Origin of the sequence: Streptomyces sp. NPDC052701 (assembly GCF_040678355.1) — a bacterium.
GTDB lineage: Bacteria > Actinomycetota > Actinomycetes > Streptomycetales > Streptomycetaceae > Streptomyces.
Map to the genome: position 1 here is coordinate 288,004 of NZ_JBFATO010000002.1, position 56,546 is coordinate 344,549.

A 56,546-nucleotide genomic window follows, 5' to 3' on the forward strand; every position below is an offset into this window, starting at 1 on the left:
CCGCCCCGTGCGCGCCCCCCCCCCCGCCCCGCCCCCCCCCCCCGGGCCCGGGGGGGGGGGCCCGCGGGGGCCCCCCCCCCCCGACCGCTCCACCGGCCGTCCCGCCGGCCACCCGACCGATTAGTCCAGCGCACCGCCCCGGTCATCCCTCCCGCCGGGCTTCCGGCCGTCAACGACGACGAGTCGTTCGCCTTTTAGTCACTTTCATCACCTTTTCTGTCACCAGTCCCGTTTTTTCCGTCACGAAGTCCCGAAGTGGGTACCCCCATGTCTGAAACAGCCTCGAAGGCCCTGGGCGCACCGGACGCCAACCGCTGGAAAGCGCTCGTCTTCATCGCGCTCGCGCAGCTCATGGTCGTCCTCGACGCCACCATCGTGAACATCGCCCTGCCCTCCGCCCAGCAGGACCTCGGCATCTCCGACGGCAACCGCCAGTGGGTGGTCACGGCCTACGCCCTCGCCTTCGGCGGTCTGCTGCTGTTCGGCGGACGCATAGCCGACCTGTGGGGCCGCAAGCGCACCTTCGTCCTCGGCCTGGCCGGCTTCGCCGCCGCCTCCGCGCTGGGCGGCGCGGCCACCAACGAGGCGATGATGTTCGGCTCCCGCGCCCTGCAGGGCGTCTTCGGCGCCCTGCTCGCGCCCGCCGCGCTGTCCCTGCTCGCCGTGATGTTCACGGACGCCAAGGAGCGCGCCAAGGCGTTCGGCATCTACGGCGCGATCGCCGGCGGCGGCGGTGCCGTCGGCCTGATCCTCGGCGGTTTCCTCACCGAGTACCTGGACTGGCGCTGGACGTTCTTCGTGAACATCCCGTTCGCCATGGTCGCCGCGGCCGGCGCCTGGTTCGTCATCCGCGAGCCGGAGGGCGGCCGCAACCGCTCGCCGCTCGACATCCCCGGCGTCATCCTGTCCACGCTCGGCCTGGTCGCCCTGGTCTACGGCTTCACCCGCGCCGAGTCCGACGGCTGGAGCGACTCCGTCACCGTGGCCATGTTCGTCGCGTCGGTGGTGCTGCTCGCCGCCTTCGTCGCCGTCGAGGCCAAGGTCAAGGCCCCGCTGCTGCCGCTGCGCGTGATCACCGAGCGCAACCGCGGCGGGATCTACCTCTCCCTGGGCCTGGCGATCATCGCGATGTTCGGCCTGTTCCTCTTCCTGACCTACTACCTGCAGGTCGTGAAGGGCTACTCGCCGGTGAGGACCGGCTTCGCCTTCCTGCCGATGATCGCGGGCATGATCACCGGCTCCACCCAGATCGGCACCCGCCTGATGACCCGGGTCGCGCCGCGCCTGCTGATGGGCCCCGGTTTCCTGGTCGCCGCGCTCGGCATGCTGCTGCTGACCCAGCTGGAGATCGACTCCTCGTACACCGCCCTGCTGCTGCCCGCGATGCTGCTGCTCGGCCTCGGCATGGGAACGGCGTTCATGCCGGCCATGTCCCTGGCCACCCAGGGCGTCGAGCCGCGGGACGCCGGTGTCGCCTCCGCGATGGTCAACACCTCGCAGCAGGTGGGCGGCGCGATCGGCACGGCCCTGCTGAACACGATCGCCGCCTCGGCCACCACGTCCTACATCACCGACCACATCGCCGGGGCCACCAGCCGGTCGCAGCAGCAGCTCGTCCAGCTGGAGGGCATGGTGCAGGGCTACACCAGCGCGATCTGGTTCGCCGTCGGCATCCTCGTGGCGGCCTCGGCCATCGCCCTGACCTTCGTCAACGCCGGCCGCCCGGGCGGCACCACCGTGGTCGGCTCCGGCGAGGGCGCGAAGGAGGAGCTGGCCGTCCCGGTGGTCGTCCACTGACGGACGGCACCGGGCCGCCCGCCGGCGGCGTCGCCGGCGCGGCCCGGCCGTACCCCGTCGTGACCCGGGGACACCCCTTCGGACCCCCCGTGCGGTCAAGGCCTTCGGCCTTGGTCCCGCGGGTTCCGGGCCCGTCGTGCGGAGGAGGAGGGGACGCCTCGTCCGCACGGCTTCCCCGGACCTGCCCCGGCTCCGCCGATGAGCGGTCAGCGGAGCCAGGGCAGGTCCGCACCCGCTTCCTTGGGCTGAAGTCCCTCGGCGATGATCCGCATGATCTCGCCGAGGGACTTCTGCTGTTCGGGGGTGAGCCGGTCGAAGACCGCCTGGCGCACGGCGGCGACATGGCCCGGCGCGGAGCGGCTGAGCACGTCGTGGCCCTCGTCGGTCAGCACCGCGAACTGGCCGCGCTTGTCGGACGGGCAGTCCTCGCGCCGGACCCAGCCGTTCTTCTCCAGCCGGGCGACGGCGTGGGACAGCCGGGAGCGGGTGATCTTCGCGTGCATGGCCAGCTCCGTCATCCGCAGCCGGCGCCGCGGGGACTCGGCGAGCTGGACCAGGAGGCCGTAATAGACGTGCGGCATGCCCGCGTCGCGCTGGAGCTGGCGGTCGAGGTGGTCGTCGAGGAGGGTGGTGGCCTCGATGTAAGAACGCCAGACGCCCTGCTCCTCGTCGGTGAGCCAGCGGGGTTCGTCGGCCGGTGCCGGCTGCGGTGCCGATGCCGGCTGCGGTGTCGTCGCCGATGCCTTGGCCGGGGCGGATGCAGGTGCCTTCATGCCTCTACTCTACGACCACTGTCCTTTAAATTTAAACAAATGGGGTGTACAGTCGGTTTTCAGGAAGCTTGAGGGTTCAAGCTCCGTGTGATCCGCCGTTCCGGAGGGAGCCGCCGCCATGTCCGCCGCCACCCGGGAGCGCATGCCCGCCCTGTACCTCAGTCACGGCGCCCCGCCGCTGGCCGACGACCCCGTCTGGCCCGGCGAACTCGCCGCCTGGTCCGCCGCCCTGCCGCGCCCCAGGGCGATCCTCATGGTCTCCGCCCACTGGGAGGAGGCCCCGCTCGCCCTCGGCGCCACCGAGACGGTCCCGCTCGTCCACGACTTCTGGGGCTTCCCCGAGCACTACTACCGCGTCACGTACGGGGCCCCCGGCGCGCCCGGGCTGGCCGCGTCCGTGCGCAAGCTGCTGCGCGCCCCGGGCACACCCGTGCAGGACATCCCGGACCGCGGCCTGGACCACGGCGCCTACGTGCCGCTCGTCGAGATGTACCCCGACGCCGACATCCCGGTCCTGCAGATCTCCCTGCCGACCCTCGACCCGGCCGGGCTCATGGAGATCGGCCGCAAGCTGGCGCCGCTGCGCGACGAGGGCGTGCTGATCGTCGGTTCCGGCTTCTTCACCCACAATCTGGCCGCGCTGCGGCAGGGCGGCGTCCCCGCGTGGTCGGCGGAGTTCGACGACTGGGGCCGCCGGGCCCTGGAGGCCCGGGACGTCGACGCGCTGCTCGACTTCACCCGCAAGTCCCCGGCCGGCCGGTTCGCCCACCCGCGCACCGAGCACTTCGCCCCGCTCTTCGTGGCCATGGGCGCCGCCGACGCGACCGGGGAGCTGGATGCGCAGCGGTCGGTGATCGAGGGGTTCTGGATGGGGCTGGCGAAGCGGTCGGTGCAGTTCGGCTGAGTGGCGGCCCGCGAGCCGCGCGGGCGGGACCGGGCGGGGGCGGGGCCCGGATCGGGCGCGGGGCGGGACCCGGGCGGGCGCGGGGTGGGATCCGGGCGGGGCACCCGGGGTCGGCGTCCAGGGTCCGCATCCGCTGCGTGCGCGTGTCCGTGGCAACCATCGGCCGCCGCCGCCCGTCTTCCGGGTGGGAGGGCGGCCGGGGCGGCGTACTCCCTTGGAGTGAGGGGAACGGTGCCGCGTGTGATCGACGTCTCACCTTCGGAGTGGGTCCGGCGGTGACCGGGTACTCCGGAACCGTCCTCGGCTCCCGGCCTGACCTGGACCTCTGCGCGCTCCGGCGGCATCTCGCCCGGCCGTGCGGCGGCACAGGGTACTGCATGATCAGAAAAATCGAGGGGCGGGTTGGGAATTCTGTCCGGTTTCCAGTCGTTGTTTCCCACGGATGCAGGGCACTCGACCAGAGTCCGGAGGGACCCGAGGACGGTGCCGAGCGTCTGAAGGACCACCCGCTGACCTCATCATCGCAAGGGAGCACGCATGGCAACCCGTGCCGTCGCCCGTCGTCAGTCCGCCACCGGCGAGACGGTCGACGCGGCAAGCAGTGTTCGCGCCCATGGCGGCGAGATCGCCGACCGCGACCTGGTCGGCATGTACCTCGACGAAATCGCGCGTACACCGCTGCTCGACGCCGCCAAGGAAGTCGAGCTGTCGCAGATCATCGAGGCGGGTGTGTTCGCGCAGCAGATCCTCGACGGCTACGAGGAGACCAAGGCGGATGCCAGCCGCGAAGAGCTCGAGGCCCTGGTCGCCGAGGGGGAGCGCGCCAAGGACATCTTCATCCGCTCCAACCTCCGCCTGGTCGTCGCCGTCGCCCGCCGCTACCCCCGCAGCGGTCTGCCGCTGCTGGACCTGATCCAGGAGGGCAACGCCGGCCTGGTGCGCGCGGTCGAGAAGTTCGACTACCGCAAGGGCTTCAAGTTCTCCACGTACGCGACCTGGTGGATCCGCCAGGCCATCACGCGGTCGATAGCCGACCAGTCGCGCACCATCCGCCTGCCCGTCCACCTGGTGGAGGAGCTGGGCCGGATCCGGCGCGTACAGCGCGAGTTCAACCGCGAGCACGGCCGGGACCCGGAGCCCGCGGAGATCGCCGCCGAGCTCGGCTCGACGCCGGAGCGCATCACCGACGTGCTCGACTGGGCCCGCGACCCGGTCTCGCTGAACATGTCGGTGGACGACGAGGGCGAGACCCAGTTCGGCGACCTGCTGGAGGACACCTCCGCGGTGTCGCCGGAGCAGTCGGTGCTGACGCTGCTGCGCAGCGAGGAGCTCGACGACCTCATCGGCCGCCTCGACCGGCGCACGGCGTCCATCATCAAGATGCGGTACGGCATCGAGGACGGCCGCGAGCGCACGCTGACCGAGGTCGGCAAGGAGCACGGCCTGACGCGCGAGCGCATCCGGCAGATCGAGAAGCACGCCCTGCTGGAGCTGAAGAAGCTGGCCCGGGACACCGGGTTCGACGCGGCGGCCTGAGGCGGTCCGGCGCGCGGGCGCCGCACGGCCGACGAGGCCGGCCGCCGGCCCGGGCCGGGAAGCCGGCCGCGGCGGGCGCGCAGGGCCCGCCGGGCGGCGGACCGCGTACGCCGGGTGGCGAAAGACCGCGCAAACATGGCGGTGGAACGCCGCTTCAAGTGACAGGGCTCCGGGAACAAGACTCCAGGGCACGGGAGTTCGAGCCGGGGCCGCCCCTTCGGGACCGATTCGGCGGACCCGCCGAGCGGGGCCCGTCGAGCCGTGTCCCCGGAGCCGGACCCCCTCCGCTCCGCCCACCGAGCCACGTCCCGTCGCACATCCCCCCGGCGCCGGGACTTTCCCGAGCCGGGCTTCGGCCGCCCCTCCCCCCCCGGGCGCCGGAGCCCGGCTCCTTCTTTCACGCCTGGGCGGGCCACCACGGACATGCCTGGAGAGCGGGCCACCCCGAACCTGAACCCCGGGGTGGCCCGCCAGGTGACAGATTCTGCCACAGCGGCATAGCCTGCCGGGCGTGAGCAGCACCACCCCGATCCCTCCGCCCTCACTGACCGAACGGCGGAAGGCCGAGACCCGCATGGAGATCGCCCGCGCGGCGGCCGGACTCTTCGTACGGCGCGGCCTGAGGGCCACCCGCGCCGAGGACATCGCCCAGGCCGCGGGAGTCGCCCCGCGCACCTTCTACCGGTACTTCGCCACCAAGGAGGAGGCGGTGGCACCCCTCTACGCGGCGGGTGCCCAGCGCTGGGTGGAGGCCGTGCGCACCGTCCCGGCGGAGGCGTCCGTGCCGCGGGCCCTGGAGAGCGCCGTCCGGCACACGCTGACCCCGGGCCCCGGCATCTCGGCGGCCTCCTGGGAATGGGTCCGCGCCCTGGTCCGGATGGCCGTGGAGAACCCGTCCCTGCGGAAGGTGTGGGCGGAGGTGTGCCAGGGCTCCGAGCGCCTGCTGGTGGAGGTGCTGACGGACCGGCTGAGGGCCGGTCCGCCGGAAGCCGCGCCGACGCCCGGGGCGGACGCCGCCGCGTTCCCGGACCTGCGCCTCGCCGCCGCCGTCGCGAGCGCCGCCGTCCGCGTGGCGGTGGAGGACTGGGCTGCCGGGGACGCCCCGGCACAAGGACCGGACGGGCCGGCGGAACGGGCCCTGCGGAATCTGGGAGCGCTGCGGGACTTCCCGTGGGGGGAGCCGATGATCCGGCGAGAGACGGTCAGCTGAGCGACGCGGGGGGATGGTCACTTGAGCGACGGCGAGGCGGTCACTTGAGCGACAGGGCCTTGTTGACGAAGTCGCCGCAATTCCCGGCCGACGTGAAGGCTTTCGCGGCGTCCCGGAGGGAGACATCGAAGAGGGGGATCTCCGCCAGGGACACCGCGTCCTCGGGCCTGACCGCGGTGAGAGCAGCCCGGTAGCCCTCGGAACTGGCGTGGGCGGGGGGCGTGCCTCGTGCGAGTTCCCGGCCCATCACCTTGGTGAAGACGGCCAGGGCCTCTCCCGAGACGCCGGACGAGTGGAAGTGCTCGGCGCATGTGCGGGTGGCGTACAGCTCGTCCTCGAGGTCCTTCCTGGACAGCTTCGGGGGCTCGACGACCGTGAACCTGGCGCTGCCCTGCTGTGTGCCCTGGTCGAACTTCGCGCGGGTGACGTCCTCCTTCTCCCCGTAAGGCACCTGCGACGCCTTCACCACTGCCCGGATGACGATCCTGACCGTCTTCCCCGGTGCGAGCCGGGCCTCACCCTCCGCGGGGCAGTTCACCACGGTGGCCCCTGCCGTGATGCCGCAGTCGTCGGAGTGGCCCGTCTCCCCGTGCAGTTCCGCGTCCAGCACGGGACGGATCACGCCTCCCCCGGATCCGCCCGGCGTCGCCGCGGACCCCTCCTCGACCGTCAGACCGGTTGCTTCCGCGCGCCCGTGATTGGTGATCCTGATGACGAACGACTGGATCTCCCCCGGCTTCACCGTGGAACTGGAAGGCCTGTTCACGATCTCCAGAAGGGGTTTGTCCGATGGTGTCTTGTTCTGCTTCCTGAGGTCCTCAAAAAGGCGGCTTCCCGTCTCCTTTCCCTTGTCCCGATCTTCCTGTGACGTCGATGGGGAATACGTCTTCACCAGGGTGCTGCTCAACTGCGCCACGGTCCTCCGGATTTCTTCCCGCAGCTTCTGCGGAGTTCCCGGACGGCTGCTGATCTGCTTGCCGAGTGAAATCTCCTCCCTGGCTCTCGCGAACTGCTGGAAATCCTCCTTCGGAGCCTGGGACCTGTGGAGGTGATTCAGGGTCCTGACGTCCTTCTCGTCGGTCTCCGCGTTGAAAGCCAGGAGCCCTTTCGGGGCCTCCGGGTTCGTGAGCAGCCCGAATCCCCCGGTGATCCCTGCCACGATCCGCGCGGAGACGGCCCGCTGCTCGGGCGGCGTCCCGGGGTCCTGGAGCGCCCCCAGTGCTTCGGCCGTCCCCGCCGCGATCCTCGTGCAGGCGGCCCGTTGCCCGTCCGGCGTCCTGGGATCCTGGATCGTCCGCAGCGTCTCGGTCGTCCCTTCCACGATCTTCGTGTAGGTGGCCCGTTCCCCGGGGGGTGTCCCCGGGTCCTGGGCCGTCTTCAGCGTGTCGGTGAGCCGGCCCAGGATCCTGGAGTAGGCGGCCCGTTCCTCGGGCGGTGTCTTTGAATCCCGGATCATCTCCAGCAGCCCGGTCAGCCCCTGTTCGACCTCCTCCTTCACCTCCTCCGGCACGTTCAGCCCGGCCGTGCGCGCCTCCAGCGCCTTCGCTCTCTCCGCGGGGGCGGTCGGCAGACCCGCCGGACCGGTCGGCGTGCCGGTCTCGCTCGATGTGCCGGGCCGGTCCGGTGTGCCGGATCCGGGCGGCGTGTCGGACCCGCCCGGGGTGTCGGACCCGTCCGGGGTGCCGGATCCGCCTGGTGTGTCGGATCCGCCTGGTGTGTCGGACCCCGAGGGCGTGCCCGGCTCCGACGTACCGGGTTCCGGAACACCGGTCGGTGAGGTGTCGGGTTCCGGCGTCGGAGAGCCGGGAGGCCGGGCCGGCACCACAGTCGCGGCTCGGGCCGCCTGGGACGCGGTCACGGAACCGGTCGCGCCCGCCGTCAGCACGAGCGCCGCGGCCAGGCAGGACGTGCAGCCGGAAAGCCGGGAGACCCGTCGCCGGGCGGTTTTGGTCATGACGCGTCCAGGGAGCACTGTGCGATGTGCGGATTCGCCCTCGCAGGCATTGCCCGCCAAGGCCCGACGGCCGGGCCCGGATCACCGGAGATCCATTGCTCAACGGTGCGCATACGCTATGAGAAAACTCTCGTTCCCCTGGGTGCATCCCGCAACCCGGCGTACGGCGTGCACGGCAGACGCCACCGACCACGGACAGGCACCGGTTCAGGAATCAACTTCCGGAAGGGGGTGACAACGCCGCGACCGGTACCCTCGTCGAAACGATGCGTTGCTCAACGCCGTACCGATTCGCTTCCCTCTCGCTCTCCCTCTGCAATTCCTTCAGGTCGGGATTGCTTCTGGGGTCGAATCGGTAGGACGAGATGATGCATTCGTAGTCCGATTCCTCCGGCGAGCCGAACCGGGCCACCGTCACGTACCGGGGGTTGCGCGTGACGTTGATGATGTTGTTGTTGTGGCGCACCTCGCCTTCGTATATGAGCATCGCGCTGCATCTTTCGGGTTCGCAGTAGAACCGTCCCTGATCCTTCCGCCAGGAGGGGTGCGCCTGCTGTAGTTCCGCGAGGTCGATCCTTCCGCGGTCCATCCTCATGACCACGATGTCCAACTCGGCTTCCAGCAGGTCGTATTCGACGCTCTTCGGGATCTGGATGATCTTCTCCTTGGTGTGCTCCTCTCCCGGATGCAGCCAGTAGCCCGGACCGGTGAACTGTCCGGTGCTTATCGTCCGGTGGCTGACCTGGGCGACGTGGAGTTCCGCGTCGCGTCCTTCTTCCATCGCCTCCCTCCACTCCTTCAGCTCCCTGTCGCTGGCCGAGTACTCGGCCAGACGCCCCTGGACCAGGTAGTTGTCCCCGATGATGTACGCCGGAACCTTTCCGGTGTTCTCCACCCGAAATGTCAGCGGGATGTGCAGGAAGGGGCGCACGGGGTCGGCGCGAGGAGTGCCGAACCGTGCCGCGAGAGCGATGTAGAACGGGGCCGAGGCGGGCTGGTACACGGCCGAATAGGTGAAGTTGGTGACGGCCAGCAGTCCGGAGAGGGCCACTCCGGCCGCGAATCCCCTGGGGTGGGGGACCACCGTCCACACCTGCTCCCGCAGCAGCAGGAAGAGGGCCCACAGGGACCATGCCAGGAGCAGCAGGTAGGACGGCAGGTAAGGCGTCGGTTCCCTTTCCTGGAGCCACACGAACAGGAAGAGGCTTTCCGTGGCCAGGGTGATCAGCACCCCGATCAGGACAACGGCTCCTGAATACCTGAACTGCCGTTTTCCCCAGTGGTCGAGAGCCGCCAGCGCCGCCATGCCCTGCACGGCGCCCGCCAGGACGAAGAGGGATCCGGTGAGGCGCTGTGCGAAGGTCAGCGCCCCCAGGGCGTCCGGTGACCCGACGACGACGAGCAGGATCATGGATCCGACGAGACCCGCCGTCATGAGCGCCGCGGCCGTGCGCCTTCTCCCTCTGCGGTCGGGCCAGACCCCGCTGCCGGCCCCGCGCCAGACGATCACTCTCCGGTCCTCGAGATCCGTGTCCTGCGGGTGTCCGAGCCTGCCGAGGACCTTGCGCAGTCCGCGCGGCGACCAGGCGCTGCCCACGGTCCTGCCGCCCACACTGACTGCGCGAAGGCCCCGGCCGTCCGGCGGCTCCACGATCACCCTGGGAGTCTTCTCCATAAGGGACAGCCTTGACAATGAACCGACAAGCCGCAGCCGGGCTTGCTCCGTCCGGTCCCCCGACGCGTGGGCGCGGCGCCCCGTGACGGGACCGCGCGCCCTCCCCGGCCGCAGCGCCGGGCGGCTTCACGTCACGCTCCGCCGTCCTTTGCCGCCCGGCTCAGCCGAGCCCCCAACTCCCTGGCACACCGCACGAGTTCCTCCGGCTCCCGTACCGTGAAGTCGAACCCCAGCATCGCCAGCCGGACCGCCAGCCACTCCATGTTCTCCGTCGTCCTGGCCCGCAGGAGGCAACTGCGCTCGTCGACCGGCTCGGGGGGACCGAGCCAGCCGGGCAGGCGCGCGGCGACGGCGTCGGCGGGGGCGGCGAAGGCGACGGTGACGTCGTACGTCTCCTGCCGGCGCTGCATCGACCGGCGCAGGTACTCCGCGGCGCTTCCCGTCGGCAGCTCGCGCGGGGTGAACCGTGCCCCCGTCGCGAAGGGGGCGCCGACCCGGTCCACGCGGAACGTGCGCCAGTCGGAACGGCCGAGGTCGTAGGCGACGAGGTACCAGCGCCGCCCGGTCGACACCAGCCGGTACGGCTCGGTCTCGCGCCGCGACTCGGTGCCGTCGGCGGCGCGGTAGGAGAACCGCAGCCGCTCCCGCCCGGCCACCGCCGACGCCATGACGGTCAGCGTCTCGGGCGCGATGCTCGGCCCGTCGCCGCTGGTCAGGGGAGTGGTCGCGGCCTGCAGGGTGGTCACGCGGTGGCGCAGCCGGCCGGGCAGCACCTGCTCCAGCTTCGCCAGGGCCCGTACCGACGCCTCGTCGACGCCCTCCACGGCGTGGCCCGCCCCGGCGCGCAGCCCGACCGCGATCGCCACCGCCTCCTCGTCGTCGAGGACGAGCGGGGGCATGGCCTTGCCCGCGACCAGCCGGTAGCCGCCGTCGGACCCCTTGGTCGCCTGCACGGGATAGCCCAGCTCGCGCAGCCGGTCGATGTCCCGCCGGACCGTGCGCCGGGAGACCCCGAGCCGGTCGGCGAGCTCGCCGCCGGGCCATTCGCGGGGCGTCTGGAGGAGGGAGAGCAACTGGAGGATCCGGGCCGGGGTGTCCGTCGTCATGCGTCCCAGGATGCCGGAGCACGAGGACATGATCTGACCTAATGGGGTTCTAGTTTCGGGACATGACCTCCACCGAGACCCTCATGAGCAAGCCCGGCGAGGTGCCGGACCGCCGCCGCTGGTTCGCCCTCGCCATCGTGATGACCGCGGCCTTCATGGATCTGGTCGACGTCACGATCGTCAACATCGCCGTCCCGTCGATCCAGCGCGACGAGGGCGCCTCCTTCAGCCAGATCCAGTGGATCACGGCGGGTTACGCGCTCGCCTTCGCCGCCGGGCTCGTCACCGGCGGGCGGCTCGGCGACATCCACGGCCGCAAGCGGGTGTTCCTGGTCGGCATGGGCGGCTTCACCCTCGCCTCCGCGCTGTGCGGCCTGGCCGTGAACCCGGAGATGCTGGTCGCCTCCCGCATCCTGCAGGGCGCCATGGCGGCGCTGATGGTGCCGCAGGTGCTGTCGATCGTGCACGCGACCTTCCCGGCGCACGAACGCGGCAAGGTCTTCGGGCTGTTCGGCGCGATCGTCGGCCTGGGCGCGGTCTCCGGTCCGCTGCTCGGCGCGCTGCTGACCGAGGGCGACCTCTTCGGACTCGCATGGCGCCCGATCTTCCTGATCAACCTGCCGGTCGGCGTCGCGGGCCTGGTCCTCGGCAGCCGCTTCATCACCGAGTCCAAGGCGCCGCGGGCCCTGAAACTGGACCTGGTGGGCGTCCTCCTGGTGACCCTGGGCCTGCTGATGCTGCTCTACCCGCTCACCCGCGGCCGTGAGCTGGGCTGGCCGCTGTGGGGTTACCTCTCGATGGCCGGCGCGCCGGCCGTCTTCGCGGCGCTGGTGGCGTACGAGCGGCGCAAGGGCGCGCGGGACGGCTCCCCGCTGATCGAGCTGTCGCTGTTCCGGGTGAAGAGCTTCGCGGCCGGTATCGCCGTCCAGACCGTCTTCGGGCTCGCACTCGGCGTGTTCTTCCTGGTGTGGACGCTGTACATGCAGGTGGGCCTCGGCTGGGGTCCGCTGAAGGCCGGGCTGACCGGCGTGCCCTTCTCGGTCGCCGTGTCGGCCGCGGCGGGGATGTCGGTGCAGAAGCTGGTGCCGCGTTTCGGGCGCAAGGTGCTCCAGACGGGCGCGCTGCTGCTGGCCGCCGGGGTCCTGCTCTACATCTGGGAGTCCGAGCGGTACGGGGCGGCCGTCACCCCCTGGCAGATGGCGCTCCCGCTGGTCGTCATGGGTACCGGCATGGGCCTGATCGTCGCCCCGCTGACGGACGCGATCCTGTCCGGGGTGCCGCGTGCGCACGCCGGTTCGGCCTCCGGGCTCATCAACACGGTGCAGCAGATGGGCCACGCGCTTGGGCTCGGGCTGGTGTCGGTGGTGTTCTTCGGGGTGATCGGCGACCACCTGCGCCCCGCCGAGGTGGGCCCGGCCTTCGTGGACGCCTTCCAGCACGCGCTGGGGTGGGTCGCCGCGGTGCTGGGCGTGATCTTCCTGCTGATGTTCGCCCTGCCGAAGCGGCCCGCGCAGCACCTGGAGGGGGCCGGGCGGGACGACGTCCGGGCGGCGGACAGGGAGCCCGAGCTCGTCCCCTGAGGTCCCGGACCGGCCTTGGGGCCGGCCGGTCGGGGGCGGCCGGTCGTGGGGCCGTCCGGTCGTGGAAGGGGCCCGGCACCTCAGGTGCCGGGCCCCTTCTTCCGTACGCCGCCACGGAAGCGAAAGCCCGGTCACGTCTGTTTGATTTCCGATTGAGCCCGAACCTGTTTACTTTCCGGGCATCCCGACGTAGCCTCCCGCCTGAAACCACACGTTCGGGCAGAGTCGGAGGCGAACGGACATGTACGCACCGGAGCGGCAGCAGGAGATCCTCCGGCTCGCCCGGGACAGCGGCCGGGTGGACGTGGTGTCGCTCGCCGAGGAACTCCAGGTGACGGCGGAGACGATCCGCCGCGACCTGAAGGCCCTCGACCGCGCCGGCCTGGTCCGCCGGGTGCACGGCGGCGCCATCCCGGTGGGGCGCCTCGACTTCGAGCCGGACCTCGCCGAACGGGAGTCGACGGCCGCCGACGAGAAGGACCGCATCGCCAAGGCCGCCCTGGCGGAACTGCCGGCCGAGGGCACGGTGATCCTCGACGCCGGCACGACGGTGGCCCGCCTCGCCGCCGCCCTGCCGCTGGAGGCCTCGCTCACCGTCGTCACGCACAGCCTGCCCATCGCCGCCCGCCTCGCGGACCACCCCGGCATCCAGCTCCACCTCGTCGGGGGGCGCGTACGGCACCGCACGCGTGCCGCCGTGGACGCCTGGGCGCTGCGCGCGTACGGCGAGATCCGCGCCGACGTCCTGTTCGTCGCCGCCAACGGCTTCTCCCCCGAGCACGGTCTGACCACCCCCGACCTCGCCGAGGCCGCCGTCAAACGCGCGGCCGTGGCCGCCGCCCGCCGCGTGGTGCTGCTCGCCGACTCCGCCAAGCACGGCCAGGAGCACTTCGCCCGCTTCGGCGACCTGGGCGACGTGGACCTGCTGATCACCGACGGCGGGCTGAGCCCCGAGGACACCGTCGCCATCGAGCGCGGCGGCACGGAAGTGGTACGCGCATGATCCTCACCGTCACCCCGAACCCGTCCCTGGACCGCACCTACGAGGTCCCCTCCCTCGACCGCGGCGAGGTCGTCCGCGCCACCGGCGAGCGCATGGACCCGGGCGGCAAGGGCGTGAACGTCTCGCGCGCGGTCGCCGCGGCGGGGCGGCGCACGGTTGCCGTACTGCCCCTGGGCGGGGCGCCGGGCGCGCTCGTCGCCGATCTGCTCGACGCGCAGGGCATCGAGGTCGCGCCGGTCCCGGTCGCCGGGGCCACCCGCTCCAACATCGCGCTCGCGGAGGCGGACGGCATCCTGACGAAGATCAACGCGCCGGGTCCGCAGCTGTCGCCGGCCGAGCAGGAGCTGCTGCTGGAGACCGTGCGGCGCCAGTCGCGGGGCGCCGACTGGATCGCCTGCTGCGGCAGCCTGCCGCGCGGGCTCGCCCCGTCCTGGTACGCCGAGCTGGTCGCCCGGGCGCACGCCGCCGGCGTACGCATCGCGCTGGACACCTCCGGACCCGCGCTGCTCCGGGCGCTGCGCGAGCGGCCCGACGTGGTGAAGCCGAACGCCGAGGAGCTCGCGGAGGCGGTCGGACGCCCCCTGGCCACCGTCGGCGACGCGCTGAAGGCCGCCGAGGAGCTGCGCGCAATGGGCGCGCGGGCCGTGCTCGCCAGCCTGGGCGCCGACGGGCAGCTGCTCGTGGACGACGCCGGCGCCTGGTTCGGCACCGCGCGCGTGGACGCCGTCCGCAGCAATGTCGGGGCCGGCGACTCCTCCCTCGCCGGATTCCTGATCGCCGGCGGACGCGGACCGCAGGCGCTCGCCTCGGCTCTCGCGCACGGCGCGGCGGCGGTCCGGCTGCCCGGCAGCGTCATGCCGGCGCCGGGCGACCTGGACCCGGCCGCGGTGACGGTCACCTCACAGGTCCCGGTGGACCGCGCGCTGAAGGAGCCGGTGCCATGACGCACCCCGCGTCGCACGCCCCGGCCCGGACACGGCGGGGCGCCCCGTCACCCGCCGCCGACGGGCGGCAGGCCGCCTTGAGCCGCTCTGCCGCCCCCGGGACGCGGGGTCTGCCCGGTCCCGCCCGCCCCACCCCCCACCGCACCCCCGTCCCCTCTTCCGCCCACCCCACGTGCCGGGCGATACGCGTGCGAAGGAGCCCGCGATGAGCGACATGATCACCGCGGACCTGGTCGATCTCGACCTGTCCGCCGACACCAAGGAAGCGGCGGCGCGTGCCCTCGCCGAGCGCATGGTGGCCCTGGGCCGGGTGACCGACCTGGAGGGCTTCCTCGCCGACGTGGCCGCCCGCGAGGCGCAGATGCCCACCGGCCTCGACGGCGGCATCGGCATCCCGCACTGCCGCAGCGCGCACGTCACCGAACCCACGCTCGCCTTCGGCCGCAGCGCGCACGGCGTCGACTTCGGCGCGGCGGACGGACCCGCCGACCTGATCTTCCTGATCGCCGCGCCGGCCGGGGCCGACGACGCCCACCTGACGATCCTGTCGTCGCTGGCCCGGCAGCTGATGAACACCGAGTTCACCGACGCGCTCAGGGCGGCGGCGGACGCGGCGTCCGCGGCGGCCCTGATCCGGGGAGACCGCCCCGCGCCGCCCGGAAACGGACCGGCAGGGACCGGGGACGATCCCGCGCAGGCCGGTGACCGGCCCGCACCGGCGGGTTCCGAGGACCCCGTGGCGCCGGCGGAAGCGGCCTCTTCCGCCGGCGCCACGGCCCCCGCGCGGGCGCCGGAGACCGAGCGCCCGTTCCGCATCGTCGCCGTGACCTCCTGCCCGACCGGCATCGCCCACACCTACATGGCGGCCGAGTCGCTGGAGAACGCCGGCCGCGAGGCGGGCGTCGAGATCGTCGTCGAGACGCAGGGCTCGGCCGGCTTCACCCGGCTCGACCCGGCCGTGATCGCGGCGGCGGACGGCGTGATCCTCGCGCACGACGTCGCCGTACGGGAGAAGGACCGTTTCGCCGGGAAGCCCACCGTGGACACCGGGGTGAAGGCGGCCGTCAACCGGCCCGCCGAACTGATCGCCGAGGTCCGCGCCAAGGCCGCGCGGGGCGAGGTCACGGCCGCGGCCGGGCCCGGCGCCACCCCCGTCGAGCGGGCGGGCGGGCCCGGCGAGGGCTACGGCACCAAGCTGCGCAAGTGGCTGATGTCCGGCGTGAGCTACATGGTCCCGTTCGTCGCGGCGGGCGGTCTGCTGATCGCCCTCGGCTTCGCGATCGGCGGCTACCGGATCAACGAGGCCAAGCCGGTCACCGAGCACTTCGACTGGGGCCAGGCCGACAGCTGGGGCGCGCTGCTGTTCCAGATCGGCGCGGCGGCCTTCGGCTTCCTCGTCCCCGTCCTCGCCGGATACATCGCCTACGGCATGGCCGACCGGCCCGGTCTGGTGCCCGGCTTCGTCGGCGGCGCCCTCTCCGTGTCGATCGGCGCGGGCTTCCTCGGCGGTCTGGTGGCCGGCCTGATCGCCGGCGGCGTGGTCCTCGCGATCCAGCGGATCCCCGTCCCGCCGGTGCTGCGCGGCATCATGCCGGTGGTGGTGATCCCGCTGGTGTCCTCGGCGGTCGTCGGGTTCCTGATGTTCGTCGTCGTCGGCAAGCCGATCTCCGAGGTGCAGAAGGGCCTGACCGACTGGCTCGGCGGCCTGTCGGGCACCAACGCCGTCCTGCTCGGAGTGCTGCTCGGCCTGATGATGTGCTTCGACCTCGGCGGCCCGGTCAACAAGGTCGCCTACACCTTCGCCACGGCCGGCATCTCGGTCGCCGACCCCGGCGACTCGGCGATGAAGATCATGGCCGCGGTGATGGCCGCCGGCATGGTCCCCCCGCTGGGCATGGCCCTGGCCACCACGGTGCGCAGGAAGCTGTTCACCCCCGCCGAGCGCGAGAACGGCAAGGCGGCCTGGGTGCTCGGCGCGTCCTTCATCTCCGAGGGCGCGATCCCGTTCGCCGCCGCCGACCCCCTGCGGGTCATCCCCGCCTCCATGGCGGGCGGCGCGGTCACCGGCGCCCTGACCATGGCGTTCGGCTCGACCCTGCGCGCCCCGCACGGCGGCGTCTGGGTCACCTTCCTGATCGGCAGGCCGTTCCTCTACCTGCTGGCCATCGCGGCCGGCACGGCGGTCACGGCGGGTCTGGTCATCGTCCTGAAGGGCATGCGCGGGACCCGGCCGGACACCGCGGCCGAGGAGTCCGGCGCGGGAACGGCGGCTGCGGCGGAGGCGAAGCAGCCGGTGGCGGCGTGAGCACCCGGCCGGAGTGAGGCGCCTCCCGGTCCCTTTGGTCCCTCTGTGAGGTGTTCACGCCATTTGCGAGATGGGTCACGATCAGCACGGTCCGGGGCACAAGTCCCGGACCGTGCTGTGTACTGGGGCCATGTCTGAGCGCGACTCGATCCTGCGACTGACGGGCACGGCCCTGCTGACCCTGGCTGCCGGCGCCTGGGCGGTCGGCCTGGTGCGCGTCCTGCGCCGCGGCCGGGCCGAGGCCTCCTGGCCCACCGCGCCCCGCCTCGACGCCCTCCCGGAGCAGCGGCGGACGGGCCCCGACCTGGAGGCGGTCGAACTGACCCCGGCGGAACGGGCCGCCTTCGCGGGCCTGGTACGGCGGCTCGGCGAGAGCGACTGAGCCGCGCGGCGGACCGGGCACCGCGCTTCGCCCGGTCGGGTCATCCCCGGCGGCCGGCCGGGAACGGAGCCCCGCCCGGCGGCGCTCAGGACACCCGGTGCCGCGCGACGGCGCTCAGGACACCTGCGCCGCCCGCCGCTCCATCGCCTCCCGGGCCGCGTCCTCGGTGAGGTACACCTCGCACATGTGCCGCCCGTCGGGTGTGGCGGTGTGCTCGACCTCCCAGAGGGAGACCTCCTTGCCGTCGCGCAGCAGGAACGCGTGCTCGTAGAGCGAGAAGCTCACCCCGGCCCGCCCCGCGCGGCTCGGGCGGCCGAAGGCCTGGGTGATCTGGTGCGCGAACGCCGTGGTCAGCAGCGCGGCCGTGTCGGCGCCCGGCCGGTCGGGGTTCTCCGCCCGGCGCAGTAACCGGCGGGCGTGGTCCGCCGAGTCGTCGGGGAGGTAGGCGTGGCGCGGCACGAGGACCGGCGACAGCTGCACCGTCACCGGCAGTTCGAAGTCGGGCGCGTCCGGCGGCAGCGGCAGCTGGCCCGTGGCGGCGCGCAGCTCCTCCTCGTCGGTGTACACCTCGTGCTGCGGCTCGCTGCCCGGCGCGGTGTTGTGGACCAGCTCCCACAGGGTGAGCGCCGAGCCGTCGGCGAGCAGCCAGGTGTGCCGGTACGTCTCCCGGTGCAGGCCCGCGCTGTGGTGCGCCGAGTGCAGCGAGCTGTCGTACGCCAGCGCGCAGTCCAGCCGCCTTATCGTCTCGTCGGGCAGTTCGAAGGAGTTCAGGGCACGGCCAAGGAGTCGCGCGAGGTGCTCCTCCGGAGACTCGGGCGAGTCGTGGGGTTCGTACGCTGCCGTCTCGTACGGAACGCTCAAGGTTTCTCCCGGCGTTGCTGCATGTCACCTAGTGGGTGCATACCGTAGCCCCTCGGTCGGACATCGTGTCCGGGAACCGAGAAAATGTCCGCATGGATAACGCCCGGGCCACGCGGAACATTCCCGTACGACCCGAGGATTCCTCAAAAACTCCTGCTCAAACAGCAGTCGGCCGAACGGGGCGGTGGTCCGCCGGCGGCCGTGGGCGGCATCGCGTGACAGGATCAGGACAATCCTCGTCAGGGGCTTCCGTACAGCTCCTCGTACGACGGCCACGCTCCGCCCGGCCCGTCCACCGGCTCGGCGGCGCGCACCGCGCGGACGATTGCGCGGGTCACCAGGTCCGCCCCGGCCGCGAGGATCTCGTTGAGGGCGAGGGGGCTGTCGGCGGCGAGCGGGCGCTGCCCGGTCGCCAGCGCGAAGACGGTGTCCCCGTCGTTGAGGAGGTGCACCGGCCGCACGGCCCGCGCGATGCCGTCGTGCGCCGTGCCGGCCACCTTCCGCGCCTGTGCCTTCGACAGGTCCGCGTCGGTGGCGACCACCGCGAGCGTGGTGTTGAGCGGAGGCGGCGCGTTCCGCGCGGCGGCCTCGGCGAGACGCCGGCGCGCGGCCTCGTGGACGTGCGCCTCCGGACGGCGCACCCGCCCCTGGAACAACTCCCCGTACAGCACGCCCGTCTCCGGGTCCACCACCGATCCCGCGGCGTTGGCCACCACCAGCGCGGCCACCGTGATCCCCGAGTCGAGGACGGCGCTCGCGCTGCCGACCCCGCCCTTCAGGGCCCCGGCCACGGCTCCCGTACCGGCGCCCACGCACCCCTGGGGGACCGGCGCCCCGGGGCCGCTCGCCGCGGCCGCCTCGACCGCGCTCCGTCCGGTGGCCGCGTCCGGGCGGGCCCGGAAGTCGCCGCCGCGGCCCAGGTCGAAGACGCAGGCGGCGGGCACCACCGGCACGACGTGTGCCGGATCCGCCCCGACGCGCACCCCGCGCCCCCGCTCCTCCAGCCAGGCCATCACCCCGGACGCCGCGTCGAGCCCGTAGGCGCTGCCGCCGGTCAGCACGATCGCCTCGACCTTCTGCACGAGGTTGCGCGGGTCGAGGGCGTCGGTCTCCTTGGTGCCGGGCCCGCCGCCGCGCACGTCCACGGCGGCGACGGCCCCGCCCTCCGGGGCGAGCACGACCGTCGTGCCGGTGAGCCGGCCGCCGCCGGTGTGTGTCGCGTGTCCCACCCGCACGCCGGCGACATCCGTCAGAGCGTCAACTGTCATGGCGCCAGTGTGGTCCAGGCGCCGGCACGGTGGGCCGCTCGCCGCGGGGGCGGGGCGGTCGCCGGCGGGCCGGGGGCCGTCGGCGGGGCCTTACCCTGGACGCATGAGCACCGCCCCCGACCCCGAGCCGCGCGAGCCGAAGCCCGCCCTGGTCTTCGACGACCCGCTGGACCAGCAGTCCTCGGACGACACCGACCGCGGGTGGGGCGAGCACACGGACGGCGCCGGCGCCTTCGACCTGAAGCGCTTCCTGGACGAGAAGCCGCCCCACCACCTGTGAGCCGGACGGCCCGCCGCCGCTACGGCCGGTCGTGGTCCGGGCCGCGCCGGGCGACCAGGGCGTCCCGGATCTCCTTGAGCACCTCCAGCTCGCTCACCTCGACGGTCTCCTTCGCGCCCTCCCGCGCCCTCCTGCGGGCCTCCTGCCGGGCGAGGTACTTCGACATGGGCAGCACCATCAGGAAGTAGACGACCGCCGCGGTGATCACGAAGCTGAGGGTGGCGCCGAGGACGGAGCCCCACATGATCGGGATACCGCTCGTCACCGTGCCGTCCGCGGCCACCTCGCAGGGGTCCTTCAGACACGAGCGGTAGTTGTCGAGGCTCTTGGTGCCGAACGCTCCGACCAGCGGGTTGATGACGCCCTTCACCACCGAGTTCACGATGTTGGTGAAGGCGGCGCCGATCACCACCGCCACCGCCAGGTCGACGACGTTCCCGCGCATCAGGAAGGTCTTGAAGCCCTGCCAGACGCCCGGTTCGTTCTTCTCGCTCACCTCGGGGCCTCTCCTCGCGCACACAGGTCGTGGAACAAAACGCTCCGCAACTTACGTCAGCGCCGGGCCGGCCTGGCCCATCGGGGCAGGCGAAGGGCCGGGGCCCGCGAAGGAAGGACCCGGCGGAGCGGCGGGGCGGCACCCGGCTCACCACAACGTCACCGCCAGCCGTGCCGTGGTGCTCGCGCCGGCCAGGTCCGCCGCGGTGGAGCGCGGCACCGAGAGCACGACCAGTGCTCCGCTCCCGGAAGCGTCTCCCAGGGGCTCCGGCACCCTCGTCACCCGTGCCCCGCGCGCGACGACACGGGCCGTGCCCCCCGTCACCGCCTCCTCGGCGGCGATGACGTCGACCCGGTCGCCGGGGCGCAGCAGCCGGACCGCGGCCGCGTCGGCGATCCGCACCGGCGCCGTCACCGTCCTCGCCGCACGGCGCGTGCGCACGGGGTGGTCCGCCGGGGCGGCCGACGACGTGGCGCCGGGGGGCGGGGGGTGCGGATGCCTGCGGGCCCGGTCGGCGTCCCGGGGCCCCGCCGCCACGAGCGCGGCGGCCGTGACGGCGAGCCCGGCCGCGACGGCCCGCCTCCGGTGGCGTGCGAGCCGGCTCGCGCCGTGCCGACCGCCGCGTACCCGCACGGCGGCGAAGTCGGGCACCCCACGGGTGGGGGGAACGTCCGCGCCCGGCGGATGAGGCGGGGAGCCCGGCGGGTGTGACGAAGAACCCGGCGGGTGGGGCGAAGGACCCGGCGGGTGGGGCGAGGCGAGGGAGAAGGACGAAGGGGGCACGGGCGACACGGGAACCACCACCTGCGGCGAGGGATCGGCTTGCGCCCCCCACGATGAGGCTTTCCGCCACCGCCCGCCGCGGCCTGTGGACCCACTGGCCGGTTGGGGAAAACCTCCTCACCCGAAGGTGACGATCCGCTCCCGCGACGCGACCACACCCCGCCACCACGGCGACGCGACCACGGCCCGCCACCACAGCAACACGACCACGGCCACGCAACCCCGATCACGCAACCCCGATCACGCAACCCCGATCACGCCACCCCGGCCACGCCCCTGAAAAGACGCCCCCGGCGCAACGGAACTACGGCAGCGCGAACCCGGGGTCCATCCCGCCCAGCGCCGCCGCGCACAGGCAGTCGCGCTCCCCGGTCGCGGGCAGCGCGGCCACCGCGTCGAACAGCACGCCCCGCAGCCGGTCCACGTTGGCCGCGAACACCCGCAGCACCTCCTCGTGCGAGACGCCCTCGCCGGTCTCGGCGCCGGCGTCGAGGTCGGTGACCAGGGTCAGCGAGGTGTAGCAGAGCTCGAGCTCCCGGGCGAGCGCGGCCTCGGGGTGTCCGGTCATGCCCACCACCGACCAGCCCTGCGCCTGGTGCCACAACGATTCGGCACGGGTCGAGAAGCGCGGCCCCTCGACGACGACCAGCGTGCCGCCGTCGACCGGCTCCCAGTCGCGTCCGCGCGCCGCCTTGAGCGCGGCGGCCCGCCCGGTGGGGCAGTAGGGATCGGCCAGCGACACGTGCACGACGTTCGGCACGGTGCCGTCCGGCAGCGGAAGCCCGTCGAAGTAGGTGTTCGCCCGGGACTTCGTGCGGTCGACGAGCTGGTCCGGCACCAGGAGCGTGCCGGGACCGTACTCGGGGCGCAGGCCGCCCACCGCGCACGGCCCGAGGACCTGGCGCACGCCGACCGAGCGGAGCGCCCAGAGGTTGGCCCGGTAGTTGATGCGGTGCGGCGGCAGGTGGTGGCCGCGGCCGTGCCGGGGCAGGAAGGCGACGCGCCGGCCGGCGACCTCGCCGAGGAAGAGGGAGTCGCTGGGCGGCCCGTACGGGGTGTCCACCGTCACCTCGGTCACGTCGTCGAGGAAGGAGTAGAAACCGGAGCCGCCGATCACGCCGATCTCGGCGTTCGCCTTGTTCGCCATGCCCGCACCCTAACCGCATCCGCGGACGCCGAAGACCCCGTCGTCGGACGACGACAGGGTCTCGTGAGAGGTCCGGCGGGGTCCGCCTACGCGGCGGTGCTGCTGGAGCTCGACGCCGAACTCGACGAGGACGAGCTCGACGACGAGGACGAGCTCGACGAGGAGCCGGAGTCCGAGGACGACGAGCTCGACGACTTCGACGCCGGCGAGCTGCTCGACGAGGAGCCGCGGCTGTCGTTGCGGTAGAAGCCGGAGCCCTTGAAGACGATGCCGACCGCCGAGAACACCTTCTTCAGGCGGCCCTTGCAGCTCGGGCACTCCGTGAGGGCGTCGTCGGTGAACTTCTGCACCGCCTCGAGGCCCTCGCCGCACTCGGTGCACTGGTACTGATAGGTCGGCACTGTCTTCCTCCTGGCACTCTCACTCAATGAGTGCTAACGACGAACCATAGTGACCTATTCCTTGCGTTCAGTCCACTGCCACCGGCGCGCGGTGACCCACGCCACGCGCGACGGCACGGCCGCCGGGGGGCGTCACCAGCCGCGACCGCAGCGCCAGCAGGGTGACCAGGGCGAGCAGCGTGCCGCCCATCGGGACCAGGAACCCGGCACCGCCCTGGACGTCCTCCAGCCGGCCGGCGACCGTGACGGCGGCCGCCTGGCCGAGCGCCACCGCGCCGGTCAGCCAGGTGAAGGCCTCGGTGCGGGCACCGGCCGGAACCAGGCCCTCGACCAGGGTGTAGCCGGTGATCAGGGCGGGCGCGATGCACATGCCGACCAGCAGGCCGAGCCCGGCCAGGACGGGCACCGAGTGCGCGGCCCACAGGCCGCAGGCGGCCAGCGCGAGAGCGGCGTAGGCGACGACCAGGCGCCGCTGCGGGGCCGCCTTCCAGGCGACGGCGCCGCAGACGATGCCGGAGAGCATGTTGCCCGCGGCGAAGACGCCGTACAGGACGCCGTTCAGGCCGGGTTCGCCGATCGACTCGGTGAACGCGGCCAGCGAGACCTGCATGCCGCCGAAGACGGAGCCGATGCCCAGGAACGCCACGATCAGCACGCGCACTCCGGGGACGCGCAGGGCGGAGACCCGCTCTCCGCGCGCGTGCCCGGCGGCGGAGACCGGCGGCTGGGTGCCCTTCTGCGCGGCGAAGAGCAGCCCGCCGAGCAGCGTCAGGGACGCCTCCGCGACCAGGCCGCCGGCCGGGTGCACGGCCGTGCACAGGGCGGTGGCCAGCAGCGGGCCGACGACGAAGGTCAGCTCGTCCGTGACGGACTCGAAGGCCGCCGCCGTGGTCATCAGGGGGGAGTCCTTGAGCTTCACGCCCCAGCGGGCCCGCACCATGGGGCCGATCTGCGGCACCGAGGCGCCCGTGGGCACGGCCGCCGCGAACAGGGCCCACAGGGGTGCGTGCGCCAGTGCCAGGGCCGTCAGGGCCAGCGCCGACAGGGCGTGCAGCAGGACGCCGGGGACCAGCACGGCGCGCTGCCCGTAGCGGTCGGCGAGACGGCCGCTGTAGGGCGCGAACAGCGCCATGGAGACGCCGGTGGCGGCCGCGGCGGCGCCGGCCGCGCCGTACGAGCCGGTGGTGTGCTGCACGAGCAGCACGATGGACAGGGTGAGCATCGCGAACGGCTGGCGCGCCGCGAAGCCGGGGAGCAGGAACGTCCAGGCGCCGCGGGTGCGCAGCAGCTGTCCGTATCCCGGGCGGGAGGGCGCCGCCGAATCCTTCGACGAGGTGACCGTGGATGCCACGGCCCGTGCCTTTCTGCCGCCTGGTAGCGCGGCCCGTTCACGTCACGGGAGCGCCGAGAGCTGTCCTCTTGCGCGGACTGCGGTAGATACCGGCGCCCGCTGTGTCGAGGAGGGGCGTCCCGGCCGCCATACGGTCGCGCCAGCTCTGCATCAGGCAGAGTTGGTTCGATCTGGGTGACGCCTGCATCTTACAGGGACCGGGTGCGGCGCACCTGTGAAACCGGGCACCGCCCACGCCTTCGCCTGCGATTACTCCCGCGTCCCGTTGACGCCCAGCCACCCGGCCAGCTTGCCGCCGCGGCCGACCGCGCGCAGCCGTCGTTCGGCCGCGTCCCGGACCGGGTCGGTGGCGACCACCAGCAGTTCGTCCCCGCGTTGCAGCACCGTCGAGGGCAGCGGCACGAACGACTCCCCCGCGCGCACGACGAGGGTGACGGCGGCCCCGGGCGGCAGCCGCAGCTCGTTGACCTCGACGCCGTGCATCCTGGACCCCTTGGGGATCGCCACGGACAGCAGGTGCCCGCGCAGCCGTTCCAGGGGCGCCGACTCGATGCCGAGGTCGGCGGCCTGCGACCCGTCCCCGAGGTGCAGCCTGCGGGCCAGCCAGGGCAGCGTGGGGCCCTGGACCAGGGTGTAGACGACGACCAGGACGAAGACGATGTTGAAGATCCGGCGGCTGCCCTCGACGCCCTCCACCATGGGGATGGTCGCCAGGATGATGGGCACGGCCCCGCGCAGCCCGGCCCAGGACATCAGGGCCTGCTCCTGCCAGGGCACCCGGAACGGCGTCAGGCACAGCACGACGCTCAGCGGGCGCGCCACCATGGTCAGCACCAGCCCGACGAGCAGTGCGGGCGCGATGTCGTCGCCGAGCTCGTGCGGGGTGACGAGCAGGCCGAGCAGGACGAACATGCCGATCTGGGCGATCCAGCCGAGCCCCTCGGCGAACCCGCGCGTGGCCGGCCAGTGCGGCAGCCTGGCGTTGCCCATCACCATGGAGGCGAGGTAGATGGCGAGGAAGCCGCTGCCGTGGACCAGGGCGCCCGCCGCGTAGGCGGCGACGGCGATCGCCATGACGGCGATCGGGTAGAGGCCGGAGGCGGGCAGCGCCACGTGCCTCAGGCCCCAGGAGCCCAGCCAGCCCACGGCCAGGCCGATGACGGCGCCGATGGCCAGCTCCAGCAGGATCTCGCCGAGCAGGACGTACCAGTGCTCGACCGGGCCGGCCGTGGAGAAGGAGACGACCAGGATGACCACGGGCGCGTCGTTGAAGCCGGACTCGGCCTCCAGCGAGCCCGTCACGCGCGCGGGCAGGGGGATCCTGCGCAGCACCGAGAAGACGGCGGCCGCGTCGGTCGAGGACACCACCGCGCCGATGATGAGCGCCTGACGCCACTCCAGCCCGATCAGGTGGTGCGCGGCCGTCGCCGTGATCCCGACGCTCACCGCGACCCCGGCCAGCGCCAGCGCGGAGGCGGCCGGCAGGGCGGGCCTGATCTCCTTCCACTGCGTGCCCAGACCGCCCTCGGCCAGGATCACGACCAGGGCCGCGTAGCCGATGACCTGGGTCAGCTCGGCGTTGTCGAAGTGGATGCCGCCGATGCCGTCCTGGCCCATGAGCATCCCGATGCCCAGGTAGACGAGCAGGCTGGGGAGTCCGCTGCGCGAGGAGATCCGGACCGCTGCGACGGCGACGAGCAGGACGAGCGAGCAGACGAACAGGAGCTGGTTGAGATGGTGGACAGTCAGGGGCCGTTTCCTTCCCTGGCTCCCGCACGCGCGGGGGCTCACGTATCACGGACATCGCAGACGAAGCGGTCGCGTTTCACGGCAAACTACTTCGTTACCTTACCTAACTCTTGACGATTTCTTGACCCTGCGAGGGGTGAGATCGAACGCTCGTGCGCGCCGGTTCCCCACTCCGCGTCAAGTGCCGCCGGGCCCTGCGCCTATCGTTGCTCCAGCGCTCAGTTAAAAGCACAGCCGAACCTGCCGCTCGCGTTAGGACAGCAAGGACAGCGATGCCCCCCAACACCACCGCCTCCACGGGTCAGCAGCCCGGCAAGTCCGGCAGGAAGAAGGGGCGCAAAGCCCGTCTGATCGTGTTCGTACTGGTGCTGGCCCTCATCGGCGGCGTCGCCTACGGGGCCTACTGGTCCGTCAGCACCGTTCGGGCCTCCTTCCCGCAGACCAAGGGATCGATCACGCTCGAGGGCCTGTCGGGACCCGTCGACGTCAAACGCGACGGCCACGGGATCCCGCAGATCTACGCCTCCTCCGACGAGGACCTGTTCATGGCGCAGGGCTACGTCCAGGCGCAGGACCGGTTCTACGAGATGGACGTGCGCCGCCACATGACCGCCGGACGCCTGTCGGAGATGTTCGGCAGGAGCCAGGTGGACAACGACGAGTTCCTGCGGACCCTGGGCTGGGACCGGATCGCGAAGCGGGAGTACGACACCAAGCTGTCGGCCTCCGCCAAGAAGCACCTCCAGGCCTACACCGAGGGCGTCAACGCCTACCTGGCGGGCCGGGAGGGCGAGGACATCTCCCTGGAGTACGCGGCCCTCGGGTTCACCAACGACTACAAGCCGCGCAAGTGGACCCCGGTCGACTCGCTCGCCTGGCTGAAGGCGATGGCCTGGGACCTGCGCGGCAACATGCAGGACGAGATCGACCGCGCCCTGCTGACCAGCCGCCTCGGCCCCGAGCAGATCGCCGACCTGTACCCGGAGTACCCGTACAGCCGCAACAAGGCGATCGTCCAGGAGGGCCAGTACGACGAGCTCACGCAGACGTTCGACGGCGGTGCCGGGGCGAGCGGGGCGGCCGGCTCCGCCGCGGGCACCGGCACCGGCACCGGTACGGGCGGCACGTCCGCCGGCACCCCCGGCACCTCGGCGGGCGGCACGTCCGCCGGTACGGGCGGCACGGCGGGTACGGCGGGCGGCACGGCGGGCTCCGGCACCTCGGCGGGCTCGGGCGGCTCGGCCCTGCAGAGCCAGCTGGCGGGCCTGTACAAGGAACTGGACGACCTGCCCGCCGCCGTCGGCGTCAACGGCAACGGCATCGGCTCCAACTCCTGGGTGGTCGGCGGTGAGCACACCATCACCGGCAAGCCCCTGCTGGCCAACGACCCGCACCTGTCGGCCTCGCTGCCGTCCGTCTGGTACCAGATGGGCCTGCACTGCCGCAGCGTCTCCGCCAAGTGCCGCTACGACGTGTCCGGCTACACCTTCGCGGGCATGCCCGGAGTGATAATCGGCCACAACCAGGACATTTCCTGGGGCATGACCAACTCCGGCGTCGACGTCACCGACCTGTACCTGGAGAAGATCACCGGCGAGGGCTACCTGTACGACGGCAAGGTCAAGCCCTTCACCACGCGCGAGGAGACCATCAAGGTCGCCGGCGGCGCCCCGGAGAAGATCGTCGTCCGGGAGACCAACAACGGGCCCCTGCTCTCCGACCGCTCCGACGACCTCGTGCGGGTCGGCAGGAAGGCCACCGTCGACACCGCCGCCCCCGACCGCGGCGACGGCTACGGCGTGGCCCTGCGCTGGACCGGCCTGCAGCCGGGCACCACCATGGAGGCCGTCTTCGCCATGAACAGGGCGAAGGACTTCACCGACTTCCGCAAGGCGGCCGCGCTGTTCGAGGTGCCCTCGCAGAACCTGGTCTACGCCGACACCGAGAACCACATCGGCTACACGCTGCCCGGCCGGATCCCCACGCGCGCCGAGGGCCACGACGGCTCCGTCCCGGCGCCGGGCTGGGACCCGCGGTACCGCTGGACCGGATACATCGAGCAGGACGAGCTGCCCTACGAGTACGACCCGGAGCGCGGCTACATCGTCACCGCCAACCAGGCCGTGGTCGGCGAGGACTACCCCCACACGCTCACCACGGACTGGGGCTACGGCACCCGCAGCCAGCGCATCACCGACCTGATCCAGTCGAAGATCAAGGACGGCGGCAAGATCTCCACCGACGACATGCGCCAGATGCAGCTCGACAACAGCAGCGAGATCGCCAAGCTGCTGGTGCCCCAGCTGCTGAAGATCGACCCGGAGGACAGGGACGTACGGGAGGCGCAGAAGCTGCTGGAGGGCTGGGACTACACCCAGGACGCCGACTCCGCGGCCGCCGCCTACTTCAACTCCGTGTGGCGCAACATCCTCAGGCTCGCCTTCGGCAACAAGCTGCCCAAGGAGCTGCGGGTCAAGGGCCAGTGCCTGTGGGTCGACCCGGTCAGCACCACCGGGCCCGCCGACGAGGCCGACAAGGTGCGCGAGTGCGGTCTGCGCGACGCCGCCCAGGCGCAGCCGGACGGCGGCGACCGCTGGTTCGAGGTGGTCCGCCGCCTCATGGACGACGAGGACAGCGACTGGTGGAGGACGCCCAAGGCCGGCACCCGGCCTCCGGCGCACGACCGCGACAGCCTGTTCAAGCGCGCCATGATCGACGCCCGCTGGGAGCTGACCGCCAAGCTCGGCAAGGACATCGACTCCTGGAGCTGGGGCCGGCTGCACCGCCTGTTCCTGAAGAACCAGACCCTGGGCACCGAGGGCCCCGGCATCCTGAAGTACGTCCTCAACCGCGGCCCCTGGAAGCTCAGCGGCGGCGAGGCCGCGGTCAACGCCACCGGCTGGAACGCCGCCGGCGGCTACGGCGTGGTGTGGGTGCCGTCGATGCGGATGGTGGTCAACCTCGGCGACCTCGACAAGTCGCGCTGGATCAACCTCGCCGGCGCCTCCGGGCACGCCTACAGCGCCCACTACGTCGACCAGACGGACAAGTGGGCCGACGGCGAGCTGCTGCCGTGGGCGTTCTCCGACCGGGCGGTCGACGAGAGCACGAGCGACACCCTGGTGCTCAGGCCGTGACCCGGCCGTGACCCGCTGACGCGGAACGGGCCTCCACGCACGCGTGGAGGCCCGTTCCGCGTCCGGCCCGGCCTCAGCGCAGGCGCCGCACCCCCGACGGGGTCACCACCGCGTGCACCGGCCGGTCGTGCGCCTCCCCGGGGACGCGCCGGACGACCTCGGTGTCGTACAGCAGCACCACCAGGACGGGATCCGCGCCCGCCCGCTCCAGCCGCGCGAGCACCCGGTCGTAGGACCCCCCGCCCCGCCCCAGCCGCATCCCGCGCGCGTCGACCGCCAGGCCCGGCAGCAGCACGACGTCGGCGGCCGTCACGGCGTCCGGTCCCAGGCGCGCGCCGGCCGGCTCGAGGAGGGCCATCCGCCCGCCGTGCCGGACGCGTACGAGGGAGCCCTCTCCCTCGTACGCGCCCCAGTCCAGGTCGTTGTCGGGCAGCAGCACCGGCAGCAGGACGCGTACGCCCCGCGCGCGCAGCGCGTCCAGCAGCGCGAGCGTGCCGGGCTCGCTCCCCACCGAGACGTACGCCGCCACCGTGCGCGCCCGCGCCAACTCGGGCAGGCCGAGTGCCCTGTCGGCCAGCGCGGCCGCGGTCTCGCGCACGTCACCGGCCGTCAACCTGTTCCTCACCGCGAGGATCTCCCGCCGCAACGTCCGCTTGTCAGGGTCGTCCGCGCGTCCGTCGTGTCCCAAGGTCGTTCCCGTACCGTTTCAATCCGCTCATATGAGAGCCAAGTAATCGGAGCCTCAGATTCCCTGCAAAGGCACCGGATAAGGTGTCGGGCATGACTCAGTCACACCCTCGGATCAGCAAGGCTGTCATTCCCGCAGCAGGCCTCGGCACCCGGTTCCTGCCGGCCACCAAAGCCACTCCCAAGGAGATGCTGCCGGTCGTGGACAAGCCGGCGATCCAGTACGTGGTCGAGGAGGCCGTGGCCGCCGGCCTCGACGACGTCCTCATGGTCACGGGCCGCAACAAGCGCCCGCTGGAGGACCACTTCGACCGCAACTACGAGCTCGAGTCGGCTCTGGAGAAGAAGGGCGACGCCGAACGCCTGGCCAAGGTCCAGGAGTCCAGTGACCTCGCCACCATGCACTACGTCCGCCAGGGCGACCCCAAGGGCCTCGGCCACGCCGTCCTGTGCGCCGCCCCGCACGTCGGCGACGAGCCCTTCGCGGTCCTGCTCGGCGACGACCTGATCGACCCGCGCGACCCGCTGCTCAAGCGGATGGTGGAGGTCCAGGAGCAGCGCGGCGGCAGCGTCGTCGCGCTCATGGAGGTCGCCCCCGAGCAGATCCACCTCTACGGGTGCGCCGCGGTGGAGACCACCGAGGACAGCGACGTCGTCAAGGTCAGCGGACTGGTCGAGAAGCCCGAACCGGCCGAGGCCCCCTCCAACTACGCGATCATCGGCCGCTACGTCCTCGACCCGCACGTCTTCGGCATACTGCGGCGGACCGAGCCGGGCCGCGGCGGCGAGATCCAGCTCACCGACGCCCTCCAGCAGCTCGCGGCCGACGAGGGCATCGGCGGCCCGGTGCACGGCGTCGTCTTCAAGGGCCGCCGCTACGACACCGGCGACCGGGGCGACTACCTGCGTGCCATTGTCAGGCTCGCGTGCGAACGTGAGGATCTGGGACCGGACTTCAGGACCTGGCTCCGCCGTTACGTCACCGAGGAGATGCAGCAACTTTGAGCAGCGCCGCGCCCCGCACCGCAGGACCGGACCACCTCTGGTCGGTGGACGAGCACCTGGAGGACGTCCTCACGACCGTCCGCCCCCTCGAACCCCTGGAGCTGAACCTCCTCGACGCCCAGGGCTGCGTCCTGGTCGAGGACGTCACGGTGCCGGTCTCCCTGCCGCCGTTCGACAACAGCTCCATGGACGGGTACGCGGTGCGGGTCGCGGACGTGGCGGGCGCGAGCGAGGAGTTCCCGGCGGTCCTGGAGGTCGTCGGGGACGTCGCTGCGGGCCGGGCCGAGCCGCTCCGGGTGGGCCCCGGCCAGGCCGCCCGCATCATGACCGGCGCGCCGCTGCCGCCCGGCGCCGAGACCGTCGTGCCCGTCGAGTGGACCGACGGCGGCCTCGGCGAGGGCCCGGTGAGCGGGATGCGCGCCCGCAGCCTCGCCCCCGAGGGCGCCGAAGGACAGGTGCGCGTGTACCGCCCGGCCGGGGCACGCGCGCACGTGCGCGCCGAGGGCAGCGACGTGCGGGCCGGTGACCGCGCCCTGCGGGCGGGCACCGTCCTCGGCCCGCCGCAGATCGCCCTGCTGGCCGCGATCGGCCGCGGCACGGTCCGCGTGCGCCCGCGCCCGCGCGTGGTCGTGCTCTCCACCGGCAGCGAACTCGTCCCGCCCGGCGAGGAGCTGGGCACCGGCCAGATCTACGACTCCAACAGCTTCGCCCTCACCGCCGCCGCCCGCGACGCCGGCGCCCTCGCCTACCGGGTGGGCGCCGTCGCCGACGACGCCGAGACCCTGCGCTCCACCATCGAGGACCAGCTCGTCCGCGCCGACCTGCTGGTCACCACCGGCGGGGTGAGCGTGGGGGCGTACGACGTCGTCAAGGAGGCCCTCGCGCGCGTCGGCGACGAGGACGGGCCGGGCGGCGGCGTGGAGTTCCGCAGGCTCGCCATGCAGCCCGGCAAGCCCCAGGGCTTCGGATCCGTCGGCCCCGACCACACGCCCCTGCTGGCCCTCCCCGGCAACCCCGTCTCCTCGTACGTCTCCTTCGAGCTGTTCGTCCGTCCCGCGATCCGCACCCTCATGGGCCTGCGGGACGTCCACCGGCCGCGGACCCGGGCCACCCTGACCGCCGACGAGGCGCTGACCTCGCCGAAGGGCCGCCGCCAGTTCCTGCGCGGGACCTACGCCGACGGCGCGGTGCGCCCGGTCGGCGGCGCCGGCTCCCACCTGGTCGCCGCCCTCGCGCACGCCGACGCGCTGATCGTCGTCCCCGAGGACGTCGAGTCCGTGGAGCCCGGCACCGAGGTCGAGGTGGTCCTGCTCGGCTGACGGCTGCGGGTTGGCGGTACCGTGTCGCGCACAGCAGGCCCGTGCGCCGCACCGCGACGGGCCCGGACCGGGAGCGCCACACGAGCATGAGCACGCAGGACCGACCCACCCAGGACCGACCCGCCCAGGACCGGCTGACGCACCTCGACGACGCGGGCGCCGCCCGCATGGTCGACGTGTCGGAGAAGGACGTGACCGCGCGCACCGCCCGGGCCAGCGGGCGGGTGCTGGTCTCGCCGCGCGTGGTCGGGCTGCTGCGCGGCGAGGGCGTCCCCAAGGGCGACGCCCTGGCCACCGCGCGGATCGCGGGCATCATGGGAGCCAAACGCACCCCCGACCTGATCCCGCTGTGCCACCCGTTGGCGCTCTCCGGTGTGACACTGGACCTGTCGGTCGCGGACGACGCCGTGGAGATCCGGGCCACCGTGCGGACGACGGACCGCACGGGCGTCGAGATGGAGGCCCTCACCGCGGTCTCCGTCGCCGCGCTCACCGTGATCGACATGGTCAAGGCGGTCGACAAGGGAGCGGTCATCACGGACGTGCGGGTGGAGGAGAAGACGGGCGGCACATCGGGCGACTGGAGCCGGGCATGACTTTCGACGCGTCGGCCGGCGGGGCACCGCCCGCCCCGTACAGGGCTCTGGTGATCACCGCCTCCAACCGGGCCGCCGCCGGTGTCTACCAGGACAGGGGCGGCCCGTTAACCGCCGACGGCCTCAGGGGCTTCGGGTTCGCCGTCGACGGCCCGCAGGTGGTCCCCGACGGCGACCCCGTGGAGGCCGCGCTGCGCGCCGGCGTCGAGGCGGGCTACGACGTGATCGTCACCACGGGCGGCACGGGCGTCTCGCCCACCGACCGCACCCCCGAGGCCACCCGCCGGGTGATCGACCGGGAGATCCCGGGCATCGCGGAGGCCGTCCGGGCGTTCGGACGGGAGAAGGTGCCGACCGCGGCCCTGTCCCGGGGACTGGCCGGAGTGGCGGGAGGGACGCTGATCGTCAATCTGCCGGGTTCGGCCGGCGGTGTCAGGGACGGCCTGGCCGTCCTGGAGCCCCTGCTGGCGCACGCCGTCGACCAGATCCGCGGTGGTGACCACCCCAGACCGGACACCAGTAGTGGGGGTGCGAGCTGAACGGTCCGACCTGGCCCGTCGAGCTGGTGGACGGCGACGTCCGCCTGAGGCCGATAAAGCTGCGCGACCAGCGGGCCTGGCGCGAGGTCAACCGGCGCAACCGCGACTGGCTGCGCCCCTGGGAGGCGACCATCCCGCCGCCCGGGCCCGGCGGGCCGACCGCCCACCGGCCCACCTACCGCCAGATGGTCCGCCACCTGCGGCACGAGGCGAACGCGGGCCGGATGCTGCCGTTCGTCATCGAGTACCAGGGCCGGCTGGCCGGGCAGTTGACGGTCGCCGGGATCACCTGGGGCTCGATGTGCTCGGGCCACGTCGGCTACTGGGTGGACGAGGCGGTGGCCGGCCGCGGGGTGATGCCGACGGCCGTGGCGCTCGCCGTCGACCACTGTTTCCGCACCGTCGGACTGCACCGCATCGAGGTCTGCATTCGCCCCGAGAACGGGCCCAGCCGCCGCGTCGTGGAGAAACTCGGATTCCGCGAGGAGGGCCTCAGGCCGCGTTATCTCCACATCGACGGAGCCTGGCGCGACCACCTCGTCTTCGCCCTCACGGCGGAGGAGGTGCCCGAAGGGCTGCTCAGGCGCTGGCACCGGGCACGTTCCCACAAGGAGCCGCACAACCCCGGAATCCCGCACAGCCCCGGAAATTGAATAAATGTTCGAAATTGATCGGCCGACGGCCGTCTCGGGCGGGGAATTCGTGAGTCCGGCGGGCTGCTGATCGCATCGGTCGCAAAAAAATTTCGAAATATCAGCCGGATCGTGCGACACACCGGCTCAATTGGCAGATGGCCTCATGCAAACCCCTCTACCGTGTGAGGCGTGAGCAGCAGCGGCCTCATCTACGCAGTCATTGTCGGGGCCTGGGCCGCCTACTTGGTGCCGATGTGGCTCCGTAGGCAGGACGAGCTGAACGAGGCCCGTCCGACGGAACGCTTCAGCACCGCCATCCGGCTCCTGTCCGGACGCGCGGGCATGGAGCGCCGGTACGCCAGGGACCTGCGGGCGCGCTCCGCCGAGGAGGGGGAGCCGGGCGCCGTCGACCCGGACGCGGTCACCGACACGGTGGACGTCCGGGCCTTCGCCGTGTCCCAGACCCGTCCGCAGACGCAGGTGCCCGTACCGCCGCCCGCCGCGGAGCGGCCCGAACCCGAGCCGGACCCCGAGCGGCGCGGGCGGGTGCCGGCCGCCCGGCGCGCCCAGTCCGGACAGGCGGCGCAGGCGGCGCAGGCCGCCGCCGCGCGCGCCCAGCGCTCGAAGGTGCTCGCGCGCCGCCGGCGCACCACCACCGTGCTCTTCCTCGCCTTCACGCTCGGCGCGGTCGTCGCCGCGGTCGGAGGGCTGGCGTTCCTCTGGGCGCCCGGCGTGCCCGCCGTGATGCTCAGCGCGTACATCGCGTACCTGCGTTCCCAGGAGCGCCGCCGCTTCACCTACCAGATGGACCGCCGCCGGGCCGAGGCCGCGGCGCAGCGGCTGCGCGAGCGCCAGCCGCGCCGGCGCGCCTGCGACCCGTCCGACGCGTCCCCCGAGCCCCTGGACGAGGAGGCCGGCGAACCGGACCAGGCCACCGAGCCGGAGACCGACCCCGGCCTGTCGGCGCTCGCGGCGGACCGGCGCGCGCTCGTCGAGCAGACCGACCACGCCGAGTGGGTCGACCAGCAGCGCGAGCGGCAGCGCCGGCCGGGCCAGGGCGAGAGCTGGGAGCCGGTGCCGGTGCCGCTGCCGACGTACGTGACCGCACCGGTCGCGCCGCGGGCCACGGCGGACGTGGACCTGGGGGCGCCGGACACCTGGAGCTCGGCCCGGTCGAGCTCCGTCGCACCCGACCCGGAGGACGGCGCCGACGGCGCGGAGCCGGCGGGGGAGGTGCCCGATGGGGAGGAGAAGGCGGACGACGCCGGGCACGGCGACGCCCTCCCCCACGCTCGCAAACGCCCGCGCGGGGGGACCCCCGCGGCGGCGTCGGCCCGGCGGGCCAGGGAGCGCGGACGGACGCCGCTGTTCGACCAGTACGAGGACGGGGAGCGGCCCCGGGCCGCCAATGAGTAGCCCCGCGGCCCGCCCGCGCCGCCTGCGCCTCGCGCGCGGAACGGATTTTTGAGCAGGCCGATCGGGGTGCTAAAGTTTCACTCGTTGCAAGGGCCTGTGGCGCAGTCCGGTAGCGCACCTCGTTCGCATCGAGGGGGCCAGGGGTTCAAATCCCCTCAGGTCCACGCAGCATAGAGCCCCTGCCGGGAATCCCGGCAGGGGCTCTGTCGCGTCTTCGTGGGTCCGGCGCGGTGACCCGGCCTCAAGTGGCCCGCGTCACAGCGCCTTCGCGTAGCACAGGCTCTCCTCGTGGAACCGGTAGTAGCCGAACTTCTCGCACGGCTCGTAGCCGCTCGAGGTGTACAGGGCCACCGCCTCCGGCTGCTTGGTGCCGGTCTCCAGGACCATGCGCAGGCGGCCGGCCGCGCGGGCGTCCTCCTCCAGGGCGGCCAGGATGCGGCGGGCCAGGCCCCGGCCGCGCATCTCCTCCACCACGTACATCCGCTTCAGCTCGGCGTCCCCGTCGGCGTTGCCCTCGCCGTTCGCGTCCTGGGCGCGCCAGCCGCCCGATGCGACGGGGGTGTCGTCCTCGTCATAGGCGAGCAGGTACAGGCCGTTCGGCGGCTCGAAGTCCGACGGGTCCAGGGGCGTGGCGTCGCCGCCGTCGCCGTAGCGGACGTGGTACTCGGCCTGTACCTGGTCGTTCAGCTTGACGGCGTCGGGGTGGTCGAAGGCGACTGGGCGGATAATCATGCTGAGCACCGTATATCAATTCGTAAGTCGGAGGTGTGTCCGGTCCAGAACAGGACCCGGTCCAGTGTGCCGGTATCGTGCCGGGGTGCTGACTGTGACCTCCGTGAACGTGAACGGGCTGCGCGCCGCCGCGAAGAAGGGCTTCGTGCCCTGGCTCGCCGAGACCTCCGCCGATGTGCTGTGCCTCCAGGAGGTGCGTGCCGAGCCGGAGCAGCTGCCCGGGCACGTCCGCACCCCGGACGGGTGGCACGTGGTGCACGCCCCCGCCGCCGCCAAGGGCCGCGCGGGAGTCTCCCTGTACACCCGGCGGGAGCCCGAGCGCGTCCAGGTCGGCTTCGGGTCGGCCGAGTTCGACGGCAGCGGGCGCTACGTCGAGGCCGACCTGCCCGGGCTCACCGTCGCCTCCCTCTACCTGCCCTCCGGCGAGGTCGGCACCGAGCGGCAGGACGAGAAGGTGCGCTTCATGGGCGAGTTCCTCGCCTACCTCAAGGAGCTGCGGGAGCGGGCCGCCGCCGGCGGCCGCGAGGTCCTGGTCTGCGGTGACTGGAACATCGCCCACCGGAACGCGGACCTGAGGAACTGGCGCGGCAACACCAAGAACTCCGGCTTCCTGCCCGAGGAGCGCCAGTGGCTGGACCGGGTCCTCGATCCGGCCGACGGCGGGTACGTCGACGTCGTACGGGCGCTGCACCCGGACGTGGAGGGGCCGTACACGTGGTGGTCCTACCGGGGGCGGGCCTTCGACAACGACGCGGGCTGGCGCATCGACTACCAGATGGCCACGCCCGGGCTCGCGGACCGTGCCGTCAAGGGGTTCGTGGAGCGGGCCGCCACGCACGCCGAGCGGTGGTCGGACCACGCGCCGGTGACCGTGGTCTACGGGCCGTGACGGGCCCCGGCGGTCTCGGGGGCCGCGGACGCGGGGGCCTTCCCGCCCGGCCCGTGGCCGGCCGGTGAGGGTGCGACGGACGTCGGGGGCCGGAGGGCGGGGGGGGGCGGGCGGGTGTGCGGGAGGCGGGGGCGTCACCCGCGGCCGTGGTCCCGCAGCCGGCGGTCCAGGGCCAGGGACAGCTCCGCCTCCACCACGCTCTTGGCGAGCGGGCGCAGGCGCGCGGGGTCCTGTCCGGGGGCGTGGGTGCGGATCAGTCCGGCGAAGAGTTCGGCCAGGGCGTCGGCGTGTTCGCGCACGCGCGCGCCCGCCCGCAGGACCGCGGAGAGCGGGATGCCCTCGCGGACCAGGGCCGAGGAGACGTCGAGCAGACGGCGGCTGATGTGGACGATCTCGTCGCCGTCGGTGGCCAGGTAGCCGAGCTCCAGCGCGGCGGCCAGGTTCTCGGGGGTGGCCTCGCCCTCGAAGCGGGCGGCGAGTTCCTCGGGGGTGAGGCGGACGGGTTCCTCCTCGGTGGGGGTGCCCACGCCGAGCAGGTCGGCGACGTCCCGGCCGTGGTCGAAGGCCTCCGCGAGCTCGGCGATGCCGCTGAGGGTGTGGCCGCGTTCCAGCAGGGCCGAGATGGTGCGCAGGCGGGCCAGGTGGTGGTCGTCGTACCAGGCGATGCGGCCTTCGCGGCGCGGCGGCGGCAGCAGCTTGCGTTCGCGGTAGAAGCGCAGGGTGCGCACCGTGATGCCGGCCAGGCGGGCCAGCTCTTCCATGCGGTATTCACGCTTCTCGGCCACCTGGGCACCTTAAGGCGTACCGGCGGTAACTTTCCTCGCGCCGCCCCCTACCCATGAGTACGGAGCTGCTCTACGCTCCCACTGCGCCAGTGTTCACTGGCGGAGTTCTAGGCGATGCGTGGAGGCTTCGGGATGGCCGAGCACGAACACGAGCGTGCGCAGGAACATGTACGGGTCGCGGTGGTCGGGTCCGGGTTCGGCGGGCTGGGCGCCGCCGTGCGGCTGCGCCGCGAGGGGATCACCGACTTCGTCGTGCTGGAGCGGGCCGGCAGCGTCGGCGGGACCTGGCGCGACAACAGCTATCCGGGGTGCGCGTGTGACGTACCGTCACACCTGTACTCGTTCTCCTTCGCGCCCAACCCGGACTGGCCGCGCACCTTCTCCGGGCAGGAGCACATCCGCGCCTACCTGGAGCACGTCACGGACGTCTTCGGGCTCCGGCCGCACATCCGCTTCGACTCGGAGGTGACGCGGATGACGTGGAACGGCGAGCGGCTGTGCTGGGACGTCGAGACCACGGGCGGGCGCCTGTCCGCCGACGTCGTCGTGTCCGCCACCGGTCCGCTGTCCGACCCGAAGATCCCCGAGATCCCGGGGCTGGACACCTTCCCCGGCAAGGTCTTCCACTCCGCCCGCTGGGACCACGACTACGACCTCGCCGGCAAGCGGGTGGCCGTGGTGGGGACGGGTGCCTCCGCCATCCAGATCGTGCCGTCCATCCAGCCCCGCGTCGGACGGCTGACGCTCTTCCAGCGCACCCCGCCCTGGGTGATGCCCCGCATCGACCGCGCCATCAGCGGCGCCGAGCGGTGGCTGCACCGGCAGCTGCCCGTCACCGCCCAGCTGCGCCGCGGACTGCTCTGGGGCATCCGGGAGCTGCAGGTCCAGGCGTTCACCAAGCACCCCGACGAGCTCGGGTTCGTCGAGCGGCTGGCCAAGCGCAACATGGCCCGCGCCATCAAGGACCCGGCCCTGCGCGCCAAGCTGACGCCCGGCTACCGCATCGGCTGCAAGCGGATCCTGCTGTCCAGCGAGTACTACCCGGCGCTCGCCCGGCCGAACGTGGACGTCGTCGCCGGCGGGCTCGTCGAGGTCCGCGGCTCCACCCTCGTCGCCGCCGACGGCACCGAGGCGGAGGCCGACGCCATCGTCTTCGGCACCGGCTTCCACGTCACCGACATGCCCATCGCCGAGCGGGTGGTGGGGGCCGACGGGCGCACGCTGGCCGAGGTCTGGAAGGGCGGCATGCAGGCCCTGCGCGGCGCCTGCGCGGCCGGCTTCCCCAACTGGATGTCGATCATCGGGCCCAACACGGGCCTGGGGAACTCGTCCATGATCCTCATGATCGAGTCCCAGCTGAACTACCTGGCCGACTACCTCCGCCGGCTCGACGCCCTCGGCGGCCGGGCCGCCCTCGACGCCCGCCCGAGCGCCGTGCGCGCATGGAACCACCGGGTCCAGGAGCGCATGAAGCGCACCGTGTGGAACACCGGCGGCTGCACCAGCTGGTACCTGGACGCGGCCGGCCGCAACACCACGATCTGGCCGGGCACCACCGCCGAGTTCCGGCGCGCGACACGACGGGTGGACCCGGCGGAGTACGAGGTGCTGCGCGCCCCGGCCCGGCAGGACGCCGCCCGGCGGGACGCGGAGGTGGGCGCGTGAGCCGCCTGCCGCACGTCTCCACCGGCCCCTACGCCCCGCCCGCCCCCGCGCGCGAACTGACCGTCCGGTCCGCCGACGGCGCCCGTCTGCACGTCGAGGTGCACGGACCCGAGGACGCCCCCGCGGTCGTCCTCGCCCACGGCTGGACCTGCTCGACCGCCTTCTGGGCGGCGCAGATCCGCGACCTGGCCGCCGACCACCGGGTCATCGCCTACGACCAGCGCGGCCACGGACGCAGCCCGGCGAGCCCGGTGTGCAGCACCGACGCGCTCGCCGACGACCTGCAGGCCGTGCTGGAGGCGACGCTCGCCCCGGGCGAGAAGGCCGTGATCGCCGGGCACTCCATGGGCGGCATGACGGTGATGGCGGCCTCCACCCGCCCCGCCTTCCGGGCGCACGCGGCGGCCGTCCTGCTGTGCAGCACGGGCAGTTCGCAGCTGGTCGCCGCCTCCACGGTGGTGCCGATCCGGGCCGGACGGCTGCGCACCTGGCTGACCCGGCACATCCTCGGCTCCCGCGCACCGCTCGGGCCGGTCACGCCCCTGGCCCGCCGGATCCTGAAGTACGGCACGATGGGCCCGGGTTCGGCCCCGCACATGGTCGAGGCGTGCGCCCGCATCGTGCACGCCTGCCCCCGCCGGGTGCGCCACTCCTGGTCGCAGGTGCTCGGCCTGCTCGACCTCGACCACGGCGTACGGGAGTTGACGGTGCCCACGGAGGTGCTCGTCGGCACGGCCGACCGGCTGACGCCGCCGGCGCAGGCACGGGCGCTGGCCGCCGCGCTGCCGCACTGCACCGGGCTCACCGAACTGCCCGGCATCGGCCACATGGCACCGGTCGAGGCGCCGGAGCCGGTCAGCGCGAGGATACGGACACTCGTCACCACCCATCTGCGGGTGAAGGAGGGCACATGAGCAGGGTGAGCCTGGAGGGGCAGGTCGCCGTCGTCACCGGAGCGGCGCGCGGCGTGGGGGAGTTGCTGGCCCGCAAGCTGTCCGCGCGCGGGGCGAGGGTGGCGCTGGTCGGGCTGGAGCCGGACGTGCTCGAGCAGGTCTGCGGACGGCTGCACGGTGACAGCGACCACTGGTACGCCGACGTCACCGACCACGAGGCGATGGCCCGGGTCGCCCGGGAGGTCCGGGAGCGCTTCGGCAGGGCCGACGTCGTCGTCGCCAACGCCGGTGTCGCCACCGGCGGGCCCTTCGTCGACTCCGACCCGGAGTCCTGGCGGCGGGTGATCGAGGTGAACCTCGTCGGGTCGGCGGTGACGGCCCGGGCCTTCCTGCCGCTGCTGCTGGAGAGCCGGGGCTACCTGCTCCAGATCGCCTCCCTCGCCGCGATCACCCCCGCGCCGATGATGACCGCGTACTGCGCCTCCAAGGCCGGTGTGGAGGCCTACGCGCACAGCCTGCGCGCCGAGGTCGGGTACCGGGGGGTGCGGGTCGGCGTCGGGTACCTGTCGTGGACCGACACCGACATGGTGCGCGGGGCCGACCAGCAGGACGTGATGCGGGAGTTGAGGCAGCGGCTGCCGTGGCCGGCCAACAGGACCTACCCGCTGGGCCCGGCGGTGGACCGGCTCGTGGCCGGCATCGAGCGGCGGTCGAGCCATGTGTACGGGCAGTGGTGGCTGCGCGGCATGCAGGGCGTGCGCGGGTACCTGCCCGGGGTGATCGGGAGCGTGGGGCAGCGGGAGATGCGGCGGTTCGCGGACCGGCTCGCGGGCATGCGAACGGGCCTGGTGGGAGCGGGCGGTGCGGCCGACGAGCGGCAACGTGTCACGCACCGTGAGTGATCGACATGCACAGGGTCACCACCCGTGTGAATCTGGTCGGGCCAGATCCCCACACCCCCCACGGGAGTGAACCCACATGGGTATGAAGGACCAGTTCCAGGAGAAGTCCGAGCGTCTGCAGGAGCAGGCCAAGCAGAAGCTCGGCGAGGCCAAGGACCGCGGCCGGCAGCGCGGCCGCCGGAGCGAGGACCGCGACGACGAGGCCATGGAGCGCCAGCGGCGCGAGGAGCAGGACCGGTTCGAGCCCGACTACGACGCCTAGCCGCTGCGCCCGGCTCGGGCCGATGACGCGGGGTGCCCTGCTGCGGAGGGCGCCCCGCGTCGCCGTCCGGCCCCTGGAGGCGCGGCGCCGGGCGCGGGCGGACGGGGGCCGGTCACGCGGCTCCCGCGCCTGCTGAGGGCGCTGTTGAGGGCGTCACCCCGCCGTCCGTCACTGCCGTGGCGGGAGCTTCGGGCGGGAGCGGTCCGGTACGTCGCTGTAAGTCGGCGGCGTGGCGGGCGGGTTGCTGTCCAGGAGCCGCACGGCGAGTTCGACCGCGTCGGCGAGCTGGGCGTTGCGGCCCTCCGCCCAGTCCAGGGGGGTGCGCGGCACCTCCAGGTCGGGGGCGACGCCCTTGTTCTCGACCGACCAGCCGTAGGCGTCGAACCAGGCCGCGTTCATCGGCACGGTGATCACCGTGCCGTCGCCCAGGCGGTGGCGGCCGGTCATGCCGACCACGCCGCCCCAGGTGCGCTGGCCGACCACCGGGCCCAGCCCGAGCAGCTTGAAGGCGGCCGTGATCATGTCGCCGTCGGAGGAGGTGGCCTCGTCCGCGAGGGCCACCACCGGGCCGCGCGGGGCGTTGGAGGTGTACGACACCGGCTGGGCGTCGCGGGTGAGGTCCCAGCCGAGGATGGTGCGGCTCAGTTTCTCGATGACGAGCTCGCTGATGTGCCCGCCCGCGTTGCCGCGCACGTCCACGATCAGCGCCGGGCGGGACACCTCCATGCGCAGGTCGCGGTTGAACTGCGCCCAGCCCGAGCCGCCCATGTCGGGGATGTGCAGGTAGCCGCACCGGCCGCCGCTCAACTCCCGCACGACCTGCCGGCGTTTGGCCACCCAGTCCTGGTAGCGCAGGGGGCGTTCGTCGACGAGCGGGACGACCGCGACCCGGCGGGGCGGGCCCTCGCCCCCGGCCGGGGCGAAGGTCAGCTCCACGGTCGTCCCGCCCGCGCCCGCCAGCAGCGGGTAGGGGCCCGCCACCGGGTCGACCGGGCGGCCGTCGACGTGGGTGAGGACGGCGCCCTCGCGGATGCCGGTGCCGGCCAGCGGGGAGCGGGCCTTGGAGTCGGAGGAGTCGCCGGGCAGGATCCGCTGGACCGCCCAGCCGCCGTCGCGGGGGACGAGGTTGGCGCCGAGCAGGCCCTGCCGGCGCTGGTAGTGGGCGGGGCCCTCGTCGCGGCGGGCGGCGGCGACGTACGCGTGGGAGGTGCCGAGTTCGCCGAGCACCTCGCGCAGCAGGTCGGCGAACTCGTCCGGGGAGGCGACCCGTTCGACCAGCGGGCGGTACTGGTCCAGCACCCCGTCCCAGTCGATGCCGCACATGCCGGGGTCCCAGAAGTGGGCGCGGATCAGGCGCCCGGCCTCGTCGTACGCCTGGCGCCACTCGGCGGCCGGGTCGACCTGGTGCAGGATGCGGCGCAGGTCGATCCAGGTGGTGGAGTCGCCGTCGCCGGGCTCGGTGGCGGGCACCGCGCGCAGGTCGCCCTCGTCGAGCAGGACCAGCCGGGTGCCGTCGCCGCTCACCGCGAACCGGTCGAGGTGGCCGACCAGTTCGGACTTCCTCGCCTTGGCGAGGTTGAAGTGCTCCAGGGTCGGCCGCTCGCTCGGGTCGTCCGGGTTGGCGAAGGTCTCGCCGAGCGCTCCGGAGATCGGCCAGCGCAGCCAGACCAGGCCGCCGCCCGCGACCGGGTGCAGCGCGGAGTACTTGGAGGCCGCGACCGGGAACGGCGTCACCCGGTTCTCCAGCCCCTCCACCTCCACGGTCACCGCGCCGGACTCGCCGGCCTCCTCGACCGGGTCCAGGCCGCCGGCGGCCGGGCGGCCCTCCGGGTTCAGCGCGAACGGCGAGGGGGTGGCCGACGACAGCGGCACCAGGTACGGCCGGCAGCCCAGCGGGAAGGACAGGTCCCCGGTGTGCACGTCGTAGACCGGGTCGAAGCCGCGCCAGGAGAGGAAGGCGAGGTAGCGGCCGTCCCGGGTGAACACCGGGTTCTCGTCCTCGAAGCGGCCGTTGGTGACGTCGACGACGAAGCCGTCCGCGATCCTCGCCATCTTGATCTGCCGCAACGACCGCCCGATCCCCGGGTGCGACCACGTCAGCCACGCCCCGTCCGGTGAGAAGGCCAGGTCCCGCACCGGCCCGTTGACCGAGCGGACGAGCTCGGCGGCCTCGCCGTCCGACTCCTCCGCCAGGCCGGTCAGCAGCAGCCGCCCGTCGTGCGAGGCGACGGCCAGCCGCTCGCCCCCGGGGTCCGACACCATCTCCAGCACCCGGCCCAGCCGCCCCGGGGCCAGCCGCCGGGGCGCGCGGTCGCCGGTCGCCCGGGGCAGGGAGGCGATCTCGATCGCGTCCTCGCCCTCCGCGTCCGTCACGTACGCCACCTGCCCGCTCGCGCCGAGCATCTCCGGCAGGCGCACCCGGACGCCCGGGGTGTCGGTGAGGGTGCGCGCCGGGCCGTCCCGGTGGGTGAGCCAGTACAGGCTGCCGCGGACGACGACGGCGCTCGCGCGGCCCGTCTCGTCGACGGAGACGCCGTCGACGTGCTGCGCGGCGGGCACGTGGTACCGGCGCCGTCCCGCGCGCGGCCCGCTCAGGCGCACGTCGAGCCGGCGCGGCCGGGAGCCGGGGGACAGGTCGTCGACGATCCACAGGTCGCCCGCGCACTGGTAGACGACCCGCGTGCCGTCGCTGGAGGCGTGCCGGGCGTAGCAGGCGTCGTGGTCGGTGTGGCGGCGCAGGTCGGAGCCGTCGTGGGCGCACGAGTAGAGGTTGCCGACGCCCTCGTGGTCGGAGAGGAAGGCGATCCGGCCGCCGGCGAACAGCGGGGAGTGCAGGTGGCCGTGCAGATCGGCGAGCAGCCGCTGCCCGTGCAGCCACAGGCGGCCCGTGGCGCCGCCCCGGTAGCGCTTCCAGGCAGCCGGTTCGTGCGGCGGGGTGCCGGTCAGCAGCAGCGTCCTGCGGACGCCGTCGAGGTCGGCGACCTGGATGTCGGAGGCCGGCCCCCAGGGCAGCTTGCGGCCCGGGTCACCGTCGGGGGAGACCTTGTAGGCCCAGGTGAAGTGCGAGAAGGGCTCGCCGTGCGAGGCCACGGCGAGAATGTCCCCGTCCGGGGACCAGCCGCACACCCGCGTGTCGGCGCTCCCCCAGTAGCTCAGCTGCCGCCCCGGGCCGCCGTCCACCGGCACCAGGTGGACCTCCGGCGCCAGGCTGCGCCAGCTCGTGCAGGCGACGTGGCGGCCGTCGGGGGAGAAGCGCGGGTGGCCGGTCTTGGTGCGGTCGACGGTGAGCCGCCAGGCGCGGCCGGGTTCGTCGAGGGGGGCGAGCCAGAGATCGTCCTCGGCCACGAAGCACAGGAGGCCGTCATGGAGGTGCGGGAGGCGCAGATAGCTCACTTCCCCATGCTTTTACGGGCGGGGACGGGCGGCAACTCGTACCGGAACGGACGGAGTGACATGGCACACGTACGAAACGGTTTCGTTCTTTTCCCGCCTCCGCGCTATGGTGGAGGGGTACGAAACCGTATCGTTCAGATGCAGGAGGGTGAGAGGGATGGCCGAGGCCGCCGTGGCGCGTCGCAGCCGCATCACTCCCGAGCGCGAGGCCGAGCTGTACGAGGCCGTGCTCGACCTGCTGCGCGAGGTCGGCTACGACGCCCTCACCATGGACGCCGTGGCCGCCCGCACCCGGTCCAGCAAGGCCACGCTCTACCGCCAGTGGGGCGGCAAGGCCGAGCTGGTCGTCAAGGCCGTCCGGCACAGCAAGCCGGGCAAGACCGGCGAGATCGACACCGGCACCCTCCGGGGCGATCTGCACGCGCTGGTGGAGCTGGACGACGACTGCACCATCGAGCAGAACTCCGCGCTGATGCGCGGCGTGGCGATGGCCATGCACAACAACGCGGATCTGCGCCGGGTGTTCCGGGACCAGTTCATCGAACCGGAGATGGCGGAGTTCAGACGCGTGATCCAGCGCGCCGTCGACCGGGGCGAGGTCCGCCCGGACTGCCCCGCGCTGGACTTCCTGCTCCACATGCTGGTCGGCGGGTTCGCCACCCGCGCGCTCCTCGACGACCAGCCGCCGAGCCGGGCCTTCCTCCTCTCGTACATCGACGCCGTGGTCCTCCCCGCCCTCGGCGTGCCCACCCCCTGACACGTCCCCGAGCAAGCCCCTACCTGACGTCACCGCTCACGTCGTCGGGCTGATCACCCCTGCCCTGACAAACCCACGACCTGACCGGGAGTACGCCCCAGTGGCCACGTTCCTCTACAGACTCGGCCGGCTCGCCTTCCGGCGACGGCACCTCGTCGCCCTGATATGGGTGGCGCTGCTGACCCTCGCCGGTGCCGGCGCGGCCGGCGCGCCCGCCGCGGGCACCACCTCCTTCTCCATCCCCGGCACCGAGGCCCAGAAGGCCTTCGACCTGCTGGAAGAGCGCTTCCCCGGGATGAGCGCCGACGGCGCCACCGCGCGGGTCGTCTTCAAGGCGCCCGACGGCGAGAAGATGACCGACGCCGGCCCCAAGGCGACCGTCGAGAAGACCGTCGAGGAGCTGTCCGCCGGCTCCGAGGTCGCCTCCGTCACCGACCCGTACCGGGCGAGGGCCGTCAGCAAGGACGGCACCATCGCCTACGCCCAGGTCTCGTACGAGGTCTCCGGCATGGAGCTGACGGACGCCAGCAAGGACGCCCTGGAGGGCGCCGCGCGGGACGCGCGGGAGGCCGGGCTGACCGTCGAGATCGGCGGCGACGCCCTGCAGGCGGTCCCGCACACCGGCACCGCCGAGATCATCGGCATCGCGATCGCCGCGATCGTCCTGGTCATCACCTTCGGCTCGCTGCTCGCGGCCGGCCTGCCGCTGCTGACGGCGATCATCGGCGTCGGCATCGGCGTCTCCACGATCGCGGCGCTGGCCAGCACCCTCGACCTGGGCTCCACCACCTCCACCCTGGCGACGATGATCGGCCTGGCGGTCGGCATCGACTACGCGCTGTTCATCGTCTCCCGCTACCGCGCCGAACTGGCCGAGGGCCGCGAGCGCGAGGAGGCGGCCGGCCGGGCCGTCGGCACGGCGGGTTCGGCGGTGGTCTTCGCGGGCCTGACCGTCGTCATCGCGCTGGTGGGCCTGTCGGTCGTCAACATCCCGATGCTGACGAAGATGGGTGTCGCGGCGGCCGGCACGGTCGCCATCGCGGTGCTCATCGCCCTGACGATGATCCCGGCCCTGCTGGGCTACGCGGGCCGGCGGGTGCGCCCGGCCGGCGAGAAGAGCAAGCTGCTGGGCGGCGGTCGCGCCCCGAAGAAGCCCGGGCGCCCCAACATGGGCACGCGCTGGGCCAGCTTCGTCGTACGCCGTCCGGTCGCGGTCCTGCTGCTCGGCGTCCTCGGCCTCGGCGCGGCGGCCGTCCCGGCGTCCTCCCTGGAACTGGGCCTGCCCGACGACGGCTCCCAGCCGGTGTCCACCACGCAGCGCCGCGCCTACGACCTGCTGTCGGAGGGCTTCGGCCCCGGCTTCAACGGCCCGCTGATGGTGGTGGTCGACGCCAAGGGCTCCAAGGACCCGCAGGCGGCCTTCACCGAGGTCGGCGACGAGATCAAGGGCCTGAAGGACGTCGTGACGGTGACGCCGCCGGCCCCCAACAAGGCCGGGGACACCGCGACGATCACCGTGATCCCGGACTCCAAGCCGTCGTCGGCGACGACGGAGGACCTGGTGCACGGCATCCGTGACGCGGGTGCCGGGCTCCGGGCCGACACGGGCGCCGACGTCCTGGTCACCGGCGCGACGGCGATGAACATCGACGTCTCGCAGAAGCTGAACGACGCGCTGGTGCCGTACCTGGTCCTGGTGGTCGGCCTGGCCTTCCTCCTGCTGATCGTGGTGTTCCGCTCGATCCTGGTCCCGCTGAAGGCGGCCCTCGGCTTCCTGCTCAGCGTGATGGCGGCCCTCGGCGCCGTGGTCGCCGTCTTCCAGTGGGGCTGGCTGGCGGACCTGATGGGCGTCGAGGAGACCGGGCCGGTCATGTCGATGATGCCGATCTTCATGGTGGGCGTGGTCTTCGGCCTGGCGATGGACTACGAGGTGTTCCTCGTGACCCGGATGCGGGAGGCCTTCGTCCACGGCGAGAAGCCGAGCCAGGCGGTGGTGACGGGCTTCCGGCACGGCGCGCGGGTCGTCACGGCGGCAGCCGTGATCATGATGGCGGTCTTCGCCGGCTTCATCGGCTCCAGCGAGGCGATGGTCAAGATGATCGGCTTCGGCCTGGCGATCGCGGTCTTCTTCGACGCGTTCGTCGTCCGCATGGCCGTCGTCCCGGCGGTCCTGGCCCTGCTCGGCCGCAAGGCCTGGTGGCTGCCGAAGTGGCTGGACCGCGCCCTGCCCAACGTCGACGTCGAGGGCGAGGGGCTGCGGTCGGCGGCCGACGCGGGGAAGCACGCGGACCCGGACGGGGAGCTGGTGCGCGTCTGACGGCTCCCGCGCGCGGGACCGGCCGGTGAGGGCTCCCTGGAACAGGGGGCCCTCACCGGCTTCTTCACGGCCTTCCCGGGCCCGGGGCGGGGAAGGCGCCCCCGCGGGGAACGTCCCGGTGCCCCGCGGCGGGAACGCGGCGGACGGGGAGGGCGACAGCCCCGCCCGCGGGCGCGCAATCCCGTCGCGCGTCCCGTGCGCCCACCGCTAGCGTGCGCCCATGACGACGACAGGAGCGCACCCCCGTTTCGCCGAGGCCCTGGACGACCTGGGGCTCGGCCACCTCCACGCCCGCATCCGCCGCTTCCCCGACGCCACCCGTACCGCGGCCGAGGCCGCCGCGGCGATCGGGTGCGAGCCGGGCCGGATCTGCAAGTCGCTGGTCTTCGCGGCGGACGGCGTGCCGGTGCTGGTGCTGGTGGACGGCGCGTCGCGGGTCGACGTGGAGCTCGTGCGCGGGGAACTGGGCGCCGGGAAGGTGACGCGGGCCGACGCCGGCGTCGTACGGGAGACGACGGGGTACGCGATCGGCGGCGTGCCGCCCTTCGGGCACCGGCGGCGGACCCGGGTGCTCGCGGACCGGGGGCTGCTGGACCACGACACGGTGTGGGCCGCGGCCGGGACCCCGTACACCGTCTTCCCCATGGCGCCCGCAGCGCTGATCACCCACGCCGGTGCCACCCTGGTGGACGTGCGCGAGCGCCTTTCGTGACACCGCTGGTCACCACCGCCGCCCTGCTCGCCGCCGTCACACACGCCGGCTGGAACGCCAACGCCACAAGATCACCGACAAGCTTGCCGGGTTCATGCTGATATCTGGGGGCGGGGTGCTGATCGGGCTGGGCGGGGCGTGGCCGTATCTGCTCGCCTCGGCCGCCCTCCACATCGCTTGGCTGATGGTGGTGCAGGGTGTGGTGACCCCGGCGTACGCCGTGAGCCGCCGACGCGGACGGACCGCCGCCCTGCCCGTCGCCGCCTACGCCCTGGTGTTGTGGGCGCAGACTGGAGCGGAGCTCGCGCCTGTCGCCGCGCTGCGGGAGTCGTCGGTCAAGTTGCTCTGATGTGGTAATTGCTTCGCTGGCCAGGTGGCAAGATGGGGAACTGGATGCACTGAGCAGTCCGCGCTTTTGGCTAACTCCATCTGAGCCGGTAGCGGGCGCCGCCCGTGCGTGTTGGGTTTTTGTGCGGTATACCTAATTTCTCTTTGCGGTCTGCAGCAGCGATTCGAACGATGCTTGCGCTGCAGAATCGCTGTGAACAGAACTCAAGCCAAACCTTTCGGACACCTTCTGCTGGTCAGGCACATTGTATTTATTCTCTCTGCCGGCAGGTGCAATGATGGACATCATGTAAGGGTCCGTGTCATCTTGTTCGGGTGGAGATCGATGGGAGAAGTCCGGGATGACCTGCCAAAGAGTCACGTATTGCGGCCGTCGGGTGACATTAAGGATTTCATTGCTGTAGTAAATTCGTGAATGGTATTTGATGTACTCGTCGTCGACGCCAGCGACCCACTCGGGCGCGTCCTCTTTGTGATCAAAGTTATCCGCTTCAGGGTCCCATGACAGTTCCCGGGAATCAGTGAAACGCCAGTCAAGCGTCCCCCTGTCGGCCCTCACGATCATGAACTCAATCCTGGCGCTGATGATATCAAAATTAGCATTCGCGGGTAGTTGAACGAGCCTTTCATGATTGTATTTCCCCCCGGGTTCCAGCCAATCCCCCACGCCGGCCAGCCCTCCAAAGTCGATGAGATCCCAATCCCTCTCTTCGAAATTTCGGCGAAAATCCGATCCTTGCATCAAGTCTGCCTTCCAGTCCTTCATGCTCCTGGCGCCGCTGACGAACTTAGTTGAGCCGCCGTAGATGTGCCATATGGCATCAAGTACATAGATTCTTACTTTTGCAGAATTTTCGTAGTGCATGTGAATGGGCAGATTAAGTGCTGTTCCATCAGAACTTAGGCTTGGTTTCCCAAACTTAACCTCAAGGGGGAACGGGACAGTATGAGCGTAAGGTAGGTAAACCTGCGTATAGGCTAGATTCACTGCAGCGAGCAGACCAGAAGCCGTGACGCCAGCCGTGATCCCCTTAAGGTGAGGGATCTGCCCCCATACTCCTTGGCGAAATAGTTCCCAAAGCGCCCAAAATGACCAAATCAGTAGAGTTGGCCAGAGCCATAGGTAAATGGTGTATTCTCCGCCGTAAATGTGCACAAATAGCATTAGAGAATTGAGCACGAGGGTCGCGATGACGCCGATTAGTACTGCAGCACCTGAATATCTCAGATTTCGCTTGCGCCAGTAGTCAAGGATTGACAATAGCGCTACTAGTTGCACGAGTGCAGCAGCCAGGAAGGAAACTCCGGTAACCCGTCCACCATAGGACAGTGCTCTGAAGACGTCCTTTACGCCGATTTTTGCAAATACGCTGGCGTTGATTAGGAGACCGACTGTCATGGCGGCGGCAACCGATCGTCGTCGCCAGCGGTGGTCTGGCCAGACGCTGCTATCCCCGCCGCTCCAATGAACACGTGTGGGGTCTTCAATATCGATTTCTCCGGAAAAACCCGCACGGTGCAACAATCTGTGCAGGTCCCGCGCGGAAAATGCTCGCCCCAGAGTTCTCTCCAGGGTGGTGACTTCCCGCAAGCCGCGATCATCCGGCGGGTGCACGATAATGTACGGTTCACTGGTCACATGATGAACATAATGCGTAAAGTCCGGCAGGGCAATCAGTGCTAGTCCTATCGGATGAGTCTCAAAAATTCCATTTAAGACAGATCGGCCTCTTTGGGGTCGTTTAGTAAGTGCACCCGTTCGCAAGGGTTTTTGGTCAAACGCAAGTAAGGTCGGTTCAAAGAAGCTCGGGCCTGGCCGCTCCTCCTTTGGTTGCCATTAGGTGGTTGACGGTATGAGTGGGACCCTGGCTTCAAATCAGGGTATCCCTCGCGATCATAAATATCGGTTACCGCTGTAGATAATCAAAATGGGCAGGACTGAACCTAATTTCTCTACTGGCTGGTTGACTTCTGCTCAATTTACTGCGTGTCGGCGTCGTCGCTGCCGACGCGAGCTGTCTGCCTAAGTGGATATGAACTGATCTGGCCTGCGAAATTTCTAAGTTCTGAAATTGGCGACCGGTAGTGGCCTTTCTTGAATTACCTTCTTGAGAGTTGTCCCGTAAATGATCTGCGGCACGCTGGCTGACCAGCGTTGTTGCCGCTCATCCGGCGAGGGGGAAATTGTGCAGGCGGGCGATGCCGGGCATGGAGTGGTGGACGCCGTCGCATTTCAGGCGGCAGTCGCGCAGGATCTTCCAGGTCTTCGGGCGGACGAGGGCGAGGGCATGCTCGACGCGGGCGCGGACCCTGCGGTGTGAGGGTTGTGGTCCTCTTTCCAATCCGGGAGCTCGGCCTGGCCGCGTTCGCGGCGGTGCGGGACGACCGGACCGGTGCCGCGGTAGCCGCCGTCCGCGATCACCGTGACCTTCCCCGTGGGCGTCCTTCGCGCCGGAGATCTCCCCTGCCTGCCCTGCAGTCGTTGCGGTTGCCGGTGACCAGCCGGCCGACGGCGACGACGAGCCGGGTATCGGCGTCGATGACGACCTGGTAGTCGGTGGAGCAACGGTGATTCTTCGACTGTTCGGCGATGGCATGGTCGCGGGTGGGTACCGGGGTGCCGTCCACGATCAGCACGGTGTCCTTGCGGAACCGCCTGCGCTGCTGGAGCGCCGGCAACGGGCCGAGGTGGTCGCCGGTCCGGTCGGCCGCGGACTTCGACACCCCGGACAGGGCAGCCATCTGGTGCAGGGTGAGGTTCGTGCGCCAGTACGCGACGACCAAGCAGTACGTGGTCCTCCAGCGGCAGGCTCCAGGGCCGGCCTCTGAGGACCGGTTCCGCGCCCTCGCAGCGTAGCGCGGTGATGAACTTGCCGAACTGCCGCGGGCTCAGCCCGGGAACGGGGCCGTCCAGGAGGGTTCCGACGCCGTGATCACACCGGTTACGGGACAGCGCTTAACTTTGATCGACTCGTGGAAGCACTGTATGAGCCCGGTATGACACCGGTCATCGTGGGCGCGGTGATCGGGGCGGTGTTCTTCGAGGAGCGCTTCGGGGCCCCGCGGATCGCCGCGGCCGGGCTGCTGGTCCTCGGGATCGGGCTGATGCTGCACGCCGGGTGGCGCGGGCAGCTCGCGGGACCGGCCCCGGGAACGCCCGTGGGTGCGTCCGGGCGCCGCGAGGAGCACCCTGGAAGTAGGTGTTCCGGAGGTGATCGTCATGACAATGCGCACCACTGTGGGATGGCACGTCGAGCTGGAGTTCCAGGAGGACGACCAGCACACCAGGGCGGCCGCGATGGTCCGGCTGCCCGACGGCACCGAGGTACGGGCCCACGGGCACGCGACCCGGCACCGGACCGACGCGCATCAGCCGCGGGTCGGGGAGGAGATCGCCGGGGCCCGCGCGCTCAACGAACTCGCCATGAACCTGCTGACCAAGGCGCACGACGAGATCGACCAGGCGTCCGGCCGCACCTCGCACCCGATCCACATCTAGGGCCTGTCGGCGGACTCCCGCCTGCCCCGCGACGCCATGCACGCACTCTCGCCGCACCGGGCGCAGACCCAAGTACGTCCAGTACGAGGGCCCGCGCCCGGCACGCCGAGAGCACGCACCTGACGCCGCGGGGCCCGCCCTCCGGGCGGACGACGGGAGTCCGCCGACAGGCCCCAGGCCCTATCCGCGCTGTCCGAGCACGGCCTGCCGTACCGCGCGCACCAGCGCCTGCGCCCTCGGGTCCGCCGTCACCGTCCTGCGGAAGCCGTTGGTCACGTAGCCGAAGGCGATCCCCGACTCGGGGTCGGCGAAGCCGAGGGGCCCGCCGCGCCCCGGGTGGCCGAAGGAGCCGGGGGACAGGAAGGGCGAGGCGCTGCCGTGCAGCATGTAGCCGAGGCCGAAGCGGGTGTTCACGACCAGGACGCGGTCCGGTCCCGCCGACTCCTCGGCGCGGGCGAGTGCCAGCGTCTCGGGCGTGAGGAGCCCCGGCGCGCCGTCGGCCCCGCCGATCAGGGCCGCGTAGAAGCGGGCCAGGCCGTCCGCCGTCGCGATGCCGTTGGTGGCGGGCAGCGCGGCCGCGCGGTACGCCGGGTCGTTCTGGTCGGGGAACGGGGTGATCGCGGCGAACGCCCGGCGCGTCAGGGACGCGGGGTCCGCGTAGGCCTCGGCGACCGAGCGCTTGGGGCGCAGCCGCGGACCTCCGGCGGGCTCCGGCCCCTCGACCGGGCCGACCCGCCCGGCCCGGCCCGCCTGCGCGTGGGGCAGCCCCAGCCACAGGTCCAGGCCCAGCGGACCGGCGATCTGCGACGCGATCCACTCACCGGTGCCGCGTCCCGTCACGCGCCGCACCAGCTCGTCGAGCATCCAGCCGTACGTCAGCGCGTGGTAGCCGTGGTCGGTGCCCGGCTCCCACACGGGCGCCTGCGCGGCGACCGCCTCCGGTCCGCGCAGCGGGTCGAGGGCCTGCCCGGGAGTGAGGGGGTGGTCGAGGACCGGGAGACCGGCACGGTGGTTCAGCACGTGCCGGACCAGGACCCCGCCCTTGCCGTGCGCCTTGAACTCCGGCCAGTGGTCCCCCACCGGCGCGTCCAGGTCCAGCTCCCCGCGCTGGTGCAGCAGCAGGAGGACGGCGGCGGCGACGCCCTTCGTCGCCGAGCGCACCACCTGGGCCGTGCCCCGCTCCCAGGGCGCGTCGCCGTCCACGTCGCGCGTGCCGCCCCACAGGTCCACGACCTTGCGCCCGTCCCGGTAGACGGCGACCGCCGCGCCCCGCTCGCCGAGCGCGGTGAAGTTCCGTGCGAACGCTTCCCCGACCGGCTCGAAGCCCTCGGCCACCGTGCCGTGCACGTCCACGTCCACGTCCGCCTCCACGTCCGCCGTCCCTTCCCGATCTCCTGCGACAGTGCGGGCAACGCCCGTCCGGAGCCTGCGATTCCCCGGCGCCCGGCCCAGCGGGAACGTCACGTCGATGGCGCCGCGCGTGGCGTGCGGGTACGGGCGGACCTCGTGCGCCCCGTCCCCCGGACGTGCGCGCGGACGCATCGTGCACAAGGTACTGACCGGCGACCGGGCCGCCGTCGCCGGGGCGGCGGCCGTGGGTGATCCCGGATCAGCGGTTCCGGCCGGCGGCGTTCCCGCAGGAGCAGCGGCACCGGGTACTGCGGGTGGGTGTGAGGCCGGGTCCGTCCCGGAGCGGACGGTACGCGGCCGTCGCCGCGCGGTGGGCGGCGTACCGCGCGAAGCGCGACTGCTCGTCCGGCGGCGGCGAGCCCCCGCTCTCCTCGTCGGTCACGCGCCCATGGCCACTCAGCGTCCCGGAGCGGCGGGCACCGAGCGCGGGTCGAAGCCGTAGGGCAGCTCCAGGCGGTGGGCGCGCATCAGGTCCTCGTCGGCGAGCAGGTCGGCCGTCCTGCCGTCCGCCGCGATCACGCCGTCGCTGAGGATCAGGGACCGGGGGCACAGCTCCAGGGCGTAGGGGAGGTCGTGCGTGACCATCAGCACGGTCACGTCCAGCGAGCGCAGGATGTCGGCCAGTTCGCGGCGGGAGGCCGGGTCGAGGTTGGAGGACGGCTCGTCCAGGACCAGGATCTCCGGCTCCATCGCGAGCACGGTGGCCACCGCCACCCGGCGGCGCTGGCCGAAGGACAGGTGGTGCGGGGGCCGGTCCTTGAACCCGGCCATGCCGACCCGCTCGAGCGCCCGGTCGACGCGCTCCTCCAGCTCCGGCCCCCTGAGCCCGGCCGTCGCCGGCCCGAACGCCACGTCCTCCCGCACGGTCGGCATGAACAACTGGTCGTCCGGGTCCTGGAAGACGATGCCGACCCGCCGGCGGATCTCCGCCATGTGCTGCTTGCCGACCGGCAGTCCGGCCACCTTCACCGTGCCGGTGCCGCCGGTGAGGATGCCGTTGAGGTGCAGCACGAGGGTCGTCTTGCCGGCGCCGTTCGGGCCGAGCAGCGCGACCCGCTCGCCGCGCTGCAGGGTGAAGTCCACGCCGAACAGGGCCTGGTGCCCGTCGGGGTACGCGAAGGCCAGACCGGCCACTTCCAGTGAAGGTGTCACAGGGTCCATCCCAGCAGACAGACGACCAGGGCGGCGAACGGGAGGGCCAGCGCGCACGACCACTGGGCCCGGGAGGCGGTCGCCTCGTCCAGGACCGGCATCGAACCGGTGTAGCCGCGGCTGACCATGGCCAGGTGGACCCGCTCGCCGCGCTCGTAGGAACGGATGAACAGTGCTCCCGCAGACTTGGCGAGGACGCCCCAGTGCCGCACGCCCCGCGCCTCGAAGCCGCGCGACTCGCGGGCGATGCGCATGCGCCGCAGCTCGTCCGTGACGACGTCGCCGTAGCGGATCATGAAGGACGCGATCTGCACGAGCAGGGGCGGCAGCCTCAGCCGCTGCAGGCCCAGCAGCAGTTCGCGCAGCTCCGTGGTGGCCGCGAGCAGGACCGAGGTGGCCACTCCCAGCGTGCCCTTGACCAGCACGTTCCAGGCGCCCCACAGGCCGCTCACACTCAGGGACACGCCGAGCACCTCGACCCGCTCGCCCTCCGCCACGAACGGCATGAGCACCGCGAACGCGACGAACGGCACCTCGACCAGCAGCCGCTTGAGCAGGAAGCCGGCGGGGACGCGCGCCACCGACGCCACGGCCGCGAGCAGCACGGCGTACAGCCCGAAGGCCCACACCGCCTCCCGCGGGGTCGACACCACGACCACCACGAAGGCGAAGGCCGCGGCGAGCTTGGTGTGCGGCGGCAGGCCGTGCACGGGAGAGTGCCCGTGCCGGTACAGCCTGTGCGCCGCCCCGCCCGCACCCATGTCAGACGTTCTCGACGGCGGCGGGGGAGGTGTCGTCCGAGCGGCGGCGGCGCACCGCCCAGAACACCGCGCTGCCCGCCACGACCGTGACGCCGACGCCGATGACGCCCGCCAGCCCCCCGGACAGGCGGGCGTCATCGACCTCCTTGACGCCGTAGTCGGCGAGCGGCGAGCCGGCGGCCGCGTGCTCCTCGGCCTTCCGGTCCATCCCCTGGTCGGCGGCGACCTTCTCCAGGCCGTCGGGGCTGGCCGAGGCGTAGAAGCTGACGACCCCGGCGAGCACGAGCGAGGTGACCAGGCCCCCGGCCCACACCGCGCGGCGGGAGACCCGGGCGGCGGCCGGGGCGGGCCCGGCGGCGGGCGCGTCCACGAGTTCGCCGTTCACCCGGAGCTTGAGGGGCTGGTGCAGCCCGCGCGCCCCGTACACCAGGTCGGGGCGTACGCCGATGACGGCGCCGACGGTCAGCGCGGTGATCACCGCCTCGCCGACGCCGATGAGGACGTGCACGCCGACCATGGCGGTGGCGACCTTGCCGATCGGGACGTCGGTGGTGCCGCCGATCGCGTAGATCAGCGTGAAGGTCAGGGCGGAGGCCGGGACGGAGACGAGCGCGGCGACGAAGGAGGCGGCGGTCACGGCGTGACGGCCGCGCGGCAGCACCTTCACCAGGCCGCGGAAGAGGGCGTAGGCGACGGCCACCGTCACGATCGCCATGCAGGTGATGTTCACGCCGAGCGCGGTCAGACCGCCGTCCGCGAAGAGGATGCCCTGCATCAGCAGGACGACGCTGACGCACAGGACCCCGGTGAAGGGACCGACGAGTATCGCGGCCAGCGCGCCGCCGAGCAGATGGCCGCTGGTCCCCGCCGCGACGGGGAAGTTCAGCATCTGCGCCGCGAAGATGAACGCCGCCACGAGCCCCGCCAGCGGTGCCGTGCGCTCTCCCCCGCTCTCGGCCGCGCCCGGGCGGGAGTCGCCCCCCTGCTCACGGCGTGCGCCGCGCAGGCTCACGGCGACGGCGCCCGCGGCGATCACGCCGGCGGCGGCGGAGGTGGGGACGTCGATGAATCCGTCAGGTACGTGCACCGTTCGATGATAGTGGCTTGATGCGAACGGTTTGCAAGAGCGAGGGCCTCGTTATCTCACTGGTGATATATCCCCGCTCGATGCGCATGAATCGGAAAATATGGGACATAGGGGAGAGGTGGACGGACGGCTTCCACAGAGGC

At 72.3% G+C, this 56,546-nt stretch carries 47 protein-coding genes, 1 tRNA gene and 3 pseudogenes; 29 read left to right on the forward strand and 22 right to left on the reverse strand.

All coding sequences use genetic code 11. The annotated features are described in order from the left end of the window. Positions 1-267 precede the first annotated feature (267 nt). Positions 268-1,797, forward strand: coding sequence for an MFS transporter (locus AB0L29_RS04435; RefSeq protein WP_365823198.1), 1,530 nt, complete (start codon positions 268-270; stop codon positions 1,795-1,797). Positions 1,798-2,003: 206 nt separating this feature from the next. On the opposite strand, the gene AB0L29_RS04440 is transcribed toward AB0L29_RS04435, so the two are convergent. Further along, positions 2,004-2,570 carry a MarR family transcriptional regulator gene (locus AB0L29_RS04440; RefSeq protein WP_365823200.1) on the reverse strand — a complete coding sequence of 189 codons (567 nt, stop codon included), beginning with the start codon at positions 2,568-2,570 and terminating at the stop codon, positions 2,004-2,006. A 118-nt stretch (positions 2,571-2,688) separates the two neighbouring features. Here AB0L29_RS04440 and AB0L29_RS04445 point away from each other — a divergent pair, with 118 nt between their 5' ends. From AB0L29_RS04445 to AB0L29_RS04455, 3 genes are all read left to right on the forward strand, one after another. Further along, positions 2,689-3,474 carry a class III extradiol ring-cleavage dioxygenase gene (locus tag AB0L29_RS04445; RefSeq protein WP_365823202.1) on the forward strand — a complete coding sequence of 262 codons (786 nt, stop codon included), beginning with the start codon at positions 2,689-2,691 and terminating at the stop codon, positions 3,472-3,474. Positions 3,475-4,011: 537 nt separating this feature from the next. Continuing rightward, positions 4,012-5,010, forward strand: a complete 999-nt coding sequence (locus tag AB0L29_RS04450; protein ID WP_365823204.1) for a sigma-70 family RNA polymerase sigma factor — start codon at positions 4,012-4,014, stop codon at positions 5,008-5,010. Between the two features lie 574 nt (positions 5,011-5,584). Then, the gene (locus AB0L29_RS04455) at positions 5,585-6,220 is read left to right on the forward strand and encodes a helix-turn-helix domain-containing protein (protein ID WP_365823437.1); all 636 of its coding nucleotides are present in this window, start codon (positions 5,585-5,587) and stop codon (positions 6,218-6,220) included. Positions 6,221-6,260: 40 nt separating this feature from the next. On the opposite strand, the gene AB0L29_RS04460 is transcribed toward AB0L29_RS04455, so the two are convergent. The 3 genes from AB0L29_RS04460 to AB0L29_RS04470 form a co-directional block, all read right to left on the reverse strand. After that, entirely contained in the window at positions 6,261-7,718 is a 1,458-nt protein-coding gene (locus AB0L29_RS04460; RefSeq protein WP_365823206.1) for a hypothetical protein, read from the reverse strand. Positions 7,719-8,388: 670 nt separating this feature from the next. Then, positions 8,389-9,849 carry a hypothetical protein gene (locus AB0L29_RS04465; RefSeq protein ID WP_365823208.1) on the reverse strand — a complete coding sequence of 487 codons (1,461 nt, stop codon included), beginning with the start codon at positions 9,847-9,849 and terminating at the stop codon, positions 8,389-8,391. A 131-nt stretch (positions 9,850-9,980) separates the two neighbouring features. Then, on the reverse strand, positions 9,981-10,955 hold the full coding sequence (locus AB0L29_RS04470) for a YafY family protein (RefSeq protein ID WP_365823210.1): 975 nt from the start codon (positions 10,953-10,955) through the stop codon (positions 9,981-9,983). 62 nt (positions 10,956-11,017) lie between these two features. Between AB0L29_RS04470 and AB0L29_RS04475 the strand changes: the two genes are divergently transcribed. The 5 genes from AB0L29_RS04475 to AB0L29_RS04495 all read left to right on the forward strand — a co-directional run bounded on the left by AB0L29_RS04475 (position 11,018) and on the right by AB0L29_RS04495 (position 17,169). Further along, positions 11,018-12,535: an MFS transporter gene (locus AB0L29_RS04475; protein ID WP_365823211.1), complete on the forward strand. Its 1,518-nt coding sequence runs from the start codon at positions 11,018-11,020 to the stop codon at positions 12,533-12,535. Positions 12,536-12,776: 241 nt separating this feature from the next. After that, positions 12,777-13,538: a DeoR/GlpR family DNA-binding transcription regulator gene (locus tag AB0L29_RS04480; RefSeq protein ID WP_365823212.1), complete on the forward strand. Its 762-nt coding sequence runs from the start codon at positions 12,777-12,779 to the stop codon at positions 13,536-13,538. Beyond that, on the forward strand, positions 13,535-14,482 hold the full coding sequence (gene pfkB, locus AB0L29_RS04485) for a 1-phosphofructokinase (protein WP_365823213.1): 948 nt from the start codon (positions 13,535-13,537) through the stop codon (positions 14,480-14,482). The genes AB0L29_RS04480 and pfkB overlap by 4 nt, the downstream gene beginning before the upstream one ends. Before the next feature lie 205 nt (positions 14,483-14,687). Then, positions 14,688-16,787: a fructose-specific PTS transporter subunit EIIC gene (locus AB0L29_RS04490; RefSeq protein WP_365823214.1), complete on the forward strand. Its 2,100-nt coding sequence runs from the start codon at positions 14,688-14,690 to the stop codon at positions 16,785-16,787. A gap of 130 nt (positions 16,788-16,917) precedes the next feature. Then, positions 16,918-17,169, forward strand: coding sequence for a hypothetical protein (locus AB0L29_RS04495; protein ID WP_365823216.1), 252 nt, complete (start codon positions 16,918-16,920; stop codon positions 17,167-17,169). A gap of 114 nt (positions 17,170-17,283) precedes the next feature. Here AB0L29_RS04495 and AB0L29_RS04500 read toward each other — a convergent pair whose 3' ends face one another. Continuing rightward, complete coding sequence (locus AB0L29_RS04500; protein WP_365823218.1) at positions 17,284-18,030, reverse strand: DUF6227 family protein; 747 nt, start codon at positions 18,028-18,030, stop codon at positions 17,284-17,286. A gap of 239 nt (positions 18,031-18,269) precedes the next feature. Next, positions 18,270-19,298, reverse strand: coding sequence for a P1 family peptidase (locus AB0L29_RS04505; RefSeq protein ID WP_365823220.1), 1,029 nt, complete (start codon positions 19,296-19,298; stop codon positions 18,270-18,272). Positions 19,299-19,401: 103 nt separating this feature from the next. On the opposite strand from AB0L29_RS04505, the gene AB0L29_RS04510 reads away from it, so the two are divergent. Beyond that, entirely contained in the window at positions 19,402-19,578 is a 177-nt protein-coding gene (locus AB0L29_RS04510; RefSeq protein WP_365823222.1) for a hypothetical protein, read from the forward strand. A gap of 19 nt (positions 19,579-19,597) precedes the next feature. On the opposite strand, the gene mscL is transcribed toward AB0L29_RS04510, so the two are convergent. From mscL to AB0L29_RS04540, 6 genes are all read right to left on the reverse strand, one after another. Next, complete coding sequence (gene mscL / locus AB0L29_RS04515) at positions 19,598-20,074, reverse strand: large conductance mechanosensitive channel protein MscL (protein ID WP_365823224.1); 477 nt, start codon at positions 20,072-20,074, stop codon at positions 19,598-19,600. Positions 20,075-20,221: 147 nt separating this feature from the next. Beyond that, positions 20,222-20,725 carry a hypothetical protein gene (locus AB0L29_RS04520; RefSeq protein ID WP_365823225.1) on the reverse strand — a complete coding sequence of 168 codons (504 nt, stop codon included), beginning with the start codon at positions 20,723-20,725 and terminating at the stop codon, positions 20,222-20,224. 436 nt (positions 20,726-21,161) lie between these two features. After that, on the reverse strand, positions 21,162-22,004 hold the full coding sequence (locus AB0L29_RS04525; RefSeq protein WP_365823227.1) for an S-methyl-5'-thioadenosine phosphorylase: 843 nt from the start codon (positions 22,002-22,004) through the stop codon (positions 21,162-21,164). An 86-nt stretch (positions 22,005-22,090) separates the two neighbouring features. Continuing rightward, positions 22,091-22,405, reverse strand: a complete 315-nt coding sequence (locus tag AB0L29_RS04530) for an FmdB family zinc ribbon protein (protein WP_365823229.1) — start codon at positions 22,403-22,405, stop codon at positions 22,091-22,093. Positions 22,406-22,472: 67 nt separating this feature from the next. Continuing rightward, positions 22,473-23,756 (reverse strand): MFS transporter, encoded by a 1,284-nt coding sequence (locus AB0L29_RS04535; protein ID WP_365823231.1) that lies wholly within the window; start codon positions 23,754-23,756, stop codon positions 22,473-22,475. Positions 23,757-24,005: 249 nt separating this feature from the next. Beyond that, a complete protein-coding gene (locus AB0L29_RS04540; RefSeq protein ID WP_365823233.1) occupies positions 24,006-25,547 on the reverse strand; it encodes a potassium/proton antiporter in 1,542 nt (513 codons plus the stop codon). A 230-nt stretch (positions 25,548-25,777) separates the two neighbouring features. On the opposite strand from AB0L29_RS04540, the gene AB0L29_RS04545 reads away from it, so the two are divergent. Then, positions 25,778-28,642, forward strand: coding sequence for a penicillin acylase family protein (locus tag AB0L29_RS04545; protein ID WP_365823235.1), 2,865 nt, complete (start codon positions 25,778-25,780; stop codon positions 28,640-28,642). A 73-nt stretch (positions 28,643-28,715) separates the two neighbouring features. Here the strand turns inward: AB0L29_RS04545 and AB0L29_RS04550 are convergent, their stop codons facing one another. Next, on the reverse strand, positions 28,716-29,330 hold the full coding sequence (locus AB0L29_RS04550) for a 5-formyltetrahydrofolate cyclo-ligase (RefSeq protein WP_365823236.1): 615 nt from the start codon (positions 29,328-29,330) through the stop codon (positions 28,716-28,718). 92 nt (positions 29,331-29,422) lie between these two features. Here AB0L29_RS04550 and galU point away from each other — a divergent pair, with 92 nt between their 5' ends. From galU to AB0L29_RS04585, 7 genes are all read left to right on the forward strand, one after another. After that, a complete protein-coding gene (galU, locus tag AB0L29_RS04555) occupies positions 29,423-30,334 on the forward strand; it encodes a UTP--glucose-1-phosphate uridylyltransferase GalU (RefSeq protein WP_365823238.1) in 912 nt (303 codons plus the stop codon). After that, complete coding sequence (glp, locus tag AB0L29_RS04560; protein WP_365823240.1) at positions 30,331-31,653, forward strand: gephyrin-like molybdotransferase Glp; 1,323 nt, start codon at positions 30,331-30,333, stop codon at positions 31,651-31,653. The genes galU and glp overlap by 4 nt, the downstream gene beginning before the upstream one ends. An 86-nt stretch (positions 31,654-31,739) precedes the next feature. After that, positions 31,740-32,249 carry a cyclic pyranopterin monophosphate synthase MoaC gene (gene moaC / locus AB0L29_RS04565; protein WP_365823242.1) on the forward strand — a complete coding sequence of 170 codons (510 nt, stop codon included), beginning with the start codon at positions 31,740-31,742 and terminating at the stop codon, positions 32,247-32,249. Next, positions 32,246-32,788, forward strand: coding sequence for a MogA/MoaB family molybdenum cofactor biosynthesis protein (locus tag AB0L29_RS04570; protein ID WP_365823244.1), 543 nt, complete (start codon positions 32,246-32,248; stop codon positions 32,786-32,788). Before moaC ends, AB0L29_RS04570 begins: the two co-directional genes overlap by 4 nt. Before the next feature lie 23 nt (positions 32,789-32,811). Beyond that, complete coding sequence (locus AB0L29_RS04575) at positions 32,812-33,441, forward strand: GNAT family protein (RefSeq protein ID WP_365823439.1); 630 nt, start codon at positions 32,812-32,814, stop codon at positions 33,439-33,441. A 171-nt stretch (positions 33,442-33,612) separates the two neighbouring features. Beyond that, positions 33,613-34,839, forward strand: coding sequence for a gephyrin-like molybdotransferase receptor GlpR (gene glpR, locus AB0L29_RS04580; RefSeq protein WP_365823246.1), 1,227 nt, complete (start codon positions 33,613-33,615; stop codon positions 34,837-34,839). Between the two features lie 90 nt (positions 34,840-34,929). Then, positions 34,930-35,003: transfer RNA gene (locus tag AB0L29_RS04585), tRNA-Ala, on the forward strand. A gap of 91 nt (positions 35,004-35,094) precedes the next feature. On the opposite strand, the gene AB0L29_RS04590 is transcribed toward AB0L29_RS04585, so the two are convergent. Further along, positions 35,095-35,571, reverse strand: a complete 477-nt coding sequence (locus AB0L29_RS04590; RefSeq protein WP_365823248.1) for a GNAT family N-acetyltransferase — start codon at positions 35,569-35,571, stop codon at positions 35,095-35,097. Between the two features lie 85 nt (positions 35,572-35,656). On the opposite strand from AB0L29_RS04590, the gene AB0L29_RS04595 reads away from it, so the two are divergent. Further along, positions 35,657-36,460, forward strand: a complete 804-nt coding sequence (locus AB0L29_RS04595) for an exodeoxyribonuclease III (RefSeq protein WP_365823250.1) — start codon at positions 35,657-35,659, stop codon at positions 36,458-36,460. A gap of 134 nt (positions 36,461-36,594) precedes the next feature. Here the strand turns inward: AB0L29_RS04595 and AB0L29_RS04600 are convergent, their stop codons facing one another. Continuing rightward, complete coding sequence (locus AB0L29_RS04600) at positions 36,595-37,245, reverse strand: MerR family transcriptional regulator (protein ID WP_365823252.1); 651 nt, start codon at positions 37,243-37,245, stop codon at positions 36,595-36,597. Positions 37,246-37,377: 132 nt separating this feature from the next. Here AB0L29_RS04600 and AB0L29_RS04605 point away from each other — a divergent pair, with 132 nt between their 5' ends. From AB0L29_RS04605 to AB0L29_RS04620, 4 genes are all read left to right on the forward strand, one after another. Next, the gene (locus tag AB0L29_RS04605; RefSeq protein WP_365823254.1) at positions 37,378-38,910 is read left to right on the forward strand and encodes an NAD(P)/FAD-dependent oxidoreductase; all 1,533 of its coding nucleotides are present in this window, start codon (positions 37,378-37,380) and stop codon (positions 38,908-38,910) included. Then, the gene (locus AB0L29_RS04610; protein ID WP_365823256.1) at positions 38,907-39,824 is read left to right on the forward strand and encodes an alpha/beta hydrolase; all 918 of its coding nucleotides are present in this window, start codon (positions 38,907-38,909) and stop codon (positions 39,822-39,824) included. The genes AB0L29_RS04605 and AB0L29_RS04610 overlap by 4 nt, the downstream gene beginning before the upstream one ends. Beyond that, on the forward strand, positions 39,821-40,705 hold the full coding sequence (locus AB0L29_RS04615; protein WP_365823258.1) for an SDR family oxidoreductase: 885 nt from the start codon (positions 39,821-39,823) through the stop codon (positions 40,703-40,705). Before AB0L29_RS04610 ends, AB0L29_RS04615 begins: the two co-directional genes overlap by 4 nt. Positions 40,706-40,781: 76 nt before the next feature. Then, positions 40,782-40,967, forward strand: a complete 186-nt coding sequence (locus AB0L29_RS04620; RefSeq protein ID WP_365823260.1) for a hypothetical protein — start codon at positions 40,782-40,784, stop codon at positions 40,965-40,967. 168 nt (positions 40,968-41,135) lie between these two features. Here the strand turns inward: AB0L29_RS04620 and AB0L29_RS04625 are convergent, their stop codons facing one another. Continuing rightward, complete coding sequence (locus AB0L29_RS04625) at positions 41,136-44,360, reverse strand: S41 family peptidase (RefSeq protein ID WP_365823262.1); 3,225 nt, start codon at positions 44,358-44,360, stop codon at positions 41,136-41,138. Positions 44,361-44,517: 157 nt separating this feature from the next. Between AB0L29_RS04625 and AB0L29_RS04630 the strand changes: the two genes are divergently transcribed. From AB0L29_RS04630 to AB0L29_RS04645, 4 genes and pseudogenes are all read left to right on the forward strand, one after another. Then, positions 44,518-45,117 (forward strand): TetR/AcrR family transcriptional regulator, encoded by a 600-nt coding sequence (locus tag AB0L29_RS04630; protein WP_365823264.1) that lies wholly within the window; start codon positions 44,518-44,520, stop codon positions 45,115-45,117. 100 nt (positions 45,118-45,217) lie between these two features. Next, entirely contained in the window at positions 45,218-47,434 is a 2,217-nt protein-coding gene (locus tag AB0L29_RS04635) for an MMPL family transporter (RefSeq protein ID WP_365823266.1), read from the forward strand. A 220-nt stretch (positions 47,435-47,654) separates the two neighbouring features. Continuing rightward, positions 47,655-48,146 carry a YbaK/EbsC family protein gene (locus AB0L29_RS04640; protein WP_365823268.1) on the forward strand — a complete coding sequence of 164 codons (492 nt, stop codon included), beginning with the start codon at positions 47,655-47,657 and terminating at the stop codon, positions 48,144-48,146. Then, positions 48,143-48,495 (forward strand): annotated as a pseudogene (locus tag AB0L29_RS04645) (hypothetical protein). The gene AB0L29_RS04640 and the pseudogene AB0L29_RS04645 overlap by 4 nt, the downstream one beginning before the upstream one ends. 132 nt (positions 48,496-48,627) lie before the next feature. On the opposite strand, the gene AB0L29_RS04650 reads toward AB0L29_RS04645, so the two are convergent. Continuing rightward, the gene (locus AB0L29_RS04650) at positions 48,628-50,133 is read right to left on the reverse strand and encodes a hypothetical protein (RefSeq protein ID WP_365823270.1); all 1,506 of its coding nucleotides are present in this window, start codon (positions 50,131-50,133) and stop codon (positions 48,628-48,630) included. A 526-nt stretch (positions 50,134-50,659) separates the two neighbouring features. Further along, positions 50,660-51,461 (reverse strand): annotated as a pseudogene (locus AB0L29_RS04655) (transposase). A gap of 33 nt (positions 51,462-51,494) precedes the next feature. Between AB0L29_RS04655 and AB0L29_RS04660 the strand changes: the two are divergent. Together AB0L29_RS04660 and AB0L29_RS04665 are read left to right on the forward strand one after the other, a co-directional pair. Further along, a pseudogene (locus tag AB0L29_RS04660) lies at positions 51,495-51,614 on the forward strand (EamA family transporter); the annotation flags it as partial. Between the two features lie 100 nt (positions 51,615-51,714). Continuing rightward, positions 51,715-51,993 (forward strand): DUF1876 domain-containing protein, encoded by a 279-nt coding sequence (locus tag AB0L29_RS04665; protein ID WP_365823272.1) that lies wholly within the window; start codon positions 51,715-51,717, stop codon positions 51,991-51,993. Between the two features lie 180 nt (positions 51,994-52,173). Here AB0L29_RS04665 and AB0L29_RS04670 read toward each other — a convergent pair whose 3' ends face one another. The 4 genes from AB0L29_RS04670 to AB0L29_RS04685 form a co-directional block, all read right to left on the reverse strand. Beyond that, on the reverse strand, positions 52,174-53,346 hold the full coding sequence (locus tag AB0L29_RS04670; RefSeq protein ID WP_365823441.1) for a serine hydrolase domain-containing protein: 1,173 nt from the start codon (positions 53,344-53,346) through the stop codon (positions 52,174-52,176). A gap of 453 nt (positions 53,347-53,799) precedes the next feature. After that, entirely contained in the window at positions 53,800-54,564 is a 765-nt protein-coding gene (locus AB0L29_RS04675) for an ABC transporter ATP-binding protein (RefSeq protein ID WP_365823274.1), read from the reverse strand. Further along, the gene (gene cbiQ / locus AB0L29_RS04680) at positions 54,552-55,316 is read right to left on the reverse strand and encodes a cobalt ECF transporter T component CbiQ (RefSeq protein ID WP_365823276.1); all 765 of its coding nucleotides are present in this window, start codon (positions 55,314-55,316) and stop codon (positions 54,552-54,554) included. Before cbiQ ends, AB0L29_RS04675 begins: the two co-directional genes overlap by 13 nt. Position 55,317: 1 nt before the next feature. Beyond that, on the reverse strand, positions 55,318-56,403 hold the full coding sequence (locus AB0L29_RS04685; RefSeq protein ID WP_365823278.1) for an energy-coupling factor ABC transporter permease: 1,086 nt from the start codon (positions 56,401-56,403) through the stop codon (positions 55,318-55,320). Between the last annotated feature and the right edge of the window lie 143 nt (positions 56,404-56,546).

Excerpts from the sequence above, each read along its gene's own strand:
- galU (WP_365823238.1), top strand. The coding sequence starts at position 29,423 with ATGACTCAGTCACACCCTCGGATCAGCAAGGCTGTCATTCCCGCAGCA.
- AB0L29_RS04440 (WP_365823200.1), bottom strand. The coding sequence starts at position 2,570 with ATGAAGGCACCTGCATCCGCCCCGGCCAAGGCATCGGCGACGACACCG.
- AB0L29_RS04630 (WP_365823264.1), top strand. The coding sequence starts at position 44,518 with ATGGCCGAGGCCGCCGTGGCGCGTCGCAGCCGCATCACTCCCGAGCGC.
- AB0L29_RS04505 (WP_365823220.1), bottom strand. The coding sequence starts at position 19,298 with ATGACAGTTGACGCTCTGACGGATGTCGCCGGCGTGCGGGTGGGACAC.
- AB0L29_RS04450 (WP_365823204.1), top strand. The coding sequence starts at position 4,012 with ATGGCAACCCGTGCCGTCGCCCGTCGTCAGTCCGCCACCGGCGAGACG.
- AB0L29_RS04480 (WP_365823212.1), top strand. The coding sequence starts at position 12,777 with ATGTACGCACCGGAGCGGCAGCAGGAGATCCTCCGGCTCGCCCGGGAC.
- AB0L29_RS04435 (WP_365823198.1), top strand. The coding sequence starts at position 268 with ATGTCTGAAACAGCCTCGAAGGCCCTGGGCGCACCGGACGCCAACCGC.
- AB0L29_RS04570 (WP_365823244.1), top strand. The coding sequence starts at position 32,246 with ATGACTTTCGACGCGTCGGCCGGCGGGGCACCGCCCGCCCCGTACAGG.
- AB0L29_RS04470 (WP_365823210.1), bottom strand. The coding sequence starts at position 10,955 with ATGACGACGGACACCCCGGCCCGGATCCTCCAGTTGCTCTCCCTCCTC.
- AB0L29_RS04475 (WP_365823211.1), top strand. The coding sequence starts at position 11,018 with ATGACCTCCACCGAGACCCTCATGAGCAAGCCCGGCGAGGTGCCGGAC.
- AB0L29_RS04495 (WP_365823216.1), top strand. The coding sequence starts at position 16,918 with ATGTCTGAGCGCGACTCGATCCTGCGACTGACGGGCACGGCCCTGCTG.
- AB0L29_RS04615 (WP_365823258.1), top strand. The coding sequence starts at position 39,821 with ATGAGCAGGGTGAGCCTGGAGGGGCAGGTCGCCGTCGTCACCGGAGCG.
- AB0L29_RS04445 (WP_365823202.1), top strand. The coding sequence starts at position 2,689 with ATGTCCGCCGCCACCCGGGAGCGCATGCCCGCCCTGTACCTCAGTCAC.
- AB0L29_RS04525 (WP_365823227.1), bottom strand. The coding sequence starts at position 22,004 with ATGGCGAACAAGGCGAACGCCGAGATCGGCGTGATCGGCGGCTCCGGT.
- AB0L29_RS04455 (WP_365823437.1), top strand. The coding sequence starts at position 5,585 with ATGGAGATCGCCCGCGCGGCGGCCGGACTCTTCGTACGGCGCGGCCTG.
- AB0L29_RS04545 (WP_365823235.1), top strand. The coding sequence starts at position 25,778 with ATGCCCCCCAACACCACCGCCTCCACGGGTCAGCAGCCCGGCAAGTCC.
- moaC (WP_365823242.1), top strand. The coding sequence starts at position 31,740 with ATGAGCACGCAGGACCGACCCACCCAGGACCGACCCGCCCAGGACCGG.
- AB0L29_RS04590 (WP_365823248.1), bottom strand. The coding sequence starts at position 35,571 with ATGATTATCCGCCCAGTCGCCTTCGACCACCCCGACGCCGTCAAGCTG.
- pfkB (WP_365823213.1), top strand. The coding sequence starts at position 13,535 with ATGATCCTCACCGTCACCCCGAACCCGTCCCTGGACCGCACCTACGAG.
- AB0L29_RS04490 (WP_365823214.1), top strand. The coding sequence starts at position 14,688 with ATGAGCGACATGATCACCGCGGACCTGGTCGATCTCGACCTGTCCGCC.
- AB0L29_RS04465 (WP_365823208.1), bottom strand. The coding sequence starts at position 9,849 with ATGGAGAAGACTCCCAGGGTGATCGTGGAGCCGCCGGACGGCCGGGGC.
- AB0L29_RS04640 (WP_365823268.1), top strand. The coding sequence starts at position 47,655 with ATGACGACGACAGGAGCGCACCCCCGTTTCGCCGAGGCCCTGGACGAC.
- AB0L29_RS04605 (WP_365823254.1), top strand. The coding sequence starts at position 37,378 with ATGGCCGAGCACGAACACGAGCGTGCGCAGGAACATGTACGGGTCGCG.
- AB0L29_RS04665 (WP_365823272.1), top strand. The coding sequence starts at position 51,715 with ATGACAATGCGCACCACTGTGGGATGGCACGTCGAGCTGGAGTTCCAG.
- AB0L29_RS04510 (WP_365823222.1), top strand. The coding sequence starts at position 19,402 with ATGAGCACCGCCCCCGACCCCGAGCCGCGCGAGCCGAAGCCCGCCCTG.
- AB0L29_RS04620 (WP_365823260.1), top strand. The coding sequence starts at position 40,782 with ATGGGTATGAAGGACCAGTTCCAGGAGAAGTCCGAGCGTCTGCAGGAG.
- cbiQ (WP_365823276.1), bottom strand. The coding sequence starts at position 55,316 with ATGGGTGCGGGCGGGGCGGCGCACAGGCTGTACCGGCACGGGCACTCT.
- AB0L29_RS04675 (WP_365823274.1), bottom strand. The coding sequence starts at position 54,564 with ATGGACCCTGTGACACCTTCACTGGAAGTGGCCGGTCTGGCCTTCGCG.